The sequence below is a fragment of the Ensifer sp. EB106-03-01-XG145 genome (assembly GCF_058792075.1).
In genome coordinates this window covers 786,894-843,020 of the sequence record NZ_JBYTEC010000001.1, presented here as the reverse complement: position 1 = coordinate 843,020, position 56,127 = coordinate 786,894, and the positions used below count along the sequence as shown (strand labels likewise).

The following is a 56,127-nucleotide window of genomic DNA, read 5'->3' as shown; positions in this document are numbered from 1 at the left end:
CGTCGCCGGCAAGCTCGATGCTGACAGGCCCCTTGGCGCCCGGAGCCGCCATCAGCAAGGCAGAGACATACTGGCTGGAAAGGCCGGCATCGATGACGACGCGGCCGGCCGGAAAGCCGCCGGTGCCCTTGACGGTGACCGGCGGGCAGCCGGTCTCGGAGGTGACCTCGACGCCGAGGGCGCCGAGTGCTTCGACCAGCGGCTTGATCGGGCGCTTGCGCATATGCTGGTCGCCGTCGACGACGACTGTGCCATCGACGAGAGCGGCCGCCGCCGTCAGGAAGCGCGTCGCCGTTCCGGCATTGCCGAGGAACAGCGGTGCAGCCGGCGGGAGCAGCTTGCCCGTGCTGGTCACGACAAATGTGGTTTCATCCGGCTCGCTGACCTCGACACCCATCGCCCTGAGCGCATCCGACATGTAGCGGGTGTCGTCGCTCTTCAAGGCACCCGTCAATCGGCTCGTGCCTTTCGCAAGGCCGGCCAGCAAAAGCGCGCGGTTGGTGATCGACTTCGAGCCCGGCGGGCGCACATGGCCGCGAAGCGGATGGTCGGTCGGCAGGATGGTCAGCTTCTTCATGGTATCGGTGGTCATCGAATAGGTCTCTTGATGCGAATGAGCCGCGGCGGGAGCCCGCGGCCGGGATGTTCGTGGCGATCGGAACCGCGGATGGATAAGGTCAGAACTTGACCTGCGGCACCGCGCGATCGGCTTCGTTGGTGATCTCGAAATAGCCGGCTTTGACGAAACGGAAGGCGTTGGCGATCAGGTTCGACGGAAAGCTCTCGACCTTGACATTGAGATCGCGGGCAGCGCCGTTGTAATAGCGGCGCGACATCTGGATCTCGCCCTCGATCGTCTCCAGTGAGCGCTGCAGTTCGGCGAAATTCTCGTTGGCCTTCAGATCCGGATAGGCTTCGGCAAGCGCGAACAGCTTGCCGAGCGCCTGGGACAGCGCGCCTTCGGCCTGAGCCCGCCCCTCGACATCGCCTGATGGCACAGCTTGCGCCCGGTTGCGCATGGCGATCACCTCTTCCAGCGTCGACTTCTCGTGCGCCGCGTAGCCCTTCACGGTTTCGATCAGGTTGGGGATGAGATCGGCGCGACGCTTCAGCTGCACATCGATCCCGGACCAGGCCTCCTCGGCGATCTGCCGTGCCTTGACGAGACCGTTATAGACGAAAACCAGATACAGGATCACGACGACGGCGATTGCCAGACCGATCATAGGGTGCCCTCCAAAATTGCCCGGCCGAGATTAGCACCGGCTTTCAAGCTGCAAAGGCCTTTCTACCGCAATTGCGCGGAGAAACGCACTCCTCCCCAACTGTCGCTGCGAACGGAGGCAATGCGCATACCCCTCGTGAACACAGTGTTCGCGTGCGGCGTCCAATCCCTGTTCCTGCGGGAACGGCAGCATTGCTGACCTTCAGCCATATTCCAGTCCAGAGAGCAACTCCTGGAAAACGAAGCTAAGGTCATGAAAACGTTCGCAACCCTCATCAACGCAATCGCCTTCACGGCGCTTTTCGTTGCCTATGCGAACGTGTCCATCGCAGAGGAAAAGCCCGTCGGCGTTCGTCGCGCCTTGCAGACCTACGCTGGTCAGATCTACACCGGCGCCTACCCCACGCTGGATCAGGCCAGCAAGGCCGCCGCCATCGTCAAAGTTGTTTGATCACGCAAGGATACGGCCGGCGATATACTCGGCGGCCTCATTGGCGCCAAGCGTCGTCACATCGATCTCGACAACCGCATGACCATTGCCCCGCAGCAATCTGTGTTTGGCCCTAAGGTCCAAAAGGATCGCAGGATCGGTCAGCTTGTGTTGCTTTGACCGTCCGGCCCTTGTCAGCCGCTTGAGATTTTCCTCGACATCGCAATCGATGACGACCGCAACGAAGCGGGCGCCGCGCAGGCGCGCAAGCTCGGCGTAGTCTTCGAAGGCGCGGGTGTCGGAGGCGTCATCCGAGAGCGCATCGGTAAAAACGAAGGATTGTTCTGCCGGCGCCCTCGCCAAATGGTCCAACACACTCTCACGGATCGCCGCGCGCAGAGATCGATAGAGCGGTGTGCCGCGCGCAAACAGCGCCTCGGCCGGATTGATCAGCGTGTGGTTGTCGGCAAGCCGCGCGCCCAGCCTTTCGGCCAGATGGCGCGCGATCGTCAGTTTGCCAGTTCCGGGCCAGCCGTTGATGTGAACGACGAGGCCGGACCGTTGCGTGGTCAAGCCGCGTCCCGGTTGAAGTTCGCGCCACCAGCGTCGGTCAGCAGGAAGGCTTCGCCGCAGGCCTTGGCCAGCGTACGGACGCGCAGGATGTAGCTCTGGCGTTCGGTGACCGAGATGACGCCACGGGCATCGAGCAGGTTGAAGACATGGCTCGCCTTGATGCACTGGTCATAGGCGGGGAAGACGCATTTGTGCAGCTGATTGTTGCTGTGATCGCCGGGTGCGCCGGCCGCCAGCAACGCCTGGCACTCCGCTTCGGCATCGATGAAGTGCTGATGCAGCATGGCGGTGTTGGCGTATTCGAAATTGTAGCGCGAATATTCCTGTTCGGCCTGCAGGAAAACGTCGCCATAGCTGATCTTCTCGGCGCCTTCGCGGCCGTTGAAATTCAGGTCGTAGACGTTGTCGACACCCTGGACATACATGGCCAGGCGCTCGAGACCGTAGGTCAGTTCACCGGAGACCGGCGAGCATTCGATGCCGCAGACCTGCTGAAAGTAAGTGAACTGCGACACTTCCATGCCGTCGCACCAGCATTCCCAGCCGAGGCCCCAGGCGCCGAGCGTCGGGCTTTCCCAGTCGTCCTCGACAAAGCGGATATCGTGCAGCAGCGGATCGAGGCCGATCGCCTCCAACGAGCCGAGATAGAGCTCCTGCAGGTTGGACGGGTTCGGCTTCAAGAGCACCTGGTACTGATAGTAGTGCTGCAGGCGGTTCGGGTTTTCGCCGTAGCGGCCATCGGTCGGACGACGCGACGGCTGCACATAGGCTGCGCGCCAGGGGCGCGGACCAAGCGCGCGCAGGGTCGTTGCCGGATGGAAGGTACCGGCGCCCACTTCCATGTCGTAGGGTTGCAGGACGGCGCAACCCTTGTCGGCCCAGTAGTTGTGCAAAGTCAGGATCAGAGCCTGAAACGAGCGCTTCGGGTTCATATGATCGGGCAGAGTGGTCATGGATCGCGTCCGGATTTCTTCATAAAAATTGAGCCGGACAGGTGCCACGCCTGATGGCAGGGGTCAAGCACTACGGCGCCGGCCCGGCATTTAGACGCGCCGGAGCGTCCGCGTCCCTCGATCTCGCTATTCGTCTTCGCGTTTCAGCCTGTACTCACCGGTTTCCGGATCCTGGACCAGCGTGCCCTGCGCCCCGGTCCGCTCCTCGCGGCGGGCCTGTTCACGCTGGCGCGTCAATTTCTGCGCATCGGCCACGAACTTGCGATAACCGAGCCAGAAGATGAAACCTGCGATCAGGAGCAGGATGAGTTGCGGCATTTTTCCTCCAAAGACATCACGCGTGAGTCAGGGCGCTTCCGATCAAATGCAGTCGTGGAAACGCCCTATCTCATTCCGGATGCGAAACCGTCTTACAATTTCGCTGGAATTGCTTGGGCTCAAAGCCCGAACCGCGCCCACAATGCCCTTTCCTCGATTGCTTCGGCAAGACCCGCTGCCGCCGACGCCGCCAAGGGCTCGACAAGGGCGCCGGCAACGGCCGTGCCGGTCTGCCGTCGGCCGAAAAGGCTGCGCACCGGCTGGATGAGTTCTAGCCGCGCCTTGTCGCCGTAACGCTTCTTCACCTCGCCGCGCAGATCGCCAAGACCGTCGATTAGCCCCAGCTCCAGCCCGCGCCGGCCGGTCCAGAAAAGGCCGGAAAAGATATCCGGATCATCGGCGAGCATCTGCCCGCGACGTGCCTTGACCATCTGGATGAAGGTATCATGGATGTCGAGTTGCAGGTTCTTCAGAAATGCGATGTCCTGCTCCTTTTCCGGCTGGAACGGGTCGAGCATCACCTTGTTTTCGCCGGCGGTGTAAACACGCCGCTCGACACCGATCTTCTTCAGCAGTTCCGGAAAGCCGAAACCGCCGGACACGACACCGATCGAGCCGACGATCGAGGTCGGATCGGCGATGATCTCGTCACCGGCGAGCGCGATCATGTAACCGCCAGACGCAGCGACGTCCTCGACGAAGATCAGGACGCGCTTCTTCTTCTCCTGGGCGAGGTCCCGGATACGCTGATAGATCAGGCGCGACTGCACCGGGGAGCCGCCGGGCGAATTGACGGAGATCGTAACCGCAGGCGCTTCCTTGATTGCAAAGGCCTTTTCCAGAAGCGGTGCCGCCGTTGCCAGGTTGAGCGCCGGCCGGAATTGCCCGCCGCCAGCCATGATCGCACCGTGAAGCCGGACAACGGGGATCGTCACGCCTTCCCTGCGAAATCGCCTCGGCAACAACCGTCTCAGGAACGCCTTCATTTCAACTCCTGCCTACTGGATCGCTTTGGAGCAGCGTGAGGAAAACGGCATGGCACCTTTCCTCATGCCGCTCCGATGGCCAAATGTATTGGCCCATCCATGGCATGTATGCACTGCCACGACAAACGCAATGCCGCATACGGTAAATCAGCGGCGGCGATAGGCGGCACGACCGTTGTTGAGATCGTCGACATGATCAGCGAAGCGATGCCCCTCCTCATGCATGACGAGTGGCGCGCGCAACACCAGCCGCTTGCGGCTCTGCTTGATCGCCGTCACCAGGATGCGCACGGCGTTTTCGCCGACGCGCGGATGCAGCGCCGTGATCTCGATGCCGCCGAAGCGGCGGCCGCAGGCGGCGATGATCTCGGCGATCGATTCCGGCCGGGCAATCAACGACAGTTGCCCGCCCGGCTTCATGATCGCGCCAGCCGTCTTCACCCAGACCTCGAAGAGCCCGTCGCTCATCGCATGGGCCTCAGCCTTGAGGCTGTCCGGCGTCTTGCGATCGGAAGCGTCGTTGAAGGGCGGATTCATGATCACGTGGTCGAAGCTGTCATCCGCCAGACCCGCCGCGACACGCGCCTTGCCGGCAAGCGAGACATCGGCCTCCAGCACCGAGACCCGCGAAGCAAAGCGGGCATTCTCAGCCAGCAGCAGGCTGCGACGGGCATACTCCGCCATGATCGGTGAGCGCTCCACCAGCACCACCTCCGCAGCTGCGATCCGCGAAGCGACGGCCATGCCGGCGGCGCCCGCACCGGCGCCAAGATCGGCGATGCGGCAGGGATGATCCGAGGAAACGAGCGATGCCAGCAGCATCGCGTCCATGCCCGAGCGATGTCCCTGCCCCAGCGGCTGAACGACATGGAACTTGCCGCGATGGAAGGCATCGACGGTTTCGGTTGCGGCCGCCAGCACTGGGTCCGAGTTCACGACCGCAACTCCGCCTCGAGCCCGGCGTCGATCAATATCCGCCGCGCGGCTTCCGCGTCCTCGTCCGCGACCAGAAAACGGCGGGGCAGCAGGCCGAGCGAGCCTTCCAGAATGCTCATCCCCTGATCGGCGATGAGACTTGCGATGCCGGCATCCTTCATCAGGCTCTCGGCAAAGGAGAGCACGACGGCATCGTTGGTACGGATCAATTCCTTCATCCGGCGGTTTTTCCTGTCCTATTTCAGCAAGCGGGACAATTCGCCTCTTGCCGCACGGGACACCCCTTCCTATTGTCGAAAGCGACAATGAAAACAGGAGTCCCGGTGTGGGCGTAGTGATACCGCTGGAAGACAGCAAAAACAAACAGGCGTCCGTTAAGCCGCTCGTCGACCTGACAGCGCCGGACATGGAGCGCGTCAACCAGCTCATCCTGTCGAAGGCCGGTTCCGACGTTCAGATGATTCCCGAAGTCGCCAACCACCTGATTTCTTCCGGCGGCAAGCGCCTGCGCCCGATGCTGACGCTCGCCTCCGCCTCGATGTTCGGCTATGAGGGCGACGCCCACGTCAAGCTCGCCACCAGCGTCGAATTCATGCATACGGCGACGCTGCTGCACGACGATGTCGTCGACGAAAGCGACCTTCGCCGCGGCAAGTCCACCGCGCGCACGATCTGGGGCAACCAGGCGAGTGTTCTTGTCGGCGACTTCCTGCTCGGCCAGGCCTTCCGCATGATGGTCGATGTCGGCTCGCTCGACGCGCTCGACGTGCTCTCGACGGCTGCTTCCGTCATCGCCGAAGGCGAAGTTCTCCAGCTTTCCGTCGCCAAGAACATGGAAACGACCGAGGACGATTATCTCCAGGTCATTCGCGCGAAGACCGCGGCACTCTTTGCCGCTGCCGCCGAAGTCGGACCGATCGTCGCCCAGACGAGCAAATCCGACCGCAATGCGCTGAAATCCTACGGCATGAACCTTGGCCTCGCCTTCCAGCTCGTCGACGACGTGCTCGACTATGGCGGCTCGTCGAGCGACCTCGGCAAGAATGTCGGCGACGACTTCCGCGAAGGAAAGATCACGCTTCCGGTGATCCTGTCCTACCGCCGCGGAACGGCGGAAGACCGGGCCTTCTGGCGCGAGGCGATCGAAGGCGGCGACAGCAGCGATCAGAACCTCGAAAAGGCGCTCGGCCTGATCAAGCGCTATGGCGGCTTGAGCGACACCATCGCGCGCGCCCAGCACTACGGCACGATTGCCCGCGATGCGCTGGCGCCGCTGCCGGCGTCCCCCTGGAAGTCGGCGCTCACAGAAGTGATCGACTTCTGCATCGACCGGGTAAGCTGACGGGACTTCAACCGTACCGGGACGACCGACAGGATTTTCTTGCCGCATTGCGCCAAAAAAGCCATTCTGTTCCTCAAGAGTTGTGCTGGGCTATATGTGGCTGACTCCGGAAACAACCCTCAGTGGTGCGCAAGACCGAGCAATCGGCACGAAAGGTTTGACATGCGGCAAATGACGATCCTCCGCCTCCTTAGCGGCGCAGCACTGCTGGCTCTCGCCGCAGTCAGCGGCAGCCACCAGGCCTTCGCGGAAGACAAGGTCGCCGCTGTCGAGGAAAGCGAACCCTTTGACATCAAGACGGTGAATACTTTCGCCGGCGCCTTCCTCGCTGCCCGTACCGCCGATACGGACCGCGACTTCGCGTCCGCCACCGAGCTCTACAAGATCGCGCTGCAGTTCGAACCAAACAACAACGACGTCAAGCAGCGGCTGATGATCACCCTGCTGATGGCCGGCCAGTTCGATGAAGGCGCCAAGATTGCCGAGCAGCTGAAGTCAGACCCGGCCGTCGAGCGCATCACCACCGTGATCCGCGCGATCGAAGCGATCCGCAAGCGCGAGTATCGCAATGCGCAGAAGCTCCTCAACTACCAAGGCCCCAACGATCTCGACCGGCTGATGAACGGCCTGCTTTCCGCCTGGGCGAAGTTCGGCCAGGGCAAGCCGAAGGAAGCGCTGGCACAGATCAACGGCCTGGAGGGCCCCGACTGGTTCCGCGTGTTCAAGAACTATCATGCAGGCGCGATCGCGGTTGCCGCGGGCGACAAGCAGACCGCACGGACCAGGCTCAACGATGCCATTCTGGATCGGGAAGGCGGAAGTGCTGCGCCTGACACCTTCATGCGGGCAGTCGAAGCGCTCGCTCGTTTCGAGGCGCGCGAAGGCAACAAGCAGAAGGCGCTCGATACCGTCGCCGTCGGCGAGAACATGGTCAACAACTACACGCCGCTGCAGGCGCTGAGGACCGACATCGAGAACGGTGTTCCGCAAGAACAGCAGGTCAAGAATGCCAGCCAGGGCGCTGCGGCCGTGCTCTTCTCGATTGGTGCTGCGCTCAATCGCGACGGCGCCGAGGATATCGTTTCGCTCTATCTGCAGACCGCCCGCCGGCTCGACCCCGACAGCGCCGACATCCTCGTGATGCTCGGCGGCATCGCCGAAAACCTGAAGAAGCCGAACGAGGCGATCGAACTCTACAAGGCTATCCCGGAGACCTCGCCGATGCGGCGCGTCTCTGAACTGCAACTCGGCCTGAGCTTGGCCAGCATCGGCAAAGTCGACGAAGCGAAGAAGCACCTGAAAGCGCTGATCGACGTCGATCCGAAGAACATCCGCAACTATCTCGCCTATGGCAGCGTGCTCTCCGACGCCAAGGACTACAAGGAGATGGGCACGCTCTACGACCAGGCCGTCGAACAGATCGGACCGGTGCCGAAGCGCAGCGACTGGACCGTGTTCTTCCAGCGCGGCATTGCCTACGAGCGCCAGAAGCTTTGGGACAAGGCCGAACCGAGCTTCAAGAAAGCGCTGGAACTCAACCCGGACCAGCCGCAGGTTTTGAACTATCTCGGCTATTCCTGGGTCGACATGAACATCAATCTCGACGAAGGCCTCGAGATGATCCGCAAGGCGGTCGAACTGAAGCCCGACGACGGCTACATCGTCGATTCGCTCGGCTGGGCCTATTTCCGCATGAACCGCTTCGACGATGCGGTGGTGGAACTGGAAAAAGCGGCTGAACTGATGGCCGGCGACCCGACGATCAACGATCACCTCGGTGACGCATACTGGCGCGTCGGCCGCAAGCTCGAAGCGGTGTTCCAATGGACACAGACGCTTGAGCTGAAGCCCGAGGAAGCCGAGATCCCGAAGATCAAGGCGAAGATCGAAAACGGCCTGCCGCCGCTGAAGGAAGAGGTTCCGGCCTCCGCCGATGCCAAGGAAACCGCGCCGAAGAAGGTGACCCCGGAAGCGGAAGCGCCGGCGCCGGACAAGAAGTCCTGATCGATCCATGATTGATGACGGCATCGCGGGCTTCACGCTGACGCGCGCGGCGCCCGCAAAGATCAATCTGGCGCTCCACGTCGTCGGCCAGCGGGCCGACGGCCACCACCTTCTCGAAAGCCTCGTCACCTTTGCCGATCGCGGCGACCGGATCGGCTTTGCATCGGCAGACGCCGACCTCTTTACCGTATCGGGGCCCTTTGCCGCAGAACTGCCAATGGATGCCAGCGCCCAGGGCGGCAATCTGGTCCTAAAGGCGCGAGATGTCCTGCGTGAGGAACTGCGGTCCCGCAACCTCGCCGCTGCCGGCCCTGTTCATCTGCATCTCGAAAAGAATTTGCCCCTCGCTTCCGGCATCGGCGGCGGTTCCGCCGACGCGGCGGCGACGCTTCTTGGGCTTCTCCAACTTTGGCACGCCGCGATCGAACCCTCCCGCCTCGATGCAATGGCATTGGCGCTCGGCGCCGACGTACCGATGTGCCTCGCCGGCATTCCTCTCGTGGCGAAAGGCATCGGTGAGGACATCACGCCGCTTGCCGACCTTCCATCCCTGCCCCTCGTACTGGTCAATCCGCTCGTTGCCGTTTCGACGCCGGTGGTGTTCCGGACGCTCGCGAACAAGACCAATGCGCCGCTCGTTTTGCCTCAGGCTTCGGGAACGCTCGACGCGTGGCTGGCGGCAATGGCAACGATGCGCAACGATCTGCAGCCGCCGGCGCAGCAGCTGCAGCCTGTCATCGGCGACGTCTGCCAGTCGCTGATGGAGGCCGGGGCCCTGCTGGTTCGGATGTCGGGCTCAGGCGCCACTTGCTTCGGCATTTTCGACAACGGTGAGCGTGCGGCTGCGACAGCGCGTACTCTTTCGGAGGCGCAGCCCGGCTGGTACGTTCTCGCCTGCAACACGATAGGAAGAGGCAAGTAGAATGGCTGGCATCGACGAAAAACGCCCCTTCGTTCCCGTCGGAATTGCTGTCCTCACGGTGTCCGACACCCGCACGCTCGCCGACGACAAATCGGGCGACACGCTGGAGGCGCGGGTGCGCGACGCAGGTCATCGCCTGGAAGCGCGCGCGATCGTGCCGGACGATCGGGCGCAGATTTACGACCAGGTGAAGGCCTGGACGCTCGAACCGACGATCGACGTGGTGATCACGACCGGTGGCACGGGCTTCACCGGCCGGGACGTGACGCCGGAGGCGCTGGAGCCGCTGTTCGAAAAGCGCATGGACGGCTTCTCCGAGGTTTTCCATCGGATCTCCTACGAGAAGATCGGCACCTCGACGATCCAGTCACGCGCAACCGGCGGCGTTGCCAACGCCACCTTCATTTTCGTTCTGCCCGGCTCACCCGGCGCCTGCCGCGATGCGTGGGACGGCATATTGAAGCAGCAGCTCGATTACCGGCACATGCCCTGCAATTTCGTCGAGATCATGCCCCGGCTCGACGAGCACCTCAAACGCGGTTAAGCCCGGATCCTCCACGTCCCATCGCACTTTCGGCCCGTCTGTTACCTTTGGAACTGACAGCCATTTTTCGTGCCTTTAGCGTCCGATCATCAGCCCACCGAAGATCGGACGCCGCACGTTTCTTTTCAGGCTGCAAAGACGCCTCCCCGCCGATATCCCCGGGCGGGGAGAACAAGGGGATACGACGTGCAGCCAGAATGCTGCCCGGCAAGAAATTTACCAGACAAGGTCATTTGAGAGCCACCTTGAGGTGCCGTCCCCTGGGACTGGCACCTTTTTAGTGCACAGCGATCAGGAGCGTCCCGGCGTCGGCTTGCTTTCGGTGACGACCCAGGCCGGAACGAGCTCCGTCGAGAGTTTGCGGACCGCCCGGACATTCGTCATGTCGCCGAGGCATCGATTGCCATCGGCCGCTGCGAGCGCATCATGCTTGTTCACCAGGAAACCCGTTTCCAGCGGCTTTCTTCGCCGGATCAGGCGGCGGAAGAACGGTTTGCGGTGCATTCTGGAATCGGAGAAGCGCGCGGGCGCCCTGTTGAGCGAGACGTATTCGGCAAGCTCGTCGATCCACCGGCCGATCGGACGGGCACCGGGTTCGAGCAGCATCAGCCATTCGCCGCGCGCCGAACGCACGACGTCGCCGAGATTCCAATCGACGTGAAAGCGGCAGCCGGCCGCTTCCGCCACACGCGACGAGCCGTCCTTGGAGCCGTGATCGAGGACAATCACATCACTGACGAGGCCCTCCACGGCGCCGGCGACGAGCACCGACAGCGTCTGCACCAGCTCGGCTTCGTTGTCCCGCGTTTCCATGATGATCGTCAGCATAGCCCGTCCTACCGCATCACACTCACAATTGCTACATGCACTGCTGGCTTGGCTGAAAACCAAACCGGGGAGCACGAAACTCCAAACGTACTGCTCCCGCTTTTTGTTCTTGAATTGTTCTCGCATTCGCGATAGGAAAATAATCAGAACAAAACGGGATCAAAGATCTGATTCCGGGGAGATTCCAATGAACGAGCTGTCTCAGATCAGGCAGGGTGCGCTTGCGCCCGCCAATACGGCAGATGTCGCCGAAGCGATGATGAGCGCAACAGGCTTGCGGATCGATATCGACCGCCGCCGCGGACGCGGCGCCGGGCTCAACACGTCCGGCCGCTTCGAGCCGCAGGCGCGGGAAAGCTTCGACGACGGCTGGGAAAGCCTGGAAGATCTGCCCCCCTTCAAGACCGAAGTCCAGGTCGAGAAGCCGCGGACGGTGATCACCCGAAATGAATCTCCCGATATCTCCTTTGACCGTTCGATCAACCCCTATCGCGGATGCGAGCACGGCTGCATCTATTGTTTCGCCCGCCCCACACACGCCTTCATGGGCCTGTCGGCGGGTCTGGATTTCGAGGCGAAGCTCTTCGCCAAGCCGGATGCCGCGCGGCTCCTGGAGCGCGAACTGGCGCGACCGGATTACAAGGTCAGGCCCATCGCCATCGGCACCAACACCGATCCCTATCAGCCGATTGAAAAGGAATGGCGCATCATGCGCCAGATCCTCGAAGTGCTGAGGGACGCCAACCACCCGGTCATGATCGTCACCAAATCGGCGATGGTCACCCGCGACATCGACATCCTCGCGCCAATGGCCGAGAAGGGACTGGCGCGGGTCGGCATTTCAGTCACCACGCTCGACCGCAAGCTGGCGAGGACAATGGAGCCCCGCGCCGCAACGCCGCCCAAGCGGCTGGAGGCGATGCGTGCCATTGCCGAGGCCGGCATCCCCGCCGGGGTTCTCGTCTCTCCGATCATCCCGGCGCTCAACGACCATGAGATCGAGCGGGTTCTCGAAGCGGCAAGGACGGCCGGTGCGACGGAGGCGAGCTATGTGCTGTTGCGCTTGCCGCTCGAAGTCAGCCCGCTGTTTCGTGACTGGCTTCTGCGCAACTATCCGGACCGCTACCGCCACGTCATGTCGCTCGTCCGCTCCATGCGTGGCGGCAAGGACTATGACGCCGAGTTCGGCAAGCGCATGAAAGGCGCCGGCCCCTATGCCTGGCAGATCGGCCGCCGCTTCGATCTCGCCACCAAGCGCCTCGGCTTCAACCCGACACGCCGCCAGCTTCGCGACGATCTGTTCGTGCCGCCGCTCGGAACGGGGGTGCAACTCTCGCTTCTTTGAAGGTTTTCCGGAATGGCCGCACGATGGCTATTTCGGGTTTGTGGCCAGCGATAGGCGCCGAGGATGCCCGGGAAATGGGAGAGCTGTCACCGCTCCCCTCAGGCAAGCCGGTGTGAACGCTAGAAGGTCGCAAAACAGTTCCGGTGCCCCGCCCCCGCCTGGGGCATCGGCCATCCCCCCGTCCGCCGCCGCACTCGGACCTGGGGGCTTGAAGAGAATCGGTCGATCATGCGAATTAGACTTATGTCTCGCAGGTCGTCCGATTCTCCCCTTTTTCCCGATATCATCGAAGCACCCGATTTCAGTTTTGAACTCTCGGCAAGAGGTGATGGATTTTGGCCGGTCGCCGGCGCCGATGAAGCTGGTCGCGGCCCGCTCGCAGGACCGGTCGTAGCGGCTGCGGTCATTCTCAATCCCGACGCCATTCCCGAGGGCCTCGATGACAGCAAGAAGCTCAGCGCGCAGGCGCGCGAGAAGCTGTTCGACGAAATCCTCGCGACATCGGAGGTATCGATCGCCTCGGCCTCGGCCGGCACGATCGATGCCACGGATATCCGCAAGGCAAGCCTGGAGGCGATGCGACGCGCAGTGGCGGGTCTTCCCTCGACCGTACGCTTCGTACTCGTCGACGGCCGCGACGTGCCGCCCGGGCTTTCATGCCATGCCAAGGCAGTCGTAAAGGGCGACGCACGGTCGCTATCGATCGCCGCCGCTTCGATCGTCGCCAAGGTTACGCGCGATCGTATGATGGCTCGCGCCGACCTCGCGCATCCCGGCTACGGCTTTGCGCTCCATGCCGGCTACGCGACCGTAACCCACCGGCGCGCCATAGAAACGCATGGTCCCTGCGCCCTGCACCGCATGAGCTTCCGGCCCCTGCGGCAGGACTAATAGCGGCTGAGCGGTTCTTGGGAGCGCCGGTTCCGGCTCGCCCGTTTGCAGAAGAAATCTTGTCTGAGACACCAGCGCGTGCCCCATAGGGCCACGCGCCGACGAATATGCGCGCGTAAAGGTTTAACGGGGTCACCGGCCCCGCGCGAGGCGGCCCGCCGTGAACCGGGGTAGGCGCGCTATCGTCTCAGCGATCCACCCAGCGTATCGCCGGGAGGCCAGTGCCTGCAGCCAAACCTGGTGCATAGCCCAAACAAAAAGCCCCGCACAGGGCGGGGCTTTTCAAATCCGGAATGTCCTGAGGACTAGTTCAGGCGTGCCTTGACTTCGCCAAGCGCTTTCGTGAACAGATCGCTCTGTGCACCGGCGTCGGCCTTGGCGGCGACGACCTTCTCGGCAGCGGCAATCGCCAGATCGACGGCAGCGGAACGGACGGCGTTGATCGCGTCGCTTTCAGCCTGCTTGATCTTCTGCTCCGAGAGAGCCGTGCGGCGAGCAACGTATTCCTCGGTCTTCTGCTTGGCTTCCGCCGTCAGCATTTCGGCTTCGCGCTGAGCGGCAGCGACGATACCGGCAGCTTCCGCTTCGGCATCCTTACGCTTGCGCTGGTACTCGGCGACAAGGCTCTGTGCTTCTTCGCGCAGACGCTTGGCTTCGGTCAGCTCGTTGCCGATCTTTTCGGCGCGGGCGTCGAGCGCCTTGCCGATCATGCCCGGAACCTTGAGATAGGCGATCAGGGCGAAGAACAGGATCAGGCCGACGAGGGCATAGAAGGTCGCATCAAGATGCATGGTTCAGTGCTCCTCAGTTACCGGCCGATGCCTTGACGGCAGCGGTGATCTCGGCCTTGGTGACGGTTCCACCGATCAGCTGCTTGACGACAGCGGTCGCGGTTTCCTCAGCGATGGCGCCGACGTCGGCCAGTGCCTTTGCCTTGATGTCGGCGATGCGGTCTTCCGCAGCCGAGATCTTCTTGGCGAGATCGGCTTCGACGGCTGTGCGGTCTGCATTGGCCTTGGCCTTTGCGGATTCGCGAGCGTCGTCAGCGATCTTGTGACCCTTGGACTTGGCCGTTGCCAGATCCTGCTCGTAGGAAGCGATGGCCGCGTCGGCTTCGCCCTTGAGGCGGGACGCTTCATCGAGATCCTGAGCGATCCGATCGTGACGGGTTTCGAGAATTCCGCCGATACGCGGAATGATAACCTTCGACATCAGGATATAGAAGAGGCCGAACGTGATCGCGAGCCAAAGCAGCTGCGATGCGAAATGGGTCGAATCGAAGGGCGGGAACACGCCGGGGCCAGCCTCGCCTTCGTGGGCCACACCCGTTTCGGTGTGCACCTCACCGGCCGCAGCGGCATCGTGTGCTTCGGCGCCTTCAGTGGTGGTTGACTGCTGGGCATAGGCCGCGGTCACAAACATGCTCACCTCCAGGTGCACTCAAGAATATGCGCGGCCGCGACCTTTTGACGGGCCGCGGCCGAAACTCCAGCCGATATTAGACGGCGAAGAGGAGGAGCAGGGCTACGAGCAGCGAGAAGATGCCCAGAGCTTCCGTAACGGCGAAGCCGAATACGAGGCGGCCGAACTGACCGTCAGCAGCCGACGGGTTGCGCAGTGCGCCGGACAGGTAGCTGCCGAAGATGTTGCCGAGGCCGAGAGCCGTGCCGGCCATACCGAGGCAAGCGAGACCTGCGCCGATGTACTTTGCTGCTTCCGCTTCCATGTTTGAACTCCTTCGAATGGTGTTGCGGCTTAGGATTGTGCTTCCGGCGGAGGGCCGGCCGAAAGCAAGCGACTGTTATTCCTTAGTGGCTTCCGGGATGGACAGCGTCGTTGAGGTACATGCAGGTCAGTACCGCAAAGACATAGGCCTGGAGGAAGCAGACGAGGAACTCAAGACCGGTGATGGCGACGGTCATGATGAGCGGCAGGATCGCGCCACCGATGCCGAGCGCGCCAAGGGCGCTGAGCGACGTGACGAAGCCTGCAAAGACCTTCAGCGTGATGTGGCCGGCCAGCATGTTGGCGAAAAGACGGACCGAGAGGCTGATGGGGCGGGAAAGGAACGAGATGATTTCGATCGCGACGACAAGCGGCAGAAGCACGCCAGGAACGCCATGCGGCACGAAAAGCTTCAGGAAACCGAAACCGTGCTTGTAGAAACCGTAGAGAATGACGGTACCGATCACGAACAGCGCCAGCGCGAAGGTAACGATGATCTGGCTGGTGATCGTGAAGAAGTACGGGAACATGCCGAGCAGGTTCGCCGTCAGGATGAACATGAACAGCGAGAACACCATCGGGAAGAACTTCATGCCGCCGCTGCCGGCGCCTTCGCGCAGCATCGAGGCGATGAACTCGTAGGACATTTCGGAGACCGACTGCATGCGGTTCGGGATCAGACCGCGCTGCGACGTCGTCAGATACAGGAAGCCTGCGGCAGCACCCACGGTCGCGACCATGAACAGCGACGCATTGGTGAAGGAAAAGTCAATTCCGCCAATCTCGATCGGGACAATCTTGTTGACCAGGAACTGGTGGGTCGGATCGTTTGACACCGCGCTTCTCTTTCGTTCTGCCCGCCCAAGAGCGGAAACCGTTTTCTTCGGGACAACGCCTCAGTGGGCGTCTCCGTCCTTCTTGTCATCCTCAGGGCCGCCTCTTCCAGCTTCCGGTGTTGCCACCATACCGGCCGAGCGCAGCACATTCAGCACGCCAGCGCAGAAGCCAAGAAGCAGGAGGATGATCATGCCCCACGGCCCTGTACCCGCAAAGTGGTCCAAAAGATAGCCCAGAAACGCGCCGACAACGATGCCGGCGATGAATTCGCTCGACAGCTTCATCGCCGCCGCATAGCCCTTACGGCTTTCGGCGGCACGGGCCTCCGCTGCATCAGACGTATGAGGCTTCTTGGCCTCAATCTTATCGCCGAGCTGCTTCAGCCGCGCTTCCAGACTTTCTTCAGGTTTCTCCGCCACGTGGCCACTCCCTTGCCGTCCTAATCGGGTCTCAGACCGCGATTTCGGTCATACAATAGGCCATCGTTCAAGCCACGTTTCGGCCCCATTTGAAGTCGCGCGCAACATAGTTTTAGGCACCCGCATAGTCAAGGCATGGGGGCAGCATGGCCGTGGACAATATTATTACGATAATTCAAATAGTTAGAATTGCAAAGCACAATCCGCGACAAGGTTGTCGCAGGATTCCTGCACTCTGTCGGCTGGAATCTCGGTTCTACGGCTAGACAGGAAAAGACGGCGGAATCGCGTCAGGCGCCGATCAGCTCCAGCCGCCGCCATAGGTGCGGTAGAAGACGTGCATGCCGATCTTGCCGACCCGCTTCATCGTCTTTGCCCAGGGCGGATTGACGTAAGTCGCATGGTAATGGGTGGCAGAGCCCACTTCCGGCAGCCAGATCTTGCCGGCCGTGACCGCCATCGCGACTTCCTTGGCCATCTTCCAGTGCGAGCGGGAGTAGATCAGGTCGCGGATCATGTCGCAGGCGAAGGAAAACTGGCAACGGTTGCGCCAGGTCTTGTTCTGATAGACGACGCCGCAGATGGTTTTCGGATAGGTCGGATTGCGGACGCGGTTGAGAATCACCTGAGCGACGGCCGCCTGGCCCTTGAGCGACTCGCTGCGCGCTTCGAAATAGATGCCTTCGGCCAGGCAGGCCTGCTCTTCCTTGCTGAATACGGTCGAGGGCAGCACCGTTGCCGCCCAGGCGTGGTCGTCAGGCGCGATTTCGGGAATGAAGCGGCCAGCGTTCTTGTCTTCGCGCAGGATCGAATCGAAGGGTGATTCACGCGCATAGTCCGGCTCGGGCCGGACGTAAGCAGTCGCAAGAATGTCGGGCTTGTCGTTCGTCACGAGCTTGGCCAGCATCGGCGAAACGCCGGGATCCGCCTTTGGTGGCTTCTTTCTATAGAAGGCCGTGGCGATCTCGATCTCCTTGCCCTTGATGCGCGCCTTGGCGAAGACCATTTTCTCGCCTTCCTCGAAGCGCGGCTCCGTGAGGGAACTCGTGCGCTGCAGGATGGAACCGGCGGTGAAATCCTTGGGCGGCGTCACCGGCGTGACGGCGACGATGCGCCCCTTCTTGTCGCGGCGGTTGATACGCTCCTCGTCTGGCGTGCCGGAATGCTTGGTCTCGGACGTGAGTGCGACGCGGCTGCCGTCGGGCATGTTGATGCCGGCGCCGCCATCGAGCGCGCCCGTCGTGATCGGATCGGCAAAGACCATTTCGACTTCGTGGATCGAGCCCGCCGGCGACGGCGTCATGTACATGCGCCAGCGCTCACCACCACGATTGATGCCGGAGAGAAAGGTCGCGAGATCCGCATAGGCCGCAACGGAAGGGAAGCCGAGATAGAGCGCGAGGCCGATGATTGCAGGCGCCATCCACGTGGACACGTTCAGGCGAGACTTTTGACGCAGGTTCCGACTCTTACGCACCAACCGACTCCACGCAACGCTTGACGAACGGCACGGCTTTGCCCGCGCCGGCAAGAAGCCAGCGTCGGAGATTCCGCGCGGGAAGCTAAGACAATGAGGCGGCCGGACACCCCGCCGGAGCCGCTTCGTTCGAGCTTTGAAAATGAAGCATTAACCTTGATGTTTGGTTAATGCAGCCTCGCTGAAGAACACGGCCGTCATAACGCGAACGGAGCCGCCCCGGCCGGGAACGGCTTCGTTTTATCTCACTGTGTATGCGAAGCCCCCTGCCCGGCACACTCGGTTGAGGGAAGCAAGGATCAGATGATGACGTGCGAGCCGAGTTCGACGACGCGGTTGGTCGGCAGGCGGAAATAGTCCGAGGGGTCGATCGCCGCATTGGCCAGTGCGATGAACAGCCGGTCCTGCCAATGAGGCATGCCGGATTCGGCATCGGGCACGAGCTTGCGGCGACCGAGATAGAAGGAGGTCGACATGATGTCGAACTTCAGCCCCGATTTGCGGAAAAGGCCGAGCGCCTGCGAGACGTTCTGCGTTTCCATGAAGCCGAAGCGCATCTCGAGCAGCGTGAAGCGATCCGAAAGCGGCTGCATACTCACCCGCTCCGACTTCGGCACTTTCGGTGTGTTGGCGGTACGGATCGTCAGAATGAAGTTCTGATTGTGCAGCACATGATTGTGCTTGATGTTGTGGAGCAGTGCGGCCGGGGTCGACTCCGGATCGCTCGTCAGGAACACGGCCGTGCCGGGAACGGCCACCGGTGCATGCTCGCTCTTGCGCTCGATCGACTTGATGAAGCTTGCAAGTGGAATGTCGATGTGGCGGGTCTTGGCGTGCAGGATCTCGGTTCCGCGCCGCCAGGTCCACATAATGACGATGAAGGTGGCGGCGATCAGCACCGGCACGTAACCGCCGTCGTGGATCTTCAGCATGTTGGCGCCGAGGAAGATGAACTCCAGCCCAAACAGCGGCAGCAGCAGCGCCGCCGCCCAGAGCCCGGACCAATTCCAGCGCGTGCGCAGGAACTCGAACGAAAGCACCGTCGTCACCACCATCGCGCCGGTGACCGAGATGCCGTAGGCAGTGGCGAGCGATTCCGACGAACCGAAGACGAAGACGAGCGCCATGACGCCGAACATCAGCAGCGTGTTGACGTTCGGAAGATAGATCTGGCCCGTATGCGTCTCCGACGTGTGGAAGATCGCCATGCGCGGCAGGAAGCCCAGGTGGATCGCCTGACGTGTCAGCGAAAAGGCCCCTGTTATCACCGCTTGGCTGGCAATGATGGTCGCCGCCGTCGCCAGAATGACGACCGGTAGCAGCGCCCATTTCGGGAACATCAGGAAGAACGGATCGGACATCGCTTCCGGGTTCTGCAGCACGAAGGCACCTTGCCCCAGATAGTTGAGGGTCAGCGCCGGGAAGACGACCAGGAACCAGGCCCATTGGATCGGTCGGCGACCGAAATGTCCGAGGTCGGCGTAGAGCGCCTCGGCACCCGTCACCGTCAGGAAAACGGCGCCAAGGACGATGATGCCGACATAGCCTTCATTCAGCATGAAGCTCACGGCATAGTAAGGATTGAAGGCCTTGAAGATCGTCAGGTCGTCGGAAATGTGGACGAGGCCGATCCAGCCCATCACCAGGAACCAGACCAGCGTGATCGGCCCGAAGAAGTTGGAGACGGCCGCCGTTCCCTTTGACTGCACCGCAAAGAGCATGAGCAGGATGACCACTGCGATCGGAACCACGTATTCCGATAGCGCCGGCGTCACCAGCTTCAGACCTTCGACCGCCGAAAGAACGGACAAGGCCGGCGTGATCATCGCATCACCGATGAAAAGTGCTGCACCCGCGATCCCCATGAAGAAGAGGATCGATGCGTGCCCGTTGGCGGACTTCATCAGAAGAGCGAGCAACGACAGCGTGCCGCCCTCCCCCTGGTTGTCGGCGCGCAGCAGGAACAGCACGTACTTGATCGTGACGATAATCGTCAGCGTCCAGATCATCAGCGAGATCAGGCCGATGATCTCCACGTCGGTCACGCCGTCGTGGGAAACCGGGCGCAGCGCTTCGCGAAAGGCATAGAGCGGGCTGGTGCCGATGTCGCCGTAGACGACACCGATCGAGCCAAGCCCGAGGATCAGCAGGCGTCGCAGATCCTTCGGCTCGTGGGAGGGGGCATGCGGTTGGGTCATGCAAACCTACTGGCGTTCACAGCCAGCCTTTCCAGCGGAAAAAGAAAAAGGGGATGACGGCCGATATCACCATCGCCGCAATCGCCCAGGGATAGCCGAAGTGCCATTCCAGTTCGGGCATAACGCGGAAGTTCATGCCGTAGACCGAAGCGACCAGGGTCGGCGGCAGCAGGACGACCGATGCGATCGAGAAAATCTTGATGATGGCGTTCTGCTCGACGTTGATCAGACCCAGCGACGCATCAAGCAGGAAGGTGATGTTGCCGGAAATGAAACTTGCGTGCTCGGAAAGCGACTGGATGTCGCGGGAGATCGAACGGCAGAGTTCGCGCGTGTCCTTGTCTTCCTGCACCTCCGGAACAGTGTAGACGAAGGTCAGCAGGCGCGAGAGCGAGGCAAGGCTGTCACGCGTCTTGGCGACGAGGCGATGATGGCCAGCGACATCACGCAAGCGCGCCTCGAGATAATGCGGCGAGCGGCGCTTGCCTGCAGCCTTGTCGCTGAAGACGTCGATCGACAGATCGTCGATCTTGGTGACCGCCTGCTCGAGAATCTCGGCGGTTCGGTCGGCGACCGTTTCCAGAAGCCGGGTCAGGACAACCGCGCCATCGCGGCAACCGCCCGGGAAGCGATGCATCGATGTCTTGAAGAGGGTGAACGACCGGGGCTCGGCATAGCGGATGGTCACAAGCCGGCCACCCGACAGGATGAAGCCGACATCCGTCAGTCCGGGGATATCCGTATCCGAACGGAACACCAGTGACGCCGTCATGAACACGGCACCCTCCTCGACATAGAGGCGGCTCGACGGTTCGATGTCCTTCAGATCGTCGCGTGTCGGGATGGAAATGCCGAGAAGCTTCTCCATCATCAGGTCTTCTGCCTTGGTGGGCTCGACCAGATCCAGCCAGATGACATCGGGACGCAATTTTTCGGGTGGTTCGGCCGGTGTCAGAACGACGGCTGTCCCATCGGCGCAATAGCCGGTGATCATGCGACCGTCCTCGTCATGCGAAGCTGACAGCGCCGCCCGTCTTCTGAGACGCGCAAGGGTCGCTGCAACACATTGAGCGGCTGCATAATTTTATCCTTAAATCGATTCCGATCTAAGCAATCATGCAGCGTGCCGAACCGCGAAGGCGAAAGGTCGTGCGCCACAAAATACCCGCAATAGAGATCCATCGGATGGAGCGTTCCGCCAGTCAGGACAAAGTCTTCAACTCAGTCATCGCGCGAGGCCAAAATCTCCGGCGAGCGGGCGTCAAGTTGGGCACCTTCGCAAGTGCGGCAAGGCATATGGCGCAACGCAAACGCAAAATCAATGCCCCCTTGCAATCTGGCACGCGGGCATGTGCCGCCATACCGGCACCACCCTACCGCATGTTTGCTTAAATCAAAATCGAATCAAGGGCAAAACGATTCGGTGCCGAGCGTCACGTCATGCCTGACGTGCAAAGTCGCTGTAGCGCCTTGAATTGCGGCCTGTTCCGGAACAGGCGTAACCGCGGCCCGGAAAGACCAGACAGCCTTCCCGGAAACCGTCACTCGAAGACAATGGTCGGCGCGGCGCGGCTCTTGTCCTGCTGCGCGGCGGATATCTGATCCCAGACCTTGGTGGCGATTTCGCGATAGACACGCGCGATCTCACCGCTCGGGTCAGACGCGACGAGCGGTGTCCCGGCGTCCGACGTTTCGCGAATTCCCATGGTCAGGGGCACTTCGCCGAGGAACGGGACGCCGATGCGCTCGGCTTCCTTGCGCGCACCGCCATGGCCGAAGATATCGTAGCGCTTGCCGGTGTCGGGCGCGATGAAATAGCTCATGTTCTCGACGATGCCGAGAACCGGGACTTCTACCTTGCGGAACATGGCGAGGCCCTTGCGGGCATCGATCAGCGCCAGATCCTGCGGCGTCGAGACGATGACGGCGCCGGCGAGCGGCACCTGCTGGGCCATGGTGAGCTGGGCGTCGCCCGTGCCGGGGGGCATGTCGACGACCAGCACATCGAGATCGCCCCAGGCGACTTCCCGCAGCATCTGCAGCAGGGCCGACTGGATCATCGGTCCGCGCCAGATCATCGCCACTTCCTCATCGACGAGGAAGCCCATGGACATGACCTTGAGACCATAATTCTCCATCGGGCGGATAAGGCGCCCTTCGATCTGTTGCGGCCTTCCGGAAATCTTCAGAAGGCGCGGCATCGACGGGCCGTAGATATCGGCATCGAGCAGGCCGACCTTCAGGCCGTTTGCCTTCAGCGCCAGCGCCAGGTTGACCGAGGTCGTCGACTTGCCGACACCGCCCTTGCCGGAGGCGACGGCGATGATGGCGCCGACGCCCGGAATTCCAGCCTTGGCCGGCGGGCCGCCGGCGGGACGCGGCGCATGGGAATGGCCGGCATGAGGCGCTGCCGAGGGCTGCGGACGCTGCACCGGGGCGCCGGCGGGCGCCGCCTTGCGGTCGGCGGTCAGTGCAACCATGGCCGCCGTGATCCCCGGGATGTCGCGCACGACGCGCTCGGCTGCGGCCCGCATCGGCTCCAGTTCCTTGGCGCGCTCGGCCGGCACGGTGATCGAGAAATAGGCCTTGCCATCGGAGATGAAGACATCAGACACAAGTCCGAGGTCGACGATGTTGCCTTCCATGCCCGGGCCACGCACCGTGCGCAGCTTCTCAAGGACCACTTCTTTCGTGACTTCCGGCATCGCGCCCTCTCATTCTTCTGTTATCCCTTAGATAGTCGAGGCGGGGCGCTTCGCCAATGCGACATAACGGAAAAAGGAAGGGCCACCGTCCACCCCGGTGTCCGTACATCCGGGATCACCTTGAGGCGGGCAGTGGCCCTTTCGATCGCGACCTTCGTGGGCGCTGTCTTCTTTTTAGTCCCCTCTGGACATGCCGATAGAAATGCAGGATGCGTGCCAGATTCAAATTCGGCAATAATAACAAGCAATTTCAAATAGATGGATGATTTCTCAACGCCTGATACGGCTGGGGCATCTGCTCAGATTCTGAGCAACTCTCTGCAAAATGTCCAAGGATGGAGCAATTCGGCTGCGGTGGTGGGCGATCTCAGCGGCATAGGAACGCAGGCGCGGCGATTGCTGCAGCCTTCGTGATCGCAACGGAGACGGAGGGCAAGCGAGAAGAGGCAAACGGCCTTCGACGCCGGGAGGGCTAGCTGATGTAGCCCTTCTTCATCGCCTTCACGACCGCCTGCGTGCGGTTCACGGCGTCGAGCTTCTTGGTCACGTGATTGAGGTAGTGATTGACCGTATGTTCGGAGAGCCCGAGGATGCCGGCGATCTCGGCACTGGTCTTTCCGGCCGCCGTCCAGCTCAGGCACTGAATCTCGCGCTCCGAAAGCGCCGCGCCGCTGCTCTTCCACACAGAGCCGATTTCGGCGAGGCGATTGTAGACATGGATCGCAATCATCTGCAGCTCCATGGTCACCGTCATCGGCAATTCGACCAGCGGGCCCATGAGAATGACCGCGCCGCGGCCGCCCTCGGCGTCATGAACAGGGAAATAGCTTGCCTGGAAGATGCCGTTCTCGCGCAGCATCGCGATGTACTCGGCCGCCGTCTCCGGTTTGCCGCCCTCGCCTTCCCAGGCGTCCAGCGTCACCTGGAACGGCGTCGTCGTCTCGCGCAGGCGGCGCACGCCGGTGCTGAAGCGCAGCATCGACAGGCTATCATATTTGTTCAGCAGTTCCGCCGGCATATTGGAGATGACCGTGCTCGCAGCCAGCCGCTCCACGTCGATCGAGGGGATCGAGCAGATCAGAAAGGTCTTGAAGCCGAAGACCTGCGTAATCCGCCGCATATAGCGGATGATATCGAATTGGGTCTCAAGCTTTGCGATCTCGGACGCGAAATCACCGCCCCGGGGCAGATCTGCGTCAGTCATCCCGGTCGTCATCGTATCCTGCATTCGCGCGTTCCATGGCATTCATCAAGTATCAAATAGACCGAGCGGCCTGCCAATGCCAACAGATGATCGAGATTCCCTGCTTCCTCGGCCCAAAAGTCTGTGTATTTCTCTCGCGAAGCGCAGGCAGTGCCGTTCGCTTCAGGCGCAGCCGGCACCGATCTCAATTGATGAGACCAGCGCGCATGGCCTTCGCGACGGTCTGGACGCGGTTGACCGAATCCAGCTTGCGCGTCGCACGGTTGAGGTAGTGGTTGACCGTATACTCGGACAGCGCCAGGATTTTCGCCATCTCACTGGTGGTCTTGCCGGCAGCCGCCCAGCGCAGGCACTCCACCTCGCGGCGCGAAAGACTGCCCGGCCCGCGCCGATCGCGGTCGCGAACTTCCATGTACTTGCTATAGAGCAGGCCCGCCCACAGATTGAGTTCCTGCAACTCATCGTTCGAGACGACGGAACGATCACCGCCAAAAGCGATGGCCGCGCGATGGCCGCTCGCATCATGTACCGGCAGATAGAGGCCACGCGGCATGTTCGCCTGTTCAAAGACACAAATGGCCGCATCGCCCTTGCCGTCGGACCGACGGCGCGCCAGCTGATGCGCGTCATAGGTGAAGGGAATGGTGCTGCGGCGCAGGCGCTGGATCACCGGGCTGCCACTAATCAGGCCAGCGCTGTCATACCCCTGCAAGAACGCGGTCGGATAATTGGTCATAAGTGCATTGGCCGTCAGGCTGCTGCAGCCCGTCTCCGGAACTGCAAGAACCAGAAAGCCGCGGAAGCCATAGGCATCCGCTACCTGGGCGATCACTCGCCGAAAGTCTTCTTCGCAACAGATTGGCCCCCTGATGCTCCGCCCATCAGGAAGCGTCAACGACGACAAATTCGCGCTGAAATCGATCATCTTCCGCCCTTCTCCACATCCGGCGCCAAAGAAAGGCCGGCCGCTGACGCCGCATGAAGACCACGTCAATAATTCTATAAATACCAAAACCAAACCAGACTAAGACCATCCACGAACCTGAGTCTGATATATTAAAGCTATCGAGCTTGACGCGCCGCGTCCAGTCGATGTTTCTAATTTACCGTAAAGTGAATTCAAGGTCCACCACGTCCGGGCCCAAGCCGGATCGCGGCCTCCTCGGCAATCGCCCGAGCCGCTTCGCGCACAGGTGCCGCCCAAGCCACCAGTTGCTCCATGCTCACCCTGTAGGCCGGCCCCGTCACCGATATCCCCGCCGCAAGCTCGCTACCGGGGATAGCAATGGGTGCAGCCACGCAACGAATTTCCGCTTCATGCTCCTCGCAATCGAAGGCATGGCCGTCGCGCCTGATCTCTTCGACTTCCGCCAGCAGCGTGGCCGCCGAACGATGCGTGTGCGAAGTGAAAGGGTGAAACGCCGTTCTCGCCAGCACATGCTTCAGCACCGGCTGCGCCAGCAAGGACAACGCCGCCTTGCCGATGCCGGTGCAATAGGCGGGCGAGGCCTTGCCGATCTGCGAGCTCATGCGCACCGTCTGACGGCTCTCGACCTTGTCGACATAGACGATCTCCGTTTCGCGCAGGATGCCGAGATGCACGGTCTCGCCGGTCAATTCGTGCAGGCGCTGCAGGTGCGGTTCGGCAACGTCGCGAAAGCGGTTGGCCGACCAGGAACGATAGGCAAGCGTCAGCAGCCGGAGGCCGGGCTCATAGGAGAGATCCCGGCGCTGAATGAGCAGCCCTTCCTCGACGAGGTGGCTGAGCAACCGGTGCAATGTGCCGCGCGGCTGGCCGGATCGGGCAAGAATATCGGTAAAGCGCTGCGGGCCGTCTGCCGTGACCACCGCTTCCAGCACGGCAATCGCCTTGCCGAGCGTGCCGGTACCGGCCTCCCCTCGCCCCTCGTCCGCCACCATCATGTCGTTTGTCATCGTCGTTCGCTTGTCTTCAAGTGGCGTCGCGTCGCGCGCCTGATCTTGACAAGATAGACGCTTCGACACGATAATTCCACATACTAAAATCAAGTTCCAAATAATGGAACAAATCATAGGCTTAGAACGGTCTTACGAGGGAATGCGGGACATGCCGGCGCCCAAGGCACAATTTCACGATTTGCGCGACCGCTGCGTGCTGGTAACCGGCGGCGGCTCGGGCATCGGCGCGGCCCTGGTCGAGGGTTTCGTGCGCCAGGGCGCGCGGGTCGCCTTCGCCGATATCGACGAGCGGGCAAGTGCCGAGCTCGTCGAACGGCTTGCTGATCAAACGGGCTACAAGCCGCATTTCATCCCCGGCGACCTGCGCGATATCGAAGCGGTGCGTCATACGGCGGAAGCGGCGGCGGCATCGCTCGGTGCGATCCATGTGCTCGTCAACAATGCGGCGCGCGATGATCGCCAGGCATTGGAAGCCGTGACTGAAGAGATCTGGGACGAAAGCCAGGCGGTCAATCTCAGGCACCTCTTCTTCATGAGCCAGTCGATCGTGCCACACATGCGGCAAGCGGGCGGCGGCTCGATCGTCAATTTCTCCTCGATCGCCTTTCTGCTCAACATGGGCGAGATTCCAGCCTATGCCACGGCGAAGGCCGGTATCGTCGGTCTGACCAAATCGCTCGCCGGCAGGCTCGGGCCCGACAATATCCGCGTCAACGCAATCCTGCCCGGCATGATCGTCACCGAACGGCAGAAGCGGCTGTGGCTGAACGACGTGGCGATCGCCGAGATGCAGGAAAGGCAGTGCCTGAAACGCAGCCTAACCGCCGACGATCTCGTCGGGCCCTGCCTTTACCTCGCGTCGGACTGCTCCGCGGGCATGACGGCGCAAACAATGATCATCGATGGAGGCGCACTGTGATGACGGCAGCCTATTATGCGGCAGTCGACTGGGGAACGACGAGTTTCCGACTGTGGATCATCGGCGAGGATGGCTCGGTGCTTGCCGAACGCCGCAGCGGCGAAGGCATGACGACCGCCAGCAAGGCCGGTTTCCACACGATCCTGGAACGCCACCTCGCTGCCGTCGACGCGCCGAGCCACCTGCCGGCGATCATCTGCGGCATGGCCGGCGCCAAGCAGGGCTGGGTCGAGGCCGGCTATATTGATACCCCCGCGGCCCTTGCCGACATCGCTTCCCATGCGGTTGCGGTGCCGGATCGCGATCGTGACATCCGCATCCTGCCGGGTCTCGCGCAACGCGACATGCGGCACCCGGACGTCATGCGCGGCGAGGAGACGCAATTGCTCGGCGCTGCCGGCGAACTCGGCCGCGGCCGACACCTCGTCTGCATGCCGGGCACGCACAGCAAATGGGTTCGCCTCGAAGACGGCGCCGTTAGCGGCTTTTCCACTTTCATGACCGGCGAACTGTTCGACGTGATTTCGAAGCACTCGATCCTCAGCCACTCGATCGCAGATGCCCATGCGTTTTCCGGCGATCACCCTGCCTTCGCGGCGGCGGTAGCCGAGGCACGCACCAATCCCGCCTTGGGGACCAGCTTGGTCTTCGGCGCGCGCGCCGGACAATTGCTGCACGGCGCCAGTGCGACCGACGCCAAGGCCTTGTTGTCGGGCACGTTGATCGGCCTTGAGATCGCCGGCGCGCTGGCTTCAGCCAAGACGATCGACAGCATCTGCCTCGTGGCCTCCGGTTCACTCGGTACACTTTATCAAGCCGCGCTTGAAAGCCTCGACCGCCCGCTTCGGGTCGTCGACGCCGACACGGCAGTCCGCGCCGGCCTTTCGACCGCCGCCCAGGCGATCTGGCCTCTCTGAACGAAAGACAAGCTCATGACCCGCATTCCCTTCCCGCCGATGAAGTACCCGCTGATCGCGATCCTGCGTGGCCTCAAGCCCGAGGAGACCGAAGGCGTCGTCGGGGCGCTGATCGAAACCGGCTTCACTGCGATCGAGATCCCGCTGAACTCCCCCGATCCGTTCCGCTCGATCGAGACGGCGGTGAAAATGGCACCGGAAAATTGCCTGATCGGCGCCGGCACGGTGCTGACGACGGCACAGGTGGAGCAGCTTGCCGATGTCGGGGGCCAATTGATGGTCAGCCCGAACGTCGAACCGGCGGTGATTTCGCTTGCGGCACAGAAGGGCATGGTTACCATGCCCGGCGTGCTCACCCCGACCGAGGCGCTTTCGGCCGCGGCAGCGGGCGCGACCGGCCTCAAGTTCTTCCCGGCAAGCGTGCTCGGGCCATCGGGCATTACCGCGATCCGCGCGATCCTGCCGCCCGACCTCGAGATTGCCGCCGTCGGTGGCGTTTCCGATGCCAACTTCGGCGACTACGCCAAGGCCGGCATTCGCAGCTTCGGCCTCGGCTCGAGCCTCTACAAGCCGGGCATGAGCGGCGCCGAAGTCCGCGAACGCGCCGTCGCAACGATCAAGGCCTATGACGCCGTCTACGGAGCACGCTGATGAGCGATACCATTCCTTTTTCCGGCAGCATCCTTTGCGAATCGCCCTCGATTCTCGGGGAAGGCCCGACCTATGACCCCGTCAGCGGCACCGCCTGGTGGTTCAACATCAAGGGCCAGGAACTGCATGAGCTACATCTCGAAACCGGCCGCAAGGCTGTACATAACCTGCCATTCCTCGGCAGCGTGCTTGCCGTCATCGATCCATCCCGGCAACTGATTGCCTCCGATCAGGGGCTTTTCCTCAGGGATACGCAGACAGGCACCTTCAGCCTCCTGACCACGCTTGAGGACAAGCCCGGCAATCGCTCAAACGACGGCCGCGTGCACGCTTCCGGTTCGTTGTGGATCGGCACCATGGGCCGCAGCGCCGAGAAGGGCGCCGGCGCGATCTATCACGTCGCCGGCACGAAGGTGACGAAGCTCTACGACAGGATCACCATTCCCAACAGCATCTGCTTTTCGCCGGATGGGACGATCGCCTACTTCGTCGACACCGACATCAACCACCTGATGCGCGTCGATATCGATGCCGAGACCGGGCTGCCGAAGGGCGAGCCCACCCTGCTTGTCGACAGCAGTGGCGAAGCCGGTGGCATCGACGGCTCCGTGTGCGATGCCGATGGTCTGATATGGAATGCCCGCTGGGGCAGCGGCACGGTCGACGTCTACAGGCCCGACGGTGCACGGATCGCGCGCTACGCGATGCCGGCAACGCAGCCGAGCTGCACAGCCTTCATCGGGGTGAAGGCCGACCGCATGCTGGTGACATCCGCCTGGCAAGACCTGGACGATGCAGCGCGCGCGGCCGATCCGCATGCCGGCAAGACCTTCGATCTCGGCATCAGCGTCAAGGGCCGGTTTGAACCATCGTTCCGCCTCTGAGCGGAAGCGCGACTAACCTCTTGGCGAAGCGCCAATAAAAAGTCATACAATTCGGCCACGCGTTTCATCGCATGGTGAGGAGGAAGCTCGCATGAGCGACAAGAAGAAAGAACTGCGCAGCCGTCACTGGTACGGCGGCACCGACAAGGATGGATTTATCCATCGCTCCTGGATGAAGAACCAGGGATTTCCGGACCACGTTTTCGACGGCCGTCCGATCATCGGTATCTGCAACACCTGGTCGGAACTGACGCCCTGCAACAGCCACCTTCGCATCCTTGCCGAAGGGGTGAAGCGTGGCGTCTGGGAAGCCGGCGGCTTCCCGGTCGAGTTCCCGGTGTCTTCGCTCGGCGAGACGCAGATGCGCCCGACCGCGATGCTCTTCCGCAACCTGCTCGCGATGGACGTCGAAGAGGCGATCCGCGCCTATGGCATCGACGGCGTGGTTCTGCTCGGCGGCTGCGACAAGACGACGCCAGGCCAGCTGATGGGCGCTGCCTCCGTCGACCTGCCGACCATCGTCGTCTCCTCCGGACCGATGCTCAACGGCAAATGGAAGGGCAAGGACATCGGCTCCGGCACGGATGTCTGGAAGTTCTCCGAGGCCGTGCGCGCCGGCGAAATGAGCCTGCAGGAATTCATGGCGGCCGAAAGCGGCATGTCGCGGTCGCCGGGCGTGTGCATGACGATGGGCACGGCCACCACCATGGCCTCGATCGTCGAGGCGATGGGGCTGTCGTTGCCGACCAATGCGGCGCTTCCGGCCGTCGACGCCCGCCGCATGGCGCTGTCGCACATGACCGGCAAACGCATCGTCGAGATGGTGCATGAAGACCTGCGCCTGTCGAAGGTGCTGACCAAGAAGAATTTCGAGAACGGCATCATCGCCAATGCCGCCGTCGGCGGCTCGACAAATGCTGTCGTTCACATGCTGGCGATCGCCGGCCGTGCCGGCGTCGATCTCTGTCTTGAGGATTTCGACCGGGTCGGCAGCCAGGTGCCGTGCATCGTCAACTGCATGCCGTCGGGCAAGTATCTGATCGAGGATCTCGCCTATGCCGGCGGCCTGCCGGCGGTGATGAACCGCATCCAGCATCTGCTGCATGCCGATGCACCGACCGTCTTCGGCGTGCCGATCAGCAAGTACTGGGAAGATGCCGAGGTCTATAACGACGACGTCATCCGGCCGCTCGACAATCCGCTGCGCGCCGCAGCCGGCATCCGCGTTCTCAAGGGCAACCTTGCGCCGAACGGCGCCGTCATCAAGCCATCGGCGGCGAGCGAGCATCTGCTCGTTCATGAAGGCCCGGCCTATGTCTTCGAAACGATCGAGGAACTGAAGGCGAAGATCGACGATCCGGATCTGCCGGTGACCGAGGATACCATTCTTGTGCTCAAGGGCTGCGGACCGAAAGGCTATCCGGGCATGGCCGAGGTCGGCAACATGCCGATCCCGCGGCGGCTGGTGGAAAAAGGCGTGCGCGACATGGTGCGCGTTTCGGACGCCCGCATGTCGGGCACCGCCTTCGGCACCGTGGTCTTGCATGTCAGCCCGGAATCGAATGCCGGCGGGCCGCTCGCCATCGTCAAGACCGGCGATCGTATCCGCCTCGACGCGATGAAGGGCGAACTCAACCTGATGATCAGCGAGGAAGAGTTTGCGACGCGCATGGCCGCCTGGCAGGCGCCGCCGCAGAAATGGACGCGCGGCTACTACAAGCTCTACCAGGATACGGTGCTGCAGGCCGACAAGGGCGCAGACCTGGATTTCCTCGTCGGTGGCAGCGGCAGCGAGGTCCTGCGCGAAAGCCACTGACGACGACGCGTCGCAACGGCAATTCGACGTGCTCAGTACCCCGCCACTCCGGCGGGGTATTTTTATCCGGCGAGCGGATGCGAGTTGAAGGGGCGTGTTGCAGCCGATGCCGTGACGGGCGAACGCAGACGCGACCAGGTCTGAACGCCGTAAAGCGCCAGGCCAAGGGCAATGAAGAATTCCTTGTATTCGGTCGGGTCCCAGAGCCGAACGAGCAGTGAAGCCTGCAGGATAAACAGCTCCTGGATGGCAACGATCAGGACGGCGCCGATCGTCAGCACGATGAACTCGCGCCAGTGACCCGCCTTCAGTGCGATATCCGCAATCACCAGCAGCATGATCACGGTCATCATCACCATCATCTGCGTCGGCAGCATGCTCCAGTTGTCGCTGTTGAAGGCGGCCATAGGCGCGCTTGCCACCAACACGAGCACACCCGGCGCGAAGGCGTCGAGCCGGCCAAGGCTCACGCCCTTGCGAAGATGGAGCCAAATGAAGGTGGCAAGCGTCAGCAGCACGAAACTGCTGGTGTAGTAGAGCAACTCGGAAAAGCCGGTTGAAATGTTGTGCAGGTTCAATTCCTGCTGCTTGTTGGCGGCCATTAGCCCTTCCGGCGTGGAGATGCCGAAGATGCGCTGCATCCAGGATATCTCCTCCATGCCAATCACGAAGAAGCCGGCGCTCAGAAGCGCCGCGGCGCTTGCGGCGATCCACGCAAGCCGCGTTCCCCCGGCGAGGGCTGCACGAAGCTGGCCCGTGGCGGCCGTGGCAAGGAACCCGCTGGCGATGAAGATCAGCAGGGCGGACGACCACTCGACCAGGCCGTCCTCGCGCGCCAGGACACTGAAAACGTTCGGATCGATCGCGAAGACCAGTGCCATGAGCGTAGCAAGCGTCCATGTCGCCACGCAGATCCACAGCTCGCGACGCGAGGCCAGCCGGAGCACCGGCTCTCCGAGCCTGGAGACATCGCGGGTGAACCCCTGAACCGCGGCGAGCGACAGGCTGAGCGCGACCCAGGCATGCCAGAGGTTATAGGGCTGAACCTGAGGCGCACGCTCGGAGAAATAGCGAGCGCCGAAAAGGTTGCGCTCGATGGAAACGAGAGCGGCCATCGCCAGGACAGACAGGAGGGAGACCGAAAGAAAGCGCCGCGGCAGAAACATGGTGATGTCGTCCAGTATGACAGGACGAAGCAGCTCTGCGTTCTATATCCTGTGTTCCGGGAAGTATCTGCAAGAACAATCAAGAATCCGTCAACGAATAGAAGACCATTATAAACCTCTAAAATACATGAGTGCAGAATATAAAGACAACTCCCGTGAAAAATTGGCCGGTAATCTCCCGCTAAGTTCCAAAGGACATCGGGGATGAACGCAAGTTCGGCCTTACCCATTGAGATTTTGACTGTTTTTTCCGGAACCGTTTGGGCGCTTAGGCGTTGACGTCATATCACCGGTGCGGTGGATCTGGCGACAGCAGCCAGGCCCGTACCTTGATCTGAAACGTCAAGGAAAGGCAGTTTGACATGACTAAGAAACTCGTAACAACCGTCGCGGCTGGCGCGCTCTTCGCGGGTCTTGCTGTCGCCCCGGTAGCTTACACCCAGGATACGACACAGCCTCAGCCCGACCAGACGCAGACCATGCAGCCGGCACCGACCACGGAAGCTCCGGCTAATGAGGCTCAGACGACGACGCCTCCGGCCGCAGGTGAAGCACCTGCCGACGTCGCGAAGTCGGATGCCACCTATCTGACCGAGCAGGCGAGCGACCAGATTGCAGCCAGCACCTATATGGGCCAGACCGTCTACAATGCCGGTGACGAGAGCATCGGTGAGATCAACGACCTGATCATCAAGAAGGATGGTGCCGTCGAGGCGGCCGTGATCGGCGTCGGTGGCTTCCTGGGTCTGGGCGAAAAGAATGTTGCGGTCCCGTTTGATCGCATCGCGATCGCCGAACAGCCCAATACGGACGCATTGAAGCTGACAACGACGGAAACCGCCGACACGCTGAAGGCGGCTCCGGAGTTCAAGACAAAGGCGCAGCAGGTGGCCGAGCAGAACGCCAACCAGCCGGTTGACACCTCGACGACCTCTTCGACGGGCACGGCACCGGCTCAGCCGCAGCAGTAATCAGTATCAGGCTGTCTTCAGTGCACCTACAGAGAGCGGCGGTACCTATCGCCGCTCTATCCTTGTTCAAACGGGCTTTGCTTAGACGAGCACTCCATAACGAAGGGCGTCATAGATGCCCGCATGGATGTTGCGACTGGACACGGCGTCGCCGATCCGGAACATGTCGAAGCCGGCCGCGGGGTTTCGCTGCGGAATCGGATCCTCGCCGCGAAGCAGCGCCTTGTAGTCGACAGCGCCCAGATTGCGCGACAGCGGCTTCAGTTCACGATAGAGCTCATCCATCGGCAACGTACCGTGCTCGACCACGACCTGGGCCACGCGCCGTTCGACGACGGCTTTCTCCGAGAAGTCCGACCCCAGCGTCGCAATCAGCCCATTGCCATCGCGCCGAACGGATCTGAGCCGCGTGTTGATCGTCACCCGCACATTCTTCTCGGCGAAGGCGGCCGCATAGGGCACATGGTTCATGCCACCGATCTCCGGCGCGAACATGCGCTCGGGCGAAACGATCTCGAGCTCGACGCCGGCGCGCGCGATCAGTTCGGCAGCCGTCATGCCGCTATGGGCACCGTTGTCATCATAGAGCAGCACCGGGCCTTCCGGCTTCACCGCTCCGGCTATGATATCCCAGCTCGACACCACCAGGTCGTCGCCTGCATCGAGCACAGGATTTTGCGCAATACCGCCGGTCGCAACCACGACGAGATCAGGGGCACGCTCCTCTATGTCGTCCACCCCGGCAAAGACGTCGTAGTGGATTGGAACGCCCAACCGCTCCAGCTCGGCCAGCCGCCAGTCGATGATGCCGATCAGTTCGCGGCGCCGCGGATTGCGCCGCGCCAGCAATATCTGGCCGCCAGCTGCTCCCGTCGCCTCCAGCACCTCGACCTGGTGGCCGCGCTCGGCAAGCACCCGGGCAGCTTCGAGCCCAGCCGGACCGGCGCCGACGACGACCGCCTTGCGTTTCGGCCCTTCGCTCTTCCGGATGACGTGCGGCACGATCGCCTCGCGCCCGGTCGCAGCGTTGTGGATACAGAGCGCCCCGCCGCCTTCATAGATACGGTCGAGACAGTAGGTCGCGCCAACGCAGGGACGGATTTCCGCCTCCCTGCCCTCTTCGATCTTCCGGACGATATGCGGGTCGGCGATATGGGCGCGGGTCATGCCGACCATGTCGAGCTTGCCTTCGGCAATCGCGTGGCGGGCGGTCGCGACATCGGCGATGCGCGCGGCATGAAAGACCGGAAACTTCGTCGCCGCCCTCACCTCGCCGGCGAAATCGAGATGCGGCGATGCGGCCATGCCCTGGATCGGAATGACCTTGGTCAACGGCGCGTCATGATCGATATGGCCTCGAATGATGTTGAGGAAGTCGACCCTGCCGGAACCCGCCAGCCGCCGGGCGATTTCGATGCCCTCCTCCTTTGAGAGCCCCTTGTCCCAATCCTCGTCTGCGACCATGCGGATGCCGACGATGAAATCCGCGCCGACGGAGGCGCGGATTGCGTCGAGCACCATGTTGGTGAACCGCAGCCGGTTGTCGAGCGAGCCGCCGAAATCGTCGTCACGATGGTTCGTCGCCGGTGACCAGAAGCCATCCATCAGGTGGCCGTAGGCCTCGAGCTCGATGCCGTCGAGGCCGGCGGCCTGCATGCGCGCGGCGGCCGCCGCATAGTCGCCGACGATACGCTCGATATCCCAGTCCTCGATCTCCTTGGGAAAGGAGCGGTGCGCGGCTTCACGCACCGGCGATGCGGAGAGAACTGGCAGCCAGTCGCCCTTGTTCCAGCCGGTGCGGCGCCCGAGATGGGTGAGCTGGATCATCACCGCGCAATCATGCTCGTGACAGTCGTCGGCGATCTTCTTCAGCCACGGCACGATCTCATCCGAATAGGCGTAGAGATTGCCGAAGGCCGGCGGCGAATCCTCAGACACGATCGCCGAGCCCGCGGTCATCGTCAGCGCCATGCCGCCCTTGGCCTTTTCCAGGTGATAAAGCCGGTAGCGATCCTTCGGCATGCCGTCTTCGGAATAGGCCGGCTCGTGCGCCGTCGACATGATCCGGTTCTTGAGCGTCAGATGCTTGAGGCGATAGGGCTGGAGCAGCGGGTCTTTCGACGATGTCATTTCCTGTTCCTTGAAAGGCGATCGAGCATGCCGGTTTCGTCAGTACCAGGCATCCGCCATGCTCTCCTTGCGGCGCGTGACATAATCGATCAGCGCCTCGTCGAGTGCCACATCCAGCGGCGGCGCTTCGTATTCGGCAAGCGTCTTCTTCCAGGCGCGGTTGGCGCGCGTTGCCATATCGGTCTCGCCCTCCTCGACCCACTTCTCGAACGGTTCGTTGTCGGAGAGCGCCGAATCCCAGAAGGCGGTCTGGTAATTGCGCATGGTGTGATCGCAACCGAGGAAATGGCTGCCGGGACCGACCTGGAGGAAAGCGTCCATCGCCAGCGTGTTGTCGTCGACGACGACACCGGCGAGATAGGAATGCAGCGCGCCGCAGAAGTCGGTATCCATGACGAACTTCTCGTAGGACATGGCGAGCAGCCCATCGACAAAGCCCGCCGAATGCAGAATGAAATTGGCGCCGCAATGCACCGCCGACAGCATCGACATCGCGCCTTCCTGCATCGCCTGCGCGTCGGGCAGCTTCGAATTGGAGAAATTGCCGGCACAGCGCAGCGGCAGGCCGAGCCGGCGCGCAAGCTGGCCGACGACCATACTGCCGATCGCCGGCTCCGGCGTGCCGAAAGTCGGCGAGCCCGAACGCAGCGACATGGACGACAGGAAATTGCCGAAGATCACCGGTGCCCCCTTGCGTTCGAGTTGGGTCAAGGCACAGCCGGCGAGCGTCTCGGCATAGGATTGGGCAATGGCGCCGGCATTGGTGACCGGGCCCATGGCGCCGCCGAGAATAAAGGGCACGATGACCGCGGCCTGGTTTGCCCGCGCATAGGCGCGCAGCGACCTCGTCATCGTCCCGTCCCAGACGAGCGGCGAGTTGACGTTGACGTTGCCGAGGATGACGCAGTTCCGGTCGACGAAATCGCGACCGAAAAGAATGCGCGCCATCTCGATCGAATCCTCGGCCCGCTCTTCGGCCGTGATCGAGCCCATGAAGGCGCGGTCGGAATACTTGATATGGCTGTAGACCATGTCGAGGTGGCGCTTGTTGACGGGCACATCGACCGGCTCGCAGATGGTGCCGCCGGAATGGTGCAGCCAAGGGCTCGACTGCGCCAGCTTGATCAGGTTGCGAAAGTCCTCGATCGTGCCATAGCGCCGGCCCTTGTCGAGATCCATGACGAAGGGCGACCCATAGGCCGGGGAGAAGACGACGTTGTTGCCGCCGATCTCGACATTGCGGGCGGGATTGCGGGCATGCTGGGTGAACTGCCGTGGTGCCGAGGCGACGATTTCCTTGAGCATGCCGGGCTCGAAGGTTACGCGCACGCCATCAATCTTGGCGCCGGCCCGCTTCCAATGGTCGAGCCCTTCGGGGTCGTCGCGGAACTCGATGCCGACCTCGGCAAGGATACGATCGGCGACCGCTTCGATCCGCAGCAGGCTCTCTTCGCCGAGGATATCGTAGGTCGGGATGTTGCGGACGATGTAGGGAACGCCGAGGCTTCGGCCCGCGCCTTCGCGCCGTTGCGGTCTTGAGCCCCGCGTCCGTCTCGGTGCCGCCTCGCCTGCTGCCAGTACAGTGTCCATTCTCACGTCCTCCCATCACCTGAGATGATGCTATTGACGAAAAATTCCATTGTAACGCTGGAAAAATTCGAGCCATGCGATAAGCATGATTTATGGAAAACCTGCGCCGCCTGCTTCCCTCCGCCGCAAGCCTCATCGTTTTCGAGGCGGCCGGCCGTCACCAGAACTTCACCCGAGCCGCCAGCGAGCTCGGCATGACGCAGGCGGCGGTCTCCTACGCCATCCGCGGCCTCGAAGACCAGTTGGGCGTGCCGCTGTTTCACCGCGTGCACCGGGCGGTGGAACTGACCGAGGCGGGAGAGAAGTTTCACGCCGACGTGTCGGTCGGTCTGTCGCGCATTCAGAAGTCGGCCGAGGACATCCGCGCCAAGGGCCGTGAAACCAACGTGACGCTTGCGGCGTCGACTGCCTTTGCCTCGATGTGGATGCTGCCGCGCCTCAACCGCATGCGCGAGGACCTGCCGGAGATCGACCTTCGCATCCAGACGAGCGTGCGCGATCTCGATCTTGAGGAAGAGCCGATCCCGCTCGGCATCCGCGGCGGCGACCCCAGTCACTGGCCGCGCTATCATGCCGCCCAGCTCGCCGAGGAGGTCGTCAACGCCGTCGCAACGCCGGCCTATATCGAGGAGCACGGGCTGCCGGGGACCGCAGCCGACCTGCAGCGGCACAACCTCATTCATCTCGAGGAACCGGTGCGACGGGCCTGCGACTGGACCGAATGGTTTGCGAGCGCCGGCCTCACCTATCCCAAGCAGGCACGCCGCCTGACGATCAACGATTATGTTCTGGTCATGCAGGCGGTGCTCGCGGGCGAAGGCGTGGCGCTCGGCTGGGAACACCTGATCAACCCGCAGATCCGCTCCGGCGCCCTGATGCCGGTCGCCGGACACGTGCTCAAGACCGGTCTCGCTTTTTATGTCGTCTGGCCGCGGTCACGCGAGCTCAACGCCCAGGCAAAACGGGTCCGCGACTGGTTGTTGGAAGAGGGGCGGCGGGATCGCGTGGCGCTCTCGGGAACCGGTGAATAGACCGATCAGGCCTGGGTCGAAACACCGCCATAACGATCGGAAAGGTACCGCATCGTCGCAACGGCATCGGCCGGTTTTCCATAGAAGTAGCCCTGCCCGAGGCCGCAACCGAGCGCCTTCAGCTTCAAGGCTTCGGAAAAGTCCTCGATGCCCTCGGCGACGACTTCCAGTTCGAGGCCCTCGCACATCGAGACGATCGCCTTGATGATGTGCTCCGAAGCGCGATCGGCGGAAATGCGCGAGACGAAGGCGCGATCGATCTTGACCTTGTCGAAGGAAAAATCGCGAAGGCGACCCAGGCTCGACTGCCCGGTGCCGAAGTCGTCGAGCGAGACGCGCACGCCGGCGGCACGCAGTTCCGCAACGATCTTCTGGGCGATGTCGGCATCGGCCATGACAGCCGTCTCGGTGATCTCCAATTCCAATCGCCTGGGATCGAGGCCGATCTGATGGATGATCGACAGCAACCGGTGGCTGGTCGCCGGATCCATGAGCTGCGCCGAGGAGAGATTGAAGGAGAGGAAAAGCTCCTTCGGCCAGGAGAGCGCCGCATGCGCCGCCTTGCGCAACAGCACTTCGGCGAGAGATTCGATAAACCCGCGCTCCTCGGCCAGCGGCACGAAAACAGCCGGCGAAACATAGCCGAGATCGGCATCGCACCAGCGCGCCAAGGCTTCGAAACCGACGACCGCATCATTGCGCAGATCGACGATCGGCTGGAAATGCACATCGACTTCGTTGGCGATGATGGCATTTCGCAGCGCCTGCTCAAGCTGCGTCGCGCGCTTCATCTCCTGAGCGATTTCCTGCGAATAGACGGTGATCTGGCCACGGCCGCGACGCTTCGAGCGATAGAGCGCTGTATCGGCGCTTTTCAGCAGGTCCTCGAACACTTCGCCGGCAAAGGGGTAGACCGCAAAACCGAAGGACGCGGACAGACGCACGTGGCGGTCGCCGAGATCGAAGGGCGCCGACAGCACCTCCTTCAACATCTGCCCGACCTTCTCCGCCCCCTTGCGCTCGAAGACGAGCGGCAGCACGAAGGCGAATTCGTCACTTTCCGAACGGGTGATCGTCGCCCCCTCGGGCGCACAGGCTTTCAGCCGGTAGGCCACCTGGCAGAGGATCTCGTCACCAGCCGCCGGCCCAAACAGGTCATTGATCGGCTTGAAACCATCGATATTGGCAAGGCCGATGGTGAAGGGCGCGGGATCGCTGGCACGTTCCCTGGCGAGATCAAGCACGGTCTGGCGCAGGCAGCGGGAATTACCGAGCCCCGTCAACAGATCGACGTTGCCCGTCACGGCGGGCATCTCGAGGCCGATGCGGTGATAGGGGGTCTCAACCGCCGTCATTGCCGCGTCTCCACAGCTCGGTCAGCAGAATGCGGACGACGCTCCGCTGCCGGCGAAACCGCACGCCACGGCGCGAACCGGCAATGTCGTTCCGACACGGTCCGGACATGGGCAACGGGATGGGCGCAATGCATTCGGGCGGGCTCTACACTTTAACGGCAATTCGGTGCAGACGATCGCAATCGGCGGTTAACAATCCGATATCGCTCTGCTCCTAGATCTGCCATTAGCCTCCCCAATTCTAGCGAGTTGACACGTCTTTCATTCAACCTGCCGTTCGCATCGCCTTTGCCGGCATGAATTTTCTAAGCACCGCCTCGATCATGTCGGGGCTCACGGGCTTCATGATATGGTCGTCCATGCCCGATGCCTTGCACTGCTGCAGGTCGATATCCAGCGCCTGCGCGGTGACCGCGATGATCGGCGTTTTCTGCCCTCTGGTATTTTCTGCCGACCGGATGGCGACCGTGGCATCGAAGCCGTTCATGATCGGCATCGAGACGTCCATCAGCACCAGAGCCGGTTGCAGTTCATGCCAGAGCTCGACGGCCTCGCGGCCGTTGGCGGCGATCCGATGCGAGACGCCGAGCCCCTCCAGGATTTGCGTGAACACGAACTGGTTGATCTGATTGTCTTCGGCAACGAGCACGTCGACCTGTGGCGTCGGCGGCGGTGCAGCAATCCCCTCGCCTTCAAACGACAACGACCAATCGGGCTGCAGCGTCGGAGACGCCGTAGTCCGCTCGGAGCAGACGCGGAACACTTCGGCCAGCACCGCAGCGCCGTCCTGCTGCGCGGAAAGCGGCAGGACCGGGCAATGACGCCAGGCCGAAACGATCTGCTGTCTCTCGGAAAACGCCAGGTCGAGAAGCAGGACATCGAGCTTGATGCCGGCGTCCTCGACCGCATGTCCGAAGGCACGAAGCTCACCCGCATCGCGAACAGCGCAGGCGTCGAGCCCAGAGCCACGCAGACGCCCGACGAGCCGGTCTTCCATCGCCCGGTCGGTCGTGGCAACCAGGACACGAAGACCGCGGGCCGGCAGGGTCTCGATCATCGATCCCGCTTCCACGAGTTGCTGGACATTCAGCGCCCGGAACGGGTCGTAGAAATTCTGCGCCGCCGCGAAGATGCTGTAATCGCGGATCTGCAGGCCAACTTCGGCCGGAGGTTCATCGCTACTCTGATGCAAGAGGGCGATATCGGTGACGTCGTTCATGCAGGTCACGACGAAATGACGGCCGGGCATGCCGACGCGGTACTTGCGCGTGAGCACCCAGAGATCGCTGCCATCGGCGCGCACGATGTGCTCGGCCTGCGAGTATGGCTTGCCGGTCTCGAGCACCATGCGGTCGGACTGCTCGAAACGTTCGGCAAGCTCGCTTTCGACCAGATCCCAGGCGGAACGGCCGAGAATGGCATCCTGCTGCAGATCATGGATCAGGCAGAAGGCCTTGTTGACGGCGATATAGTTGAGGTTGCGATCCTTGACGCAGATCGGATTGGGCTGGGCATCGAGGATCTGTTCGGTCAGCTCGACGCGCTCCAGGTCCGTCTGAAGCTGCTCGTCGCGCTTCTTCTGATCGGAAACGTCACTGATCGACAGGATGCCGATGCCGCTCGATAGCCGACGCTTGCGCATCGAAACCCAGCGGGTACGGCCGGCGCGCTCGACGCTTTCGTAACGTTCGCGCCAGTGCAGCGCCATATGCTCGGCAATCCAGTCCTCGCGATTGGTGCGGCGGCGGCTGCTTTCCGGAACGGTGCCCGGGCGAACGCCGGTGTCATAAACGGCGCCGAGAAAATCTCGCAGACGCGTGCCCGGCATCAGGATTTCCGACGGCACAGGGAAGAACTGCAGCATCGTGCGGCTGGCAAAGAGAATGGTGTCGTCTCGACTGCAGACAAGCACAGCGATGCCGAGTGCGTCGCAGCTCGACTCCAGAATGATCCGGTTGATGTCCGCGCCGTTCGACGCCCCATCGCTCATTGCGCTGTCCTCACTCGCCTACCGCATGCTTCAATCGTCCCCGATCTGAGGAAACATGCGGCCATTCACAGTGCTACAGCGACCTCAGCGCGCCCAGTAGGACGCGCGGCGCTGCGGCGGCGGTTCATTTCGGGACATGCTGGGAAGGCCTTGGCAGGCGTCTCTTCGAGCGGCGGGAGTACGGCGTCCAGCTACGCCGCAATGCTCAAAAGACAAAACCCGTGATCATTCAGGTTGTTGTGGAAAATCGCAGCAGAGTGTTAAGGGGCGATTAAACCGCCCGCTCATTTTTCCGCAACGAAGACCGCGTTCATTTAAGGCCGCGGACGAGGCGCCATTTCCCCTTTCGTTTCCCAAGCGAATCCGGGAAAATGGGACATGGCCATCAAGCAACTTTCAGAAACCCTCATCAACCAGATCGCCGCCGGCGAAGTCATCGAACGCCCCGCCAGCGCCGCCAAGGAACTGATTGAGAACGCCCTCGACGCCGGCGCCACGCGCATCGAAATCGCGACCGCAGGCGGCGGCAAGACGCTCCTGCGCGTGACCGACAATGGCTCAGGCATGACGCCGAACGATCTCGAACTGGCGGTGCGCCGGCACTGTACGTCGAAGCTCGACGACAGCCTGTTCGACATTCGCACGCTCGGCTTTCGGGGCGAGGCGCTGCCTTCGATCGGCTCGGTCGCTCGCCTCTCGATCACCACACGCACGGCCGGCGCCACTGAAGGCGCGGTCATCGCCGTCACCGGCGGCAAGACCGATCCGGTTCGCCCGTCGCCCGCCAATACCGGCACGGTTGTCGAGGTCCGCGACCTCTTCTTCGCGACGCCGGCGCGGCTGAAATTCATGAAGTCCGAGAAGGCGGAAGCGGCGGCGATCTCCGAGATCGTACGCCGCATGGCGATCGCCTTCCCGGCGGTCCGCTTCGTGCTCTCAGGCAGCGACCGCTCGACGCTGGAATTCCCGGCGACCGGCGACGATCGTCTGGCGCGCATGGCCCAGGTGCTCGGCAAGGATTTCCGCGACAACGCGATCGAAATCGATGCGACACGCGAAGATGTCGGGCTCACCGGCTTTGCCGGCGTGCCGACCTACAATCGCGGCAACTCGCTGCAGCAATATGTCTTCGTCAATGGCCGCCCGGTGCAGGACAAGCTGTTGCTGTCGGCGATCCGGGCCGCCTATTCCGAAACGATCCCGAGCAGCCGCTATCCGGTCGCGGTGCTGTCGATCGCGCTCGACCCGGCGCTCGTCGACGTCAACGTGCATCCGGCGAAATCCGATGTGCGCTTCCGCGACCCGGGCCTCATCCGCGGGCTGATCATCGGTGCCATCCGCGAGGCGCTGACGCGCGAAGGCGACCGGGCGGCAACCACCGGCGCCAGTGGTCTGATGCGGGCCTTCCGACCGGAGTCCTATCGGCCGCAGGCGCCGTGGACGCCGGAAACTTCGCCATCACGACCCATGCAATTCGAGACGGTGAACGGCCGCTTCTCCGAACAGCCGCAGGCGAGCTTCGCTGCCTTTGCGGCACCATCGGCACGGACTGGCGCCCCGTCCGAGCGTGAGGCAGCGGTCGCGCAACAGGAAACGCCGGCACCGCCATCCTTCCCGCTCGGCGCGGTCAGGGCGCAGCTCCATGAGAACTACATCGTCGCCCAGACGAATGACGGCCTCGTCATCGTCGACCAGCATGCCGCCCATGAGCGGCTGGTGTTCGAGGCGATGCGCACGGCGCTGCATTCACGGCCCGTCGCGGCGCAGGCTTTGCTGATCCCGGAAATCGTCGATCTGGCCGAAGACGATTGCGACCGGCTGATGGCGCATGCGGCGGAGTTCGCCCGCCTTGGCCTTGCCATCGAACGCTTCGGCCCGGGGGCGATCGCCGTGCGCGAGACGCCTGCCATGCTCGGCGAAATGGATGCCGTCGGCCTGGTGCGCCAGCTTGCCGACGAACTTGCCGAATGGGACACCGCCAACGGCCTCACAAGCCGGCTCGAATATCTTGCCGCGACGATGGCCTGCCATGGATCGGTGCGCTCCGGCCGACGCATGCGCACCGAGGAAATGAACGCTTTGCTGCGGCAGATGGAGGCGACGCCCGGCTCCGGCCAATGCAACCACGGGCGGCCGACCTATATCGAGCTCAAGCTTTCCGATATTGAACGGCTGTTCGGCCGAAGCTGATCGCGCGCGGCGGCGAAATGCGGCTGGCATTTTGCCGGATGGCGAGCTAGACCAGAGAACAGACCACAGAGACGCAATAGGCAACGAACATGATGAACCGGTTTGAAGGAAGCGCGTCGCGCGAGGCGAAAATCCGTTATCTCGACGGCGACTTTCAGATCATTCTCGCCGGCTCGCATGTGATCTGCGCGATGACCGGCAAGACCATTCCCGTCGACGAGCTGCGCTACTGGAGCGTCGCCCGGCAGGAAGCCTATGTCGATGCGGACGCCTCGCTCGAGGCGGAAAAGCGCGCCGGCGCGCTGCCGAACCAGCGCCGCTGAGGCTCAGCCCGGCTTCTCCCACCACCGATAAGTGATTACTTGCCCGCGCCTTCGCGCAGCTTTCGCGCGCGCGCGGCAGCAAGTGCCGTCTCGATAATCTTCTTGGGCGCCATAGGGTCGTCGAAGCGCACGTCGATCTCGATCACCCGGCTGGCCGCGGCCAGCTCGGCTGCGCGGCCATGACCGGGCTCGAGCCGCACCATGTCCTTGGCGGTCGTGACAAGCGTGCAGCCCAAGGCCGCCGCTCGATCGAGCAGGTCGGCGATCTCGTCGTCGGAGAAATGGTGATGATCCGGAAAGCTGCGAGTTTCCTCGACGATGGCGCCGGTCTCGCGCACCGTGCGATAGAATTTCTCCGGATCGGCGATACCGGCCCAGGCAAGGACCTTGACGCCTTTCAGCGACCCGTCGTCGAGCCTCACCACATCGGCCTCGTAGATCTGCTTTCCGGCGCGGGCTGCGCGGCGGATCAGGGCATCGGCCTCCGTGCCGCCGCCGATCTTCAGCAATGCCGTGGCGTGCCGAAGTTGATTGGGCAGCGGCGCCCGCACCGGGCCTGCCGGCACCAGATAGCCGTTGCCGATGCCGCGGCGCGAGTCGATCACCAAAAGCGCAAAGTCGAAGGCGAGCCGCGCGCTCTGGAAGCCGTCGTCCATGATGATGATATCGACACCTTCCTTCACCAAGCGGCGAGCGCCATCGACACGGCGGCGGCAGACGACGGTCAACGCCTCACGCGCCAGAAGCAGGGGCTCGTCGCCGACATCGCGCGCACGGTGATGCTCCGGATCGACGACGGTCGTCACGTCGAGCGAGCCGCCATAGCCGCGGCTCAGGAACCCGGGTTTCAACCCTTTCTGACGGATGACGCGGGCAAGCGCGATCGCGGTCGGCGTCTTGCCGGCGCCGCCGACGGTGAAGTTGCCGATGCAGATGACCGGAACCGGAACCGAGGCTCGATGGGCTCGGTCCATGCGCAGGCCGGCAATCCGGCCATATACCCATGAAAACGGCCACAACGCGCGCGCACGCCAATCCGCCTTTGTCCACCAGAATGGTGGCGCTTCCGATACCATCTTCGTTCCGTGCCCCAGCCGGTGTCGTCCATCCGCTCCGGGAGGACATATGTCGTTCTTGCCGCCGGAAGCCGGCGGATCGCCCAAAAAACGTCAGAATGTGAAAAAACGCAAGCTATGGATACGATTGCAGCGACCTGGGCCGGCGGCCGCGCGGCAGAATGGCCTGCCGACAGACAAGTGCTTCACGCTTTTCCCGGATTTGCGACTAGAGCGTCCCGCTTTCAAGCGGAATCACGTGAAAGCGGAAAGATGCTCTAGAAACAAAGTGCTAGAGCGTCCTTAGTGCGTTCATCTGAACACACGGCGCTCTAGAGGACAGCCTCAAGTTCGGTGATGTCGGCAAGGCAATGGTCCGAAGCCGCCGCGAGCGACTGGCGCGAACCGGTCCCGGTCAGCACCGCGACCGTCATGCCGACGCCGGCACTGCGGCCCATGTGCATGTCGTGATTGTTGTCGCCGACGACGACGACCTGATGCGGCTCCAGGCCTGTTGCGGCACAAAAGCCGAGCACCATGCCAGGCTCCGGCTTGACGCCGTAGCCGCTGTCATAACCCGCTACATAATGCAGGTAACCATCGAAACCGAAGCGTTTGGCGGTCTCGCGGATCGATTTTTCGTTGTCGCTGGAGGCGACCCCAAGCCGATAGCCCTTGGCATGCAGACCGGCGAAGAATGTGCCAAGATCGGTGACCGGGACGGCATATTCCGCCGAGCGCGCGAACAGGCTGTCGAACAGGGTGGTGAGATCCGCCACGGTAAAGGGCGCGCCCGCCCCCACGAAACCGGTCGCGATCTCAACCGTGTTGCCCGCCGCAAGCAGGCTGTCAGGCAGTACATGGCCGGTGTCGGCGTCCATGCCGCCCGCTTTCAGCAATACGCGGGCCAATGCCTCATCACCCTTGGCCGCAAGCCGTGCCAGCTCATAGTTCACCGGCACCCAGCTCTTTGCGTAGTCGAGCAGGGTTCCGTCCTTGTCGAACAGGATGCCGGCTATGGCCTTGGGTGCGGTCATGATGAGGGATCGTCTCCTGTTTGTGTCAGCTTTCGGTCGGGGGATTGAGACGCGCCTTGACGATGAGCGGATTGATATAGGGCTCGAGGCCCTTCATCGTCGCCGACAGAGCGCCGCGCATCTCTTGCACGGTTTCGAGGCCGGCATCGATCATCGAGCGACGCATGTCGTCGTTGGCGAGCAGATAGTTGACGCCCTTCGCCAGCATCTCGACGTCGCGCACGATCTTGGCGCTGCCGTTCTTTGCAAGCGTCTGATAAGTCTCGCGAAAATTTTGCACATTGCCGCCGGACAGGATAGCGCAGCCGAGCATCGCCGGCTCCAGCGGGTTCTGGCCGCCTTCGGCAAAGAGCGAGCGGCCGACAAAGGCGACTTCGGTCAGGCGCAGATAGAGGCCCATTTCACCGATGGTGTCGCCGAGGAAGACATCGACATCCGGCGTCAGCGGATCACGCCGCGTGCGGCGCGCGACCTTCAGGCCCTTGGCCGTCAGCGCCGCCTCGATCGCATCACTGCGCTCGGGATGGCGCGGCACGATGATCGTCAGGAGGCCGGTCCGTTCCTTCAGCGCGCGGTGCACGACGCCGGCCGCGTTTTCCTCGCCGTCGAAGGTCGAGATCGCCGCCCAGGTCTTCCGCGTGCCGATCTGCTGCTCATACTCCTTCAGCGCCAGCGGATCATGCGGCGGCGCATCAGTGTCGACCTTCAGATTGCCGGAGACCATGACCGGCAGCGCGCCGAGCGTGCGGAAGCGCTCCGCATCGACGTCGGACTGTGCGATGACCAGCGCCAGGTTTTCAAAAAGCGCGTCGGCAAGCGCCGGCCGCCGCTTCCACCGGGCGAAGGTGCGATCGGACAGACGGCCGTTCACCAGAACCTGCGGAATATGGCGCCGGCCGAGCTCCAGGATGGTCATCGGCCAGATTTCGGACTCGGCGATGATCGCGAGATCCGGCTCCCAATAGTTCAGAAACCGGCTGACCGCCGGCTTGAAATCGAGCGGGACATACTGGTGGATGACGCCTGTTCCCAGGCGCTGGGCAACGACACGTGCCGAGGTCATCGTACCCGTCGTCAGCACGACATTGATGCCGCGCCTGCGGATTTCCTTGATCAATGGGATGACCGCATTGGTCTCGCCGACACTGGCGGCGTGAAACCAGACGAGCGGGCCTTGCGGCCGTGGTGCGCTCGCATGGCCGTAGCGCTCGCGACGGCGAGCCGGATCCTCCTTGCCCTTCGCCGCGCGAATGGCAAGGTAGGACCAAACCAGGGGATAGATGGCCGAGCCGATCCAGCGATAGCTGGAGAGCGCCAGGCGCGCGCGAAAGCTGCTCATGACGAGACACCTTCCCCAGCCGTCTCAGCGGCGAGAAACTTAGGGGCGACTGGCATGCGGGTTTGCGCCGCGCATCCCGACCTCATCGGCATCAGCCGTTTTCCGGGTCGAGCAGACGATGCATGTGGACGATGAAATAGCGCATGTGAGCGTTGTCGACGGTCATCTGCGCCTTGGATTTCCAGGCAACGAGAGCGCTATCGTAGTCCGGGTAGATGCCGACGATATCGAGCTTGTCCAGATCGCGGAAGTGGACGTCCGTCAGCGTGGTGAGTTCACCGCCAAAGACGAGGTGCAGACGTTGTTTCTTCTCGGATTCGTGAGCCATCGGAATTCCATTTTTCTTTTTGGGTATGGGCGTTGATTTGAGGCATTCGGCCCCAAAGGTCAATGGGGCTCCATCGACCGCGATGCGGCGATCAGGCCTGGCAAGAGCGGCTTTGCCGCTGCGCAGAGAACGCCGTGAACGACGCTGGAGCGATTGTAGGACAAGGGCTGCTCGTCGAGATCGACGAGCGCGCCACCGGCCCGGGCGAGAATGAGATCGGCCGCAGCCAGATCCCAATCATGGGAATTCTTCTTCACCAGCGTACCGTCGATCCGCCCGTCGGCAACCATGGCCAGCCGATAGGCAAGCGACGGAACATGCGGCACGCGCGTGACGGTGTTGCGATAGACGGCCGGAAGCTTGCCGACCGTATCTTCGGCGGCCGCCAGATGCAGCATTTCCCCGGCCTTTGCCTCTCGCACCGAGATCGCCGTGCCGTTCTTCAGCGCGCTACCGCCGGCGACCGCCTCGAAGAGTTCGTCAAGCGCCGGAGCATAGAGGACGCCGGCGACGGGCTGCCCCCGGTGGACGACGGCAACACTGACGCACCAGAGTTCCTTGCCGGCGATGAAGGCACGCGTGCCGTCGATCGGATCGACGACGAAGACCGTTTCGCGGGTCAGGCGGCTGGAGTCGTCGTCGGTCTCTTCCGACAGCCAGCCGTAGTGGGGCCGCGCCGCAAGCAGCCGCGTCTTCAGCACATCGTTTGCCGCCAGATCCGCTTCGCTGACCGGCGAGCGGCCCTCGTTCTTCCAGCGGACGTCGGGCGATTTGCGAAAATAACCGAGCGCCGTTTCCCCGGCGACGACCGCGGCGGCGCGGATCAACTCGAGATCCGGCTTCCAGTCCGCGCCCGATGGTGCTGTGTCAAACATTCAAAACCCCGTCAGCCCGCCTCTCCTATAGCACGAGAGCCGGATCGGCGCGGGTCCCCGCGCCGGTTTGTCTTCGGCCTGTTTAGAGACCAGCGAGCGTCATGCCCTCGATGGCAAGCGTCGGTGCGGCAACGCCGAACTTGCGATCGATGTCGTCTGCCGGCGTCAATGCCATGAACATGTCCTTGAGATTGGACGCGATCGTCACCTCGGAGACGGCAAAGGTGAGTTCGCCGTTCTCGATCCAGAAGCCGGAGGCGCCGCGGCTGTATTCGCCGGTCACCATGTTGACGCCCTGGCCGATCAGTTCGGTCACGTAGAAGCCGTTGCCGACACCGCGGATCAGATCCTCACGCGAGATCGAACCCGGCTCGAGCGCCAGATTGGTCGAGGCCGGGTTGACCGTCGGGCCGCCGCGCACACCGCGGCCGTTGGTCTCCAGACCGAGTTCGGCCGCTGCCGAGGTCGACAGGAACCAATGGTTCAGCACCCCGTCCTCGACCATCACGAGCTTTTCGCCACTGACACCTTCGCCGTCGAAGGGACGCGAAGAGGAGCCGCGCACGATCAGCGGGTCGTCGGTCACAGAAAGACCCGCCTTCATCACCTGCTTGCCCATCCGGTCACGCAGGAAGCTCGTCTTGCGGGCGACGGCCGCACCGTTGATCGCGCCCGCCAGATGGCCGACGAAGCCGCGCGCCATGCGCGGATCGAAGACGACGGTGACGTTCTTGGCCGTCGGCACCTGGCGCGGATTGAGGCGTGCCACCGCGCGCTCGCCGGCAAGGCGGCCGATCTCCTCGGCCGGCCGGAGATCACCGACATAGAGGCGGCTGTCGAAATCATAGTCGCGCTCCATCTTCGTGCCTTCGCCGGCAATCGCGCTGACGGAGCAACCGAAACGGGTCGCCATGTAGGAGCCGGAGAAACCGTGCGAGGTAACGAGAACCAGACCGCCCATGCCGGCCGAAGCGCCAGCGCCGCTGGAGTTGGTGACGCCTGAGACCGCAAGTGCTGCCTCTTCGGCAGCCAATGCCGCTTCCGTCAACGAATCCGTGGAAACGGCGGTGGGGTCGAAGAGGTCGAGGTCGGGGTAGGAGCTTGCCAGCCGGTCCGCATCGGCGAGCGAGGCAAAGGGATCCTCCGGCGAAGCCTTGGCCATGGCGACGGCGCGTTCGGCGAGCAGCTTCAGATCGAAGCCCGGATTGGCCGAGACGCTGGCGACGCGTCGCCCGACGAATACTCGGAGCGAGAAATCGTCGCTTTCGGAGGCTTCCGTCGCTTCGACCTTGCCGAGGCGCACGGAGACGGAACGGGAGCGCCCGCGCACCACCACCGCATCCGCCGCATCGGCGCCGGCCTTGCGGGCGAGGTCCACGAGTTCGGAGGCGCGTTTTTCGAGGTCGGCAGAATCGATCGTGTCTGACATGATGTAGCCTTTCATTCCTGCCCCATTTATTGTGCAGTGACGCAGGCATCAAGGGCATCGGCCTGATTCCCGCCCATACACCGCAAATGACCGCTCTCGAAAGCTCCCTCATCGGGGCCGGGTGCCCAATAGTGAAAGCCGCAGGCATGGCAACGACACCGATCATCTATTCTCAGGCGCTGATGCTGCTCGGCGGCGCAGTGGTCGCCGCACCAATCTTCAAGCGGCTCGGCCTCGGCACTATCCTCGGCTATCTCTGCGCCGGCGTGCTCATCGGTCCGGTCGCCCAAAGCATCACCGATGGCGAGCAGATCCTGCATGTCTCGGAGCTCGGCGTCGTGTTCCTGCTGTTCATCATCGGCCTCGAATTGAAACCGTCACGTCTCTGGCAGATGCGGCGCGATATCTTCGGCCTCGGCACGGCTCAGGTCGTGCTGACCGGCATCGTGCTCTCTTCCATGATCTATGCCCTCGGGCTCCTCGGCCAGGGCGGCAGCATCATCGCCGGCTTCGGCCTGGCGCTGTCGTCGACCGCCTTTGCCATGCAGATCCTCGACGAGGGCAACGACCGCAACACCCGCTACGGGCAGCGATCCTTCTCCATTCTCCTGCTGCAGGATCTCGCGATCGTGCCGCTGCTGGCGCTGATCCCGCTTATGGCAGCGCAAGCGCCTGAGGATACGACACCGCCGCTCGAGGATTTTGCGATCGCCACCACAGCGATCGTCGTGCTCTTCGCTGCCGGCCGCTACCTCGTTAACCCCCTGTTCCAGATCATCGGCCGCACGGGCGCCCGCGACGTCATGATCGCCGCCGCCCTGCTCGTCGTCATGGGCGCGGCGACCATGATGCAGCTTGCCGGACTCTCCATGGCGATGGGTGCCTTCCTCGCGGGTGTGCTCTTGGCGGAATCCTCCTATCGCCATGAACTCGAAGCGGATATCGAACCGTTCCGCGGTATCCTGCAGGCTCTGTTCTTCATGGCCGTCGGTCTGTCGCTGGAGCTTGGCGTCATCGTCGAGCGCTACCAGCTGATCATCATCGCCGTGCCGCTCTTGATGGCGTTGAAGAGCCTGGTGCTCTACTGGCTCTGCCGGCTCACCGGATCACACCACAACGACGCGGTGCGCATCAGCCTGCTCCTGCCGCAGGGCGGCGAATTCGGCTTCGTGCTGTTCACCGCGGCGGCAACCGCTGGCGTCTTCTCGGATGGCGACGCCTCGTTGCTGGTTGCGATCGTGACGCTGTCGATGGCGCTGACGCCGCTTGCCTCCATGCTGGCCGCAAAGCTGATGCACGAACAGGACGAGATGGACGAGGAGATCGAAGAAGATTTCGACGGCGCCAATGCCGACGTGCTGATGATCGGCTTTTCCCGCTTCGGCCAGATCGCGGCGCAGATCCTGCTCGCCGGCGGCCGCGACGTGACGATCATCGACCATTCGGCCGCACGCGTGCGCCAGGCCGCGACCTTCGGTTTCCGTATCTATTTCGGCGACGGCAATCGTCTCGACGTGCTGCGCGCGGCCGGCATCGAGCGGGCCAAGATCGTCGCCGTCTGTACCCAAAAGAAGGAAACGACCGACCACATCATCGACCTCGTGCAGTCCGAATATCCAAATGCACGCATCTACGCCCGCTCCTACGACCGCCTGCATACGCTGGAACTGCGCGCCAAAGGCGTCGACTACGAATTGCGCGAGACTTTCGAGTCCGGCCTGCTCTTCGGCCGCAAGACACTGGAGGCTTTGGGGGTCGGCGACGACGAGGCAATCGCCATCATGGACGACATCCGCAAGCGCGACGAGGCCCGGCTCGTGCTGCAGGAGGCCGAAGGCATCACAGCCGGTCGCGACATGCTGCATTCGCGTCCCGTCCGACCGGAGCCGCTGGTCAAGCCGAAGCGCGAGGTCGATCACTCCCAGGAGACTGGCGAACGGATCCTGCCAGGGCTTCCTGCGGACGAGCGCGAAAGCGCGTAGTCTCGCTGGGGCGAACCGGCCCTCAGTCGTCGGCGCTCACTTGAGCTTCGGCGCCCGCATCCGCTCGTCGAGCGCCCGTTTCAGCTGGTCCTTGATGGCGACGGTTCCGTTCAGCACGTCCTGGGCCCGCAGAAAATCCATCACCCGGTAGCGGCCGACATCTGGGCGCAGCAGGATATCCGGTGCACCTTCCTTGAGCTTCATCGCGATGATCGACTGCATCATTAATTGGCTCGCACCGAACAGGCTGTCGATGCGGCTCGGGATCGTCTTGCCGTCGCCGTCAGGACCACCGACGACATCGACGGCGATGACGATGTCCGCCAGCCCGCGCAGATGATCGAAGGGGATAGGGTTGTAGATACCGCCGTCGATCATCACGCGCCCGCCGATCTTCACCGGGATGAAGATCGCAGGCAGGGCAGCGGAGGCAGCCAGCGCCTGCCACAGGTCACCCTTTTCGCAGATATGTTCTGTCTGGCCGTAATAGTCGGTGGCGACCACCTTGAGCGGGATGCCGAGATCCGAGAACTTCGGCGGAATGGCCTCGGGCAGAAAAGCCCTGAGAACGCGCTCGACATTGAATTGCCCGAAGCGAAAACCGTTCGCCATGGCTTCGGAAAGGCTCGACGGCCGCAATTGCCAGAGCCGATTGAGGACCTCGCGGCGATGGCCGATGGTCGAGAGCGTGTGCGCCCTGATCTCTTCGCCGCGCATGCCGGCGGCCATGCCGGCACCCATGATTGCGCCGATCGAAGAGCCGGCGATCGCCACCGGGCGAATGCCGAGCTCGTCCAGTGCTTCGATGACGTGAATATGCGCAAGCCCGCGCGCGCCGCCGCCGCCAAGCGCCAAGGCCACCGTCGGCTGGCTCGTCACCTGGGTCGGCCCCTTCGTCATCGAAAGATCCTGCTTCATCGGCATGCCCTCCGCTTCTGCATGATTCCCTAAATCGGAATCATTTTAAGGACAAATTATGCAGAAGGTCGCCGTAAGGCGAGGAATACGGAAACTTGCATGGTCGCGTCAGCGTATCGTCGCAAGGAAATCGAAAATATGACGGTCAGGCGCCGCGAAAGCGGTAGAAGTGCATGCGGGTATCGCCGAAGACCCTGACGTCGAGGTTCTCAAACACGGCCGTCGGCGCGGGCTGAACATCCGCCCGCTCTTCGAGGATCACCAGTGCATCGGGGACGAGCCAGTTGCCGGCGGCGGCAGATTCCAGCGCCTTCTCGCCGAGACCCTTCGCGTAGGGCGGATCGGCGAAAACCAGATGAAACGGCTCCATGGTTCCGACGCCGCCGAGGCTGGTCGCATCACGGCGGAAGACCTTGGCTCGGCCCTGGAGGCCGAGCGTTTCGATGTTCGTCTGCAGAAGTCCCCTGCCCTCGACGCCCTGCTCGACGAAGAGTGCCTGCCGGCACCCGCGTGAGAGAGCCTCGAAGCCAACGGCGCCGGTGCCCGCAAAAAGGTCGAGCACCCGGGTGCCGTCGAGCGCCTCCGGATAGGAATGGCTCAGGATGTTGAACAGGCTTTCGCGCGTCCGGTCCGTGGTCGGACGGATATCGTTGGACTTGGGGGTCGCCAGGCTGCGCCCCCGAAACTCTCCACCGACGATACGCACCGCCGCTTAGTTTCCTCTGCCGCGCGGCTTGCCGCCGCCGCCCGGGCGTCCGCCACCACCGGAGCGTCCAGCGCCGCCGGGGCGTCCACCGCCGGGTTTGCCGCCGCCAGGTTTGCCGCCGCGCGGGCCGCCAGTGCGTTCGCCAAAGGACTTTCCACCGGACGGCTTGCCCCCGAAGGACTTGCCGCGGGGTTTATCGCCGAACGGACGGTCCCCGCCTTCACGGCGCGGCGGACGATCGCCCTCGGCGCGTGGGGCTCTTGGCTTGTCAGAATAGCTGCGCGGTCCACCTTCGGCGCGGGCAGGCCGATCACCGAACGGTCGGTCTCCACCTTCGCGGCGTGGCGGACGATCGCCCTCGGCACGCGGGGTCCTCGGCTTGTCGGAATAGCTGCGTGGACCACCCTCGGAGCGGGCAGGTCGATCACCACGCGGGCGGTCGCCACCTTCGCGGCGGGCAGGCCGGTCGCCATCGGCGCGCGGGAACCGCGGCTTGTCGGAGAAGCTGCGCGGCCCGCCTTCAGAACGAGCAGGACGGTCGCCGCCTTCACGGCGCGCAGGACGGTCACCGTGATCGCGCGACCTGCGGTCTCCCGCGTCGCCCGCCTTGCGCCGACCGAAGCCGCCATCCCGGCCCTCGTCCTTGCCGCGACGGGCAGGCTCGCTGGCGCTGATCCATTCGCCCTCTTCGTCGCGACGCTTGACCGGCGCGGCCGCAGCGGGACGATCGAAGTCCCTGTGCGAGCCGCCCTTGCGGTCCGGGTCGAACTTGCCGGATGTCTTCGTCGCAAAGCCATCCTTGCTGCGACCGTAGCGCTTGGTCTTCGGCGCGCCTTCCGGACGCTCGCGACGGGCGGGCTTCTCCGTGGCGTCGCCTTCAGCGGATTTCGGCTTCTTTTCGGCCAGCGGACGGGCGCCCGGCGCCATCCAGACATTGGCAGTGCGGGCGCGCTGCGCCGGCGCGCGCTTCGGCCGGTCCTCAAACTTAGCGTCACGGTCGTCGCGGGAGCCGCCCTTGCCACGAGGACCGTCCTTGCGGCCACCGTCGCGACGCGTGTCGAGCCGGGCCAGAGCACGCTCGCGCTTGTCCTCCGGCTTTTCCCAGCGGTTGGCACGTTCAGGCCGGCGCGTATCGGCGGTATCATCCTCCGGCGCGTCGCCGGCTACGGTCGCTGCCTGATCGTTGTAAAGCGGTGCGTCGAAGTTTGCCTTGGCATCCTCGATCAGGCGCGGCCCGAGCTGATCGCGGAGCGTCCGGCCACGGATTTCCTGGACATGTCCCTCCGGCAGTTCGCCGAGCTGGAAGGGTCCATAGGAAATGCGGATGAGGCGGTTGACGTCGAGACCGAGCGCGCCGAGCACGTTCTTGATCTCGCGGTTCTTGCCTTCGCGCAGCCCCATGGTGATCCAGACGTTCGAGCCCTGCACCCGGTCCAGCGTCGCCTCGATCGCGCCATAGAGCACGCCGTCGACGGCGATGCCGTCCTTCAGCCGGTCGAGCGCTTCCTGATCGATCTCGCCGTGGGCGCGAACACGGTAGCGGCGCAGCCAGCCGGTCGACGGTAGCTCGAGCACACGGGCAAGACCACCGTCGTTGGTCAAAAGCAGCAGGCCCTCGGTGTTGATGTCGAGGCGGCCGATCGACAGAACGCGCGGCAGTTCGTCGGGCAGGTTGTCGAATACGGTCGGGCGGCCTTCCGGATCGGCATTGGTGGTCACCAGGCCAGCCGGCTTGTGGTAGAGCCAGAGGCGCGTGCGCTCGATGCCGCGGATCGGCTGGCCATCGACCTCGATCGCATCGGCAAGCGTCGCGTTGACGACCGGCGTATCGAGAATGACGCCGTTGAGCTTGATGCGGCCTTCCATGATCATGCGCTCGACATCGCGGCGCGAGGCGACGCCGGCGCGTGCCAGGATCTTGGAGATGCGCTGCGGTTCGTCAACGCCCGGAGCAGCCGCGTTCGGGCGCTCCCTGGCCGGACGCGAAGCGCCGGTCTTTGGTCCGAAGGACTTGGGGCCGTCAGCCTTCGGTCCGGAGGTCTTGGAGCCAAAAGTCTTCGGACCTGCAGCCTTTTTCGGTGCTCCAGCCTTCTTTTCGGCGAAATGCGGTTTCTTGTCCCGGCCGGCGGACTTGCCGCCAGGCCGTGTGGGCTTGTCTTTGGATGTCATTTGTGTTGCCTGCCTTTTGCGGCTGTCCTATCAGGTCGCGGCCCGTGGGTTAAGAGAAATTATTGTTTGAGCGATGGCTGAGACGACACACTTCATGGATGTGGCCCTTGAGGAGGCCAGGAAGGCGGCAGAACGCGGCGAAGTGCCGATCGGCGCCGTCGTCGTTTTCGATGGCCAGATCGTCTCCCGCGCCGGCAATCGCACCCGTGAACTCAACGACGTGACTGCGCATGCGGAGATCGTCGCCATCCGCGAGGCTGCTGCAGTCCTCAAGGACGAAAGGCTGACGGGCGCCGATCTCTACGTCACCCTCGAACCCTGCACCATGTGCGCGGCGGCGATTTCGTTCGCCCGCATCCGCCGCCTCTACTACGGCGCGGACGATCCGAAGGGCGGCGCGGTGGACAGCGGCGTGCGCTTCTTCGGTTCGCCCACCTGCCACCACGTGCCGGACGTCTATTCAGGTCTCGCCGAGCGCGAGGCTGCCGACATTCTCAGGGATTTCTTCGCCGGCAAGCGGTGAAACCAGTCCGACTCTCGACGCGACCCCGTTTCA

The 56,127-nt window shown here is 63.0% G+C and carries 53 protein-coding genes (1 of these 53 cut by a window edge); 18 read left to right on the top strand and 35 right to left on the bottom strand.

The genetic code is table 11. The features are described 5' to 3' along the window. Both AC3WWH_RS04090 and AC3WWH_RS04085 read right to left on the bottom strand, forming a co-directional pair. Positions 1 to 592 carry the 5' portion of a 3-phosphoshikimate 1-carboxyvinyltransferase gene (locus tag AC3WWH_RS04090; RefSeq protein ID WP_058320412.1) on the bottom strand. Its footprint begins 680 nt before the window's first position, so the window shows 592 of its 1,272 coding nt (coding positions 1-592); it begins with the start codon at positions 590 to 592; its stop codon lies beyond the left edge, outside the window. Between the two features lie 85 nt (positions 593 to 677). Next, positions 678 to 1,226 carry a LemA family protein gene (locus AC3WWH_RS04085; protein ID WP_058320413.1) on the bottom strand — a complete coding sequence of 183 codons (549 nt, stop codon included), beginning with the start codon at positions 1,224 to 1,226 and terminating at the stop codon, positions 678 to 680. 252 nt (positions 1,227 to 1,478) lie between these two features. Here AC3WWH_RS04085 and AC3WWH_RS04080 point away from each other — a divergent pair, with 252 nt between their 5' ends. Continuing rightward, positions 1,479 to 1,676, top strand: a complete 198-nt coding sequence (locus AC3WWH_RS04080) for a hypothetical protein (protein WP_058320414.1) — start codon at positions 1,479 to 1,481, stop codon at positions 1,674 to 1,676. Here the strand turns inward: AC3WWH_RS04080 and AC3WWH_RS04075 are convergent, their stop codons facing one another. The 6 genes from AC3WWH_RS04075 to AC3WWH_RS04050 form a co-directional block, all read right to left on the bottom strand. Then, a complete protein-coding gene (locus AC3WWH_RS04075) occupies positions 1,677 to 2,228 on the bottom strand; it encodes an AAA family ATPase (RefSeq protein WP_058320415.1) in 552 nt (183 codons plus the stop codon). After that, positions 2,225 to 3,181 carry a glycine--tRNA ligase subunit alpha gene (locus AC3WWH_RS04070; protein ID WP_058320416.1) on the bottom strand — a complete coding sequence of 319 codons (957 nt, stop codon included), beginning with the start codon at positions 3,179 to 3,181 and terminating at the stop codon, positions 2,225 to 2,227. Before AC3WWH_RS04070 ends, AC3WWH_RS04075 begins: the two co-directional genes overlap by 4 nt. A 126-nt stretch (positions 3,182 to 3,307) precedes the next feature. After that, the gene (locus tag AC3WWH_RS04065; RefSeq protein ID WP_058320417.1) at positions 3,308 to 3,499 is read right to left on the bottom strand and encodes a hypothetical protein; all 192 of its coding nucleotides are present in this window, start codon (positions 3,497 to 3,499) and stop codon (positions 3,308 to 3,310) included. 119 nt (positions 3,500 to 3,618) lie between these two features. Then, a complete protein-coding gene (locus AC3WWH_RS04060; RefSeq protein ID WP_057250793.1) occupies positions 3,619 to 4,485 on the bottom strand; it encodes a S49 family peptidase in 867 nt (288 codons plus the stop codon). Between the two features lie 147 nt (positions 4,486 to 4,632). Then, complete coding sequence (locus AC3WWH_RS04055; RefSeq protein WP_057250794.1) at positions 4,633 to 5,421, bottom strand: tRNA1(Val) (adenine(37)-N6)-methyltransferase; 789 nt, start codon at positions 5,419 to 5,421, stop codon at positions 4,633 to 4,635. After that, the gene (locus AC3WWH_RS04050; protein WP_057250796.1) at positions 5,418 to 5,639 is read right to left on the bottom strand and encodes a putative signal transducing protein; all 222 of its coding nucleotides are present in this window, start codon (positions 5,637 to 5,639) and stop codon (positions 5,418 to 5,420) included. The genes AC3WWH_RS04055 and AC3WWH_RS04050 overlap by 4 nt, the downstream gene beginning before the upstream one ends. Positions 5,640 to 5,746: 107 nt before the next feature. Between AC3WWH_RS04050 and AC3WWH_RS04045 the strand changes: the two genes are divergently transcribed. The 4 genes from AC3WWH_RS04045 to moaB all read left to right on the top strand — a co-directional run bounded on the left by AC3WWH_RS04045 (position 5,747) and on the right by moaB (position 10,233). Further along, on the top strand, positions 5,747 to 6,763 hold the full coding sequence (locus tag AC3WWH_RS04045; protein WP_058320418.1) for a polyprenyl synthetase family protein: 1,017 nt from the start codon (positions 5,747 to 5,749) through the stop codon (positions 6,761 to 6,763). Positions 6,764 to 6,925: 162 nt separating this feature from the next. Beyond that, on the top strand, positions 6,926 to 8,767 hold the full coding sequence (locus tag AC3WWH_RS04040; protein ID WP_057250800.1) for a tetratricopeptide repeat protein: 1,842 nt from the start codon (positions 6,926 to 6,928) through the stop codon (positions 8,765 to 8,767). 7 nt (positions 8,768 to 8,774) lie between these two features. Then, complete coding sequence (locus tag AC3WWH_RS04035; protein ID WP_057250802.1) at positions 8,775 to 9,689, top strand: 4-(cytidine 5'-diphospho)-2-C-methyl-D-erythritol kinase; 915 nt, start codon at positions 8,775 to 8,777, stop codon at positions 9,687 to 9,689. Between the two features lies 1 nt (position 9,690). Further along, positions 9,691 to 10,233, top strand: a complete 543-nt coding sequence (gene moaB, locus AC3WWH_RS04030) for a molybdenum cofactor biosynthesis protein B (RefSeq protein ID WP_057250805.1) — start codon at positions 9,691 to 9,693, stop codon at positions 10,231 to 10,233. A 291-nt stretch (positions 10,234 to 10,524) separates the two neighbouring features. Here moaB and AC3WWH_RS04025 read toward each other — a convergent pair whose 3' ends face one another. Beyond that, entirely contained in the window at positions 10,525 to 11,061 is a 537-nt protein-coding gene (locus AC3WWH_RS04025) for a glycosyltransferase family protein (RefSeq protein ID WP_058320419.1), read from the bottom strand. A gap of 187 nt (positions 11,062 to 11,248) precedes the next feature. Between AC3WWH_RS04025 and AC3WWH_RS04020 the strand changes: the two genes are divergently transcribed. Beyond that, positions 11,249 to 12,406, top strand: coding sequence for a PA0069 family radical SAM protein (locus AC3WWH_RS04020; protein ID WP_058320420.1), 1,158 nt, complete (start codon positions 11,249 to 11,251; stop codon positions 12,404 to 12,406). Positions 12,407 to 12,649: 243 nt separating this feature from the next. Continuing rightward, the gene (rnhB, locus tag AC3WWH_RS04015) at positions 12,650 to 13,297 is read left to right on the top strand and encodes a ribonuclease HII (protein ID WP_058320421.1); all 648 of its coding nucleotides are present in this window, start codon (positions 12,650 to 12,652) and stop codon (positions 13,295 to 13,297) included. A gap of 305 nt (positions 13,298 to 13,602) precedes the next feature. Here the strand turns inward: rnhB and AC3WWH_RS04010 are convergent, their stop codons facing one another. The 12 genes from AC3WWH_RS04010 to AC3WWH_RS03955 form a co-directional block, all read right to left on the bottom strand. After that, positions 13,603 to 14,088 carry a F0F1 ATP synthase subunit B gene (locus AC3WWH_RS04010; protein ID WP_058320422.1) on the bottom strand — a complete coding sequence of 162 codons (486 nt, stop codon included), beginning with the start codon at positions 14,086 to 14,088 and terminating at the stop codon, positions 13,603 to 13,605. A gap of 13 nt (positions 14,089 to 14,101) precedes the next feature. Continuing rightward, entirely contained in the window at positions 14,102 to 14,719 is a 618-nt protein-coding gene (locus tag AC3WWH_RS04005) for a F0F1 ATP synthase subunit B (protein WP_058320423.1), read from the bottom strand. A gap of 76 nt (positions 14,720 to 14,795) precedes the next feature. Further along, positions 14,796 to 15,023 (bottom strand): F0F1 ATP synthase subunit C, encoded by a 228-nt coding sequence (locus tag AC3WWH_RS04000; protein ID WP_025426100.1) that lies wholly within the window; start codon positions 15,021 to 15,023, stop codon positions 14,796 to 14,798. 82 nt (positions 15,024 to 15,105) lie between these two features. Next, positions 15,106 to 15,858, bottom strand: coding sequence for a F0F1 ATP synthase subunit A (locus tag AC3WWH_RS03995; RefSeq protein ID WP_057250816.1), 753 nt, complete (start codon positions 15,856 to 15,858; stop codon positions 15,106 to 15,108). Positions 15,859 to 15,918: 60 nt separating this feature from the next. Beyond that, positions 15,919 to 16,278 (bottom strand): AtpZ/AtpI family protein, encoded by a 360-nt coding sequence (locus tag AC3WWH_RS03990; protein ID WP_057250817.1) that lies wholly within the window; start codon positions 16,276 to 16,278, stop codon positions 15,919 to 15,921. Between the two features lie 301 nt (positions 16,279 to 16,579). Then, entirely contained in the window at positions 16,580 to 17,701 is a 1,122-nt protein-coding gene (locus AC3WWH_RS03985; RefSeq protein ID WP_058320424.1) for a cell wall hydrolase, read from the bottom strand. Positions 17,702 to 18,054: 353 nt separating this feature from the next. Further along, positions 18,055 to 19,953, bottom strand: coding sequence for a potassium transporter Kup (locus AC3WWH_RS03980; protein ID WP_058320425.1), 1,899 nt, complete (start codon positions 19,951 to 19,953; stop codon positions 18,055 to 18,057). A 16-nt stretch (positions 19,954 to 19,969) separates the two neighbouring features. After that, entirely contained in the window at positions 19,970 to 20,947 is a 978-nt protein-coding gene (locus AC3WWH_RS03975; RefSeq protein WP_057250823.1) for a magnesium transporter CorA family protein, read from the bottom strand. A gap of 547 nt (positions 20,948 to 21,494) precedes the next feature. Continuing rightward, positions 21,495 to 22,658, bottom strand: a complete 1,164-nt coding sequence (locus AC3WWH_RS03970; protein ID WP_058320426.1) for an Mrp/NBP35 family ATP-binding protein — start codon at positions 22,656 to 22,658, stop codon at positions 21,495 to 21,497. 472 nt (positions 22,659 to 23,130) lie between these two features. Then, a complete protein-coding gene (locus AC3WWH_RS03965; protein WP_057250827.1) occupies positions 23,131 to 23,904 on the bottom strand; it encodes a LuxR family transcriptional regulator in 774 nt (257 codons plus the stop codon). Between the two features lie 142 nt (positions 23,905 to 24,046). Continuing rightward, positions 24,047 to 24,787: a LuxR family transcriptional regulator gene (locus AC3WWH_RS03960; protein WP_057250829.1), complete on the bottom strand. Its 741-nt coding sequence runs from the start codon at positions 24,785 to 24,787 to the stop codon at positions 24,047 to 24,049. A gap of 194 nt (positions 24,788 to 24,981) precedes the next feature. Then, the gene (locus tag AC3WWH_RS03955; RefSeq protein ID WP_162261289.1) at positions 24,982 to 25,797 is read right to left on the bottom strand and encodes an IclR family transcriptional regulator; all 816 of its coding nucleotides are present in this window, start codon (positions 25,795 to 25,797) and stop codon (positions 24,982 to 24,984) included. A gap of 151 nt (positions 25,798 to 25,948) precedes the next feature. Here AC3WWH_RS03955 and AC3WWH_RS03950 point away from each other — a divergent pair, with 151 nt between their 5' ends. From AC3WWH_RS03950 to AC3WWH_RS03930, 5 genes are all read left to right on the top strand, one after another. Further along, entirely contained in the window at positions 25,949 to 26,719 is a 771-nt protein-coding gene (locus AC3WWH_RS03950; protein ID WP_057251097.1) for an SDR family NAD(P)-dependent oxidoreductase, read from the top strand. Next, positions 26,719 to 27,636, top strand: a complete 918-nt coding sequence (locus AC3WWH_RS03945) for a 2-dehydro-3-deoxygalactonokinase (RefSeq protein WP_057250831.1) — start codon at positions 26,719 to 26,721, stop codon at positions 27,634 to 27,636. Before AC3WWH_RS03950 ends, AC3WWH_RS03945 begins: the two co-directional genes overlap by 1 nt. 15 nt (positions 27,637 to 27,651) lie before the next feature. Next, the gene (locus tag AC3WWH_RS03940) at positions 27,652 to 28,287 is read left to right on the top strand and encodes a 2-dehydro-3-deoxy-6-phosphogalactonate aldolase (RefSeq protein WP_057250833.1); all 636 of its coding nucleotides are present in this window, start codon (positions 27,652 to 27,654) and stop codon (positions 28,285 to 28,287) included. Then, positions 28,287 to 29,171: an SMP-30/gluconolactonase/LRE family protein gene (locus AC3WWH_RS03935; RefSeq protein ID WP_113398539.1), complete on the top strand. Its 885-nt coding sequence runs from the start codon at positions 28,287 to 28,289 to the stop codon at positions 29,169 to 29,171. Before AC3WWH_RS03940 ends, AC3WWH_RS03935 begins: the two co-directional genes overlap by 1 nt. 91 nt (positions 29,172 to 29,262) lie before the next feature. Continuing rightward, positions 29,263 to 30,987: an IlvD/Edd family dehydratase gene (locus tag AC3WWH_RS03930; protein WP_058320427.1), complete on the top strand. Its 1,725-nt coding sequence runs from the start codon at positions 29,263 to 29,265 to the stop codon at positions 30,985 to 30,987. Between the two features lie 62 nt (positions 30,988 to 31,049). On the opposite strand, the gene AC3WWH_RS03925 is transcribed toward AC3WWH_RS03930, so the two are convergent. After that, positions 31,050 to 32,153 carry a hypothetical protein gene (locus AC3WWH_RS03925; protein ID WP_058320428.1) on the bottom strand — a complete coding sequence of 368 codons (1,104 nt, stop codon included), beginning with the start codon at positions 32,151 to 32,153 and terminating at the stop codon, positions 31,050 to 31,052. A gap of 362 nt (positions 32,154 to 32,515) precedes the next feature. Here AC3WWH_RS03925 and AC3WWH_RS03920 point away from each other — a divergent pair, with 362 nt between their 5' ends. Beyond that, positions 32,516 to 33,124, top strand: a complete 609-nt coding sequence (locus AC3WWH_RS03920) for a PRC-barrel domain-containing protein (protein WP_058320429.1) — start codon at positions 32,516 to 32,518, stop codon at positions 33,122 to 33,124. Positions 33,125 to 33,205: 81 nt separating this feature from the next. Here AC3WWH_RS03920 and AC3WWH_RS03915 read toward each other — a convergent pair whose 3' ends face one another. After that, positions 33,206 to 35,254: an NADH:flavin oxidoreductase gene (locus AC3WWH_RS03915; protein WP_058320430.1), complete on the bottom strand. Its 2,049-nt coding sequence runs from the start codon at positions 35,252 to 35,254 to the stop codon at positions 33,206 to 33,208. 39 nt (positions 35,255 to 35,293) lie between these two features. Further along, positions 35,294 to 36,844, bottom strand: a complete 1,551-nt coding sequence (locus tag AC3WWH_RS03910) for a trimethylamine methyltransferase family protein (RefSeq protein WP_058320431.1) — start codon at positions 36,842 to 36,844, stop codon at positions 35,294 to 35,296. Between the two features lie 92 nt (positions 36,845 to 36,936). Between AC3WWH_RS03910 and AC3WWH_RS03905 the strand changes: the two genes are divergently transcribed. After that, complete coding sequence (locus AC3WWH_RS03905; RefSeq protein ID WP_058320432.1) at positions 36,937 to 37,875, top strand: LysR substrate-binding domain-containing protein; 939 nt, start codon at positions 36,937 to 36,939, stop codon at positions 37,873 to 37,875. 5 nt (positions 37,876 to 37,880) lie between these two features. On the opposite strand, the gene AC3WWH_RS03900 is transcribed toward AC3WWH_RS03905, so the two are convergent. Both AC3WWH_RS03900 and AC3WWH_RS03895 read right to left on the bottom strand, forming a co-directional pair. Then, entirely contained in the window at positions 37,881 to 39,188 is a 1,308-nt protein-coding gene (locus AC3WWH_RS03900) for a putative bifunctional diguanylate cyclase/phosphodiesterase (protein WP_058320534.1), read from the bottom strand. 307 nt (positions 39,189 to 39,495) lie between these two features. After that, complete coding sequence (locus AC3WWH_RS03895; RefSeq protein ID WP_057250849.1) at positions 39,496 to 41,220, bottom strand: response regulator; 1,725 nt, start codon at positions 41,218 to 41,220, stop codon at positions 39,496 to 39,498. 378 nt (positions 41,221 to 41,598) lie between these two features. On the opposite strand from AC3WWH_RS03895, the gene mutL reads away from it, so the two are divergent. Both mutL and AC3WWH_RS03885 read left to right on the top strand, forming a co-directional pair. Continuing rightward, the gene (mutL, locus tag AC3WWH_RS03890) at positions 41,599 to 43,410 is read left to right on the top strand and encodes a DNA mismatch repair endonuclease MutL (RefSeq protein WP_058320433.1); all 1,812 of its coding nucleotides are present in this window, start codon (positions 41,599 to 41,601) and stop codon (positions 43,408 to 43,410) included. 89 nt (positions 43,411 to 43,499) lie between these two features. Further along, complete coding sequence (locus AC3WWH_RS03885) at positions 43,500 to 43,733, top strand: DUF2093 domain-containing protein (RefSeq protein ID WP_058320434.1); 234 nt, start codon at positions 43,500 to 43,502, stop codon at positions 43,731 to 43,733. A gap of 35 nt (positions 43,734 to 43,768) precedes the next feature. On the opposite strand, the gene lpxK is transcribed toward AC3WWH_RS03885, so the two are convergent. From lpxK to AC3WWH_RS03855, 6 genes are all read right to left on the bottom strand, one after another. Continuing rightward, on the bottom strand, positions 43,769 to 44,809 hold the full coding sequence (gene lpxK / locus AC3WWH_RS03880) for a tetraacyldisaccharide 4'-kinase (RefSeq protein ID WP_058320435.1): 1,041 nt from the start codon (positions 44,807 to 44,809) through the stop codon (positions 43,769 to 43,771). 311 nt (positions 44,810 to 45,120) lie between these two features. Then, positions 45,121 to 45,825, bottom strand: a complete 705-nt coding sequence (locus AC3WWH_RS03875; protein WP_057250856.1) for an HAD family hydrolase — start codon at positions 45,823 to 45,825, stop codon at positions 45,121 to 45,123. 25 nt (positions 45,826 to 45,850) lie between these two features. Continuing rightward, complete coding sequence (gene waaA, locus AC3WWH_RS03870; protein ID WP_058320436.1) at positions 45,851 to 47,164, bottom strand: lipid IV(A) 3-deoxy-D-manno-octulosonic acid transferase; 1,314 nt, start codon at positions 47,162 to 47,164, stop codon at positions 45,851 to 45,853. Between the two features lie 91 nt (positions 47,165 to 47,255). Beyond that, positions 47,256 to 47,492, bottom strand: coding sequence for a DUF4170 domain-containing protein (locus tag AC3WWH_RS03865; RefSeq protein ID WP_057250859.1), 237 nt, complete (start codon positions 47,490 to 47,492; stop codon positions 47,256 to 47,258). Between the two features lie 59 nt (positions 47,493 to 47,551). Continuing rightward, positions 47,552 to 48,367, bottom strand: a complete 816-nt coding sequence (locus AC3WWH_RS03860) for a 3'(2'),5'-bisphosphate nucleotidase CysQ (protein ID WP_058320437.1) — start codon at positions 48,365 to 48,367, stop codon at positions 47,552 to 47,554. A gap of 82 nt (positions 48,368 to 48,449) precedes the next feature. After that, positions 48,450 to 49,796: a TldD/PmbA family protein gene (locus AC3WWH_RS03855; RefSeq protein WP_058320535.1), complete on the bottom strand. Its 1,347-nt coding sequence runs from the start codon at positions 49,794 to 49,796 to the stop codon at positions 48,450 to 48,452. A 146-nt stretch (positions 49,797 to 49,942) separates the two neighbouring features. Here AC3WWH_RS03855 and AC3WWH_RS03850 point away from each other — a divergent pair, with 146 nt between their 5' ends. Then, positions 49,943 to 51,778: a monovalent cation:proton antiporter-2 (CPA2) family protein gene (locus AC3WWH_RS03850; protein ID WP_057250861.1), complete on the top strand. Its 1,836-nt coding sequence runs from the start codon at positions 49,943 to 49,945 to the stop codon at positions 51,776 to 51,778. Between the two features lie 36 nt (positions 51,779 to 51,814). Here the strand turns inward: AC3WWH_RS03850 and AC3WWH_RS03845 are convergent, their stop codons facing one another. The 3 genes from AC3WWH_RS03845 to AC3WWH_RS03835 form a co-directional block, all read right to left on the bottom strand. Further along, positions 51,815 to 52,696 carry a patatin-like phospholipase family protein gene (locus tag AC3WWH_RS03845; RefSeq protein ID WP_058320536.1) on the bottom strand — a complete coding sequence of 294 codons (882 nt, stop codon included), beginning with the start codon at positions 52,694 to 52,696 and terminating at the stop codon, positions 51,815 to 51,817. Positions 52,697 to 52,841: 145 nt separating this feature from the next. Further along, positions 52,842 to 53,402: a 16S rRNA (guanine(966)-N(2))-methyltransferase RsmD gene (gene rsmD / locus AC3WWH_RS03840; protein ID WP_058320438.1), complete on the bottom strand. Its 561-nt coding sequence runs from the start codon at positions 53,400 to 53,402 to the stop codon at positions 52,842 to 52,844. Positions 53,403 to 53,408: 6 nt separating this feature from the next. Continuing rightward, positions 53,409 to 55,571, bottom strand: coding sequence for a pseudouridine synthase (locus AC3WWH_RS03835; RefSeq protein ID WP_058320439.1), 2,163 nt, complete (start codon positions 55,569 to 55,571; stop codon positions 53,409 to 53,411). 73 nt (positions 55,572 to 55,644) lie between these two features. Between AC3WWH_RS03835 and AC3WWH_RS03830 the strand changes: the two genes are divergently transcribed. After that, positions 55,645 to 56,094: a nucleoside deaminase gene (locus tag AC3WWH_RS03830; protein WP_058320440.1), complete on the top strand. Its 450-nt coding sequence runs from the start codon at positions 55,645 to 55,647 to the stop codon at positions 56,092 to 56,094. Positions 56,095 to 56,127 lie beyond the last annotated feature (33 nt).

Bases quoted from the DNA above. Each gene is read 5' to 3' on its own strand.
- AC3WWH_RS04085 (WP_058320413.1), bottom strand. From the start codon at position 1,226: ATGATCGGTCTGGCAATCGCCGTCGTCGTGATCCTGTATCTGGTTTTC.
- AC3WWH_RS04080 (WP_058320414.1), top strand. From the start codon at position 1,479: ATGAAAACGTTCGCAACCCTCATCAACGCAATCGCCTTCACGGCGCTT.
- AC3WWH_RS04070 (WP_058320416.1), bottom strand. From the start codon at position 3,181: ATGACCACTCTGCCCGATCATATGAACCCGAAGCGCTCGTTTCAGGCT.
- AC3WWH_RS04065 (WP_058320417.1), bottom strand. From the start codon at position 3,499: ATGCCGCAACTCATCCTGCTCCTGATCGCAGGTTTCATCTTCTGGCTC.
- AC3WWH_RS04060 (WP_057250793.1), bottom strand. From the start codon at position 4,485: ATGAAGGCGTTCCTGAGACGGTTGTTGCCGAGGCGATTTCGCAGGGAA.
- AC3WWH_RS04050 (WP_057250796.1), bottom strand. From the start codon at position 5,639: ATGAAGGAATTGATCCGTACCAACGATGCCGTCGTGCTCTCCTTTGCC.
- AC3WWH_RS04040 (WP_057250800.1), top strand. From the start codon at position 6,926: ATGCGGCAAATGACGATCCTCCGCCTCCTTAGCGGCGCAGCACTGCTG.
- AC3WWH_RS04035 (WP_057250802.1), top strand. From the start codon at position 8,775: ATGATTGATGACGGCATCGCGGGCTTCACGCTGACGCGCGCGGCGCCC.
- moaB (WP_057250805.1), top strand. From the start codon at position 9,691: ATGGCTGGCATCGACGAAAAACGCCCCTTCGTTCCCGTCGGAATTGCT.
- AC3WWH_RS04025 (WP_058320419.1), bottom strand. From the start codon at position 11,061: ATGCTGACGATCATCATGGAAACGCGGGACAACGAAGCCGAGCTGGTG.
- AC3WWH_RS04020 (WP_058320420.1), top strand. From the start codon at position 11,249: ATGAACGAGCTGTCTCAGATCAGGCAGGGTGCGCTTGCGCCCGCCAAT.
- rnhB (WP_058320421.1), top strand. From the start codon at position 12,650: ATGTCTCGCAGGTCGTCCGATTCTCCCCTTTTTCCCGATATCATCGAA.
- AC3WWH_RS04010 (WP_058320422.1), bottom strand. From the start codon at position 14,088: ATGCATCTTGATGCGACCTTCTATGCCCTCGTCGGCCTGATCCTGTTC.
- AC3WWH_RS04005 (WP_058320423.1), bottom strand. From the start codon at position 14,719: ATGTTTGTGACCGCGGCCTATGCCCAGCAGTCAACCACCACTGAAGGC.
- AC3WWH_RS04000 (WP_025426100.1), bottom strand. From the start codon at position 15,023: ATGGAAGCGGAAGCAGCAAAGTACATCGGCGCAGGTCTCGCTTGCCTC.
- AC3WWH_RS03985 (WP_058320424.1), bottom strand. From the start codon at position 17,701: ATGGCGCCTGCAATCATCGGCCTCGCGCTCTATCTCGGCTTCCCTTCC.
- AC3WWH_RS03980 (WP_058320425.1), bottom strand. From the start codon at position 19,953: ATGACCCAACCGCATGCCCCCTCCCACGAGCCGAAGGATCTGCGACGC.
- AC3WWH_RS03975 (WP_057250823.1), bottom strand. From the start codon at position 20,947: ATGATCACCGGCTATTGCGCCGATGGGACAGCCGTCGTTCTGACACCG.
- AC3WWH_RS03970 (WP_058320426.1), bottom strand. From the start codon at position 22,658: ATGCCGGAAGTCACGAAAGAAGTGGTCCTTGAGAAGCTGCGCACGGTG.
- AC3WWH_RS03965 (WP_057250827.1), bottom strand. From the start codon at position 23,904: ATGCCATGGAACGCGCGAATGCAGGATACGATGACGACCGGGATGACT.
- AC3WWH_RS03960 (WP_057250829.1), bottom strand. From the start codon at position 24,787: ATGATCGATTTCAGCGCGAATTTGTCGTCGTTGACGCTTCCTGATGGG.
- AC3WWH_RS03955 (WP_162261289.1), bottom strand. From the start codon at position 25,797: ATGACAAACGACATGATGGTGGCGGACGAGGGGCGAGGGGAGGCCGGT.
- AC3WWH_RS03950 (WP_057251097.1), top strand. From the start codon at position 25,949: ATGCCGGCGCCCAAGGCACAATTTCACGATTTGCGCGACCGCTGCGTG.
- AC3WWH_RS03945 (WP_057250831.1), top strand. From the start codon at position 26,719: ATGACGGCAGCCTATTATGCGGCAGTCGACTGGGGAACGACGAGTTTC.
- AC3WWH_RS03940 (WP_057250833.1), top strand. From the start codon at position 27,652: ATGACCCGCATTCCCTTCCCGCCGATGAAGTACCCGCTGATCGCGATC.
- AC3WWH_RS03935 (WP_113398539.1), top strand. From the start codon at position 28,287: ATGAGCGATACCATTCCTTTTTCCGGCAGCATCCTTTGCGAATCGCCC.
- AC3WWH_RS03930 (WP_058320427.1), top strand. From the start codon at position 29,263: ATGAGCGACAAGAAGAAAGAACTGCGCAGCCGTCACTGGTACGGCGGC.
- AC3WWH_RS03925 (WP_058320428.1), bottom strand. From the start codon at position 32,153: ATGTTTCTGCCGCGGCGCTTTCTTTCGGTCTCCCTCCTGTCTGTCCTG.
- AC3WWH_RS03920 (WP_058320429.1), top strand. From the start codon at position 32,516: ATGACTAAGAAACTCGTAACAACCGTCGCGGCTGGCGCGCTCTTCGCG.
- AC3WWH_RS03915 (WP_058320430.1), bottom strand. From the start codon at position 35,254: ATGACATCGTCGAAAGACCCGCTGCTCCAGCCCTATCGCCTCAAGCAT.
- AC3WWH_RS03910 (WP_058320431.1), bottom strand. From the start codon at position 36,844: ATGGACACTGTACTGGCAGCAGGCGAGGCGGCACCGAGACGGACGCGG.
- AC3WWH_RS03905 (WP_058320432.1), top strand. From the start codon at position 36,937: ATGGAAAACCTGCGCCGCCTGCTTCCCTCCGCCGCAAGCCTCATCGTT.
- AC3WWH_RS03900 (WP_058320534.1), bottom strand. From the start codon at position 39,188: ATGCCCGCCGTGACGGGCAACGTCGATCTGTTGACGGGGCTCGGTAAT.
- AC3WWH_RS03895 (WP_057250849.1), bottom strand. From the start codon at position 41,220: ATGAGCGATGGGGCGTCGAACGGCGCGGACATCAACCGGATCATTCTG.
- mutL (WP_058320433.1), top strand. From the start codon at position 41,599: ATGGCCATCAAGCAACTTTCAGAAACCCTCATCAACCAGATCGCCGCC.
- AC3WWH_RS03885 (WP_058320434.1), top strand. From the start codon at position 43,500: ATGATGAACCGGTTTGAAGGAAGCGCGTCGCGCGAGGCGAAAATCCGT.
- lpxK (WP_058320435.1), bottom strand. From the start codon at position 44,809: ATGGTATCGGAAGCGCCACCATTCTGGTGGACAAAGGCGGATTGGCGT.
- AC3WWH_RS03875 (WP_057250856.1), bottom strand. From the start codon at position 45,825: ATGACCGCACCCAAGGCCATAGCCGGCATCCTGTTCGACAAGGACGGA.
- waaA (WP_058320436.1), bottom strand. From the start codon at position 47,164: ATGAGCAGCTTTCGCGCGCGCCTGGCGCTCTCCAGCTATCGCTGGATC.
- AC3WWH_RS03865 (WP_057250859.1), bottom strand. From the start codon at position 47,492: ATGGCTCACGAATCCGAGAAGAAACAACGTCTGCACCTCGTCTTTGGC.
- AC3WWH_RS03860 (WP_058320437.1), bottom strand. From the start codon at position 48,367: ATGTTTGACACAGCACCATCGGGCGCGGACTGGAAGCCGGATCTCGAG.
- AC3WWH_RS03855 (WP_058320535.1), bottom strand. From the start codon at position 49,796: ATGTCAGACACGATCGATTCTGCCGACCTCGAAAAACGCGCCTCCGAA.
- AC3WWH_RS03850 (WP_057250861.1), top strand. From the start codon at position 49,943: ATGGCAACGACACCGATCATCTATTCTCAGGCGCTGATGCTGCTCGGC.
- AC3WWH_RS03845 (WP_058320536.1), bottom strand. From the start codon at position 52,696: ATGAAGCAGGATCTTTCGATGACGAAGGGGCCGACCCAGGTGACGAGC.
- AC3WWH_RS03835 (WP_058320439.1), bottom strand. From the start codon at position 55,571: ATGACATCCAAAGACAAGCCCACACGGCCTGGCGGCAAGTCCGCCGGC.
- AC3WWH_RS03830 (WP_058320440.1), top strand. From the start codon at position 55,645: ATGGCTGAGACGACACACTTCATGGATGTGGCCCTTGAGGAGGCCAGG.